This is a genomic window from Sporosarcina luteola (assembly GCF_007991495.1).
GTDB classification, from domain to species: Bacteria; Bacillota; Bacilli; order Bacillales_A; family Planococcaceae; genus Sporosarcina; species Sporosarcina luteola.
This window is the reverse complement of record NZ_BJYL01000038.1, coordinates 1-54,047: the sequence shown is the minus strand read 5'-3', so window position 1 is coordinate 54,047 and position 54,047 is coordinate 1. Positions and strand designations below refer to the sequence as shown.

Annotated in this window: 56 protein-coding genes and 1 pseudogene; 19 read left to right on the top strand and 38 right to left on the bottom strand. The window is 43.0% G+C overall.

The features are described from left to right. Window positions 1-152: 152 nt before the first annotated feature. On the top strand, window positions 153-1,094 hold the full coding sequence (locus SLU01_RS14185) for a DUF3592 domain-containing protein (RefSeq protein ID WP_147059456.1): 942 nt from the start codon (window positions 153-155) through the stop codon (window positions 1,092-1,094). Window positions 1,095-1,277: 183 nt separating this feature from the next. Here SLU01_RS14185 and SLU01_RS14180 read toward each other — a convergent pair whose 3' ends face one another. The 3 genes from SLU01_RS14180 to SLU01_RS14170 form a co-directional block, all read right to left on the bottom strand. Further along, the gene (locus SLU01_RS14180) at window positions 1,278-1,853 is read right to left on the bottom strand and encodes a hypothetical protein (RefSeq protein ID WP_147059454.1); all 576 of its coding nucleotides are present in this window, start codon (window positions 1,851-1,853) and stop codon (window positions 1,278-1,280) included. A 315-nt stretch (window positions 1,854-2,168) separates the two neighbouring features. Next, complete coding sequence (locus SLU01_RS14175) at window positions 2,169-3,545, bottom strand: S-layer homology domain-containing protein (RefSeq protein WP_170232723.1); 1,377 nt, start codon at window positions 3,543-3,545, stop codon at window positions 2,169-2,171. Window positions 3,546-3,569: 24 nt separating this feature from the next. Then, entirely contained in the window at window positions 3,570-3,758 is a 189-nt protein-coding gene (locus SLU01_RS14170; RefSeq protein WP_170232722.1) for a hypothetical protein, read from the bottom strand. 162 nt (window positions 3,759-3,920) lie between these two features. Here SLU01_RS14170 and SLU01_RS14165 point away from each other — a divergent pair, with 162 nt between their 5' ends. Beyond that, complete coding sequence (locus SLU01_RS14165; RefSeq protein WP_147059448.1) at window positions 3,921-4,430, top strand: sigma-70 family RNA polymerase sigma factor; 510 nt, start codon at window positions 3,921-3,923, stop codon at window positions 4,428-4,430. Next, the gene (locus SLU01_RS14160) at window positions 4,423-5,889 is read left to right on the top strand and encodes a hypothetical protein (RefSeq protein ID WP_147059447.1); all 1,467 of its coding nucleotides are present in this window, start codon (window positions 4,423-4,425) and stop codon (window positions 5,887-5,889) included. Before SLU01_RS14165 ends, SLU01_RS14160 begins: the two co-directional genes overlap by 8 nt. A gap of 69 nt (window positions 5,890-5,958) precedes the next feature. On the opposite strand, the gene SLU01_RS14155 is transcribed toward SLU01_RS14160, so the two are convergent. From SLU01_RS14155 to SLU01_RS14120, 8 genes are all read right to left on the bottom strand, one after another. After that, entirely contained in the window at window positions 5,959-7,236 is a 1,278-nt protein-coding gene (locus SLU01_RS14155; protein ID WP_147059445.1) for a TRAP transporter large permease, read from the bottom strand. Further along, window positions 7,233-7,730, bottom strand: coding sequence for a TRAP transporter small permease (locus tag SLU01_RS14150; RefSeq protein WP_147059443.1), 498 nt, complete (start codon window positions 7,728-7,730; stop codon window positions 7,233-7,235). Before SLU01_RS14150 ends, SLU01_RS14155 begins: the two co-directional genes overlap by 4 nt. A 26-nt stretch (window positions 7,731-7,756) precedes the next feature. Continuing rightward, window positions 7,757-8,782, bottom strand: coding sequence for a TRAP transporter substrate-binding protein (locus tag SLU01_RS14145; RefSeq protein ID WP_147059441.1), 1,026 nt, complete (start codon window positions 8,780-8,782; stop codon window positions 7,757-7,759). Continuing rightward, a complete protein-coding gene (locus tag SLU01_RS14140) occupies window positions 8,782-9,687 on the bottom strand; it encodes a hydroxymethylglutaryl-CoA lyase (protein ID WP_147059439.1) in 906 nt (301 codons plus the stop codon). The genes SLU01_RS14145 and SLU01_RS14140 overlap by 1 nt, the downstream gene beginning before the upstream one ends. Then, window positions 9,688-10,890: a CaiB/BaiF CoA transferase family protein gene (locus tag SLU01_RS14135; protein ID WP_147059466.1), complete on the bottom strand. Its 1,203-nt coding sequence runs from the start codon at window positions 10,888-10,890 to the stop codon at window positions 9,688-9,690. Between the two features lie 17 nt (window positions 10,891-10,907). Beyond that, window positions 10,908-11,567, bottom strand: coding sequence for a GntR family transcriptional regulator (locus tag SLU01_RS14130; protein WP_147059437.1), 660 nt, complete (start codon window positions 11,565-11,567; stop codon window positions 10,908-10,910). A gap of 357 nt (window positions 11,568-11,924) precedes the next feature. Continuing rightward, the gene (locus SLU01_RS14125) at window positions 11,925-12,125 is read right to left on the bottom strand and encodes a cold-shock protein (protein ID WP_147058293.1); all 201 of its coding nucleotides are present in this window, start codon (window positions 12,123-12,125) and stop codon (window positions 11,925-11,927) included. A 197-nt stretch (window positions 12,126-12,322) separates the two neighbouring features. After that, window positions 12,323-13,027 carry a CBS domain-containing protein gene (locus SLU01_RS14120; RefSeq protein WP_147059435.1) on the bottom strand — a complete coding sequence of 235 codons (705 nt, stop codon included), beginning with the start codon at window positions 13,025-13,027 and terminating at the stop codon, window positions 12,323-12,325. A gap of 192 nt (window positions 13,028-13,219) precedes the next feature. Here SLU01_RS14120 and SLU01_RS14115 point away from each other — a divergent pair, with 192 nt between their 5' ends. After that, window positions 13,220-13,969 (top strand): class I SAM-dependent methyltransferase, encoded by a 750-nt coding sequence (locus SLU01_RS14115; RefSeq protein ID WP_147059433.1) that lies wholly within the window; start codon window positions 13,220-13,222, stop codon window positions 13,967-13,969. A 101-nt stretch (window positions 13,970-14,070) separates the two neighbouring features. Here SLU01_RS14115 and SLU01_RS14110 read toward each other — a convergent pair whose 3' ends face one another. Next, the gene (locus tag SLU01_RS14110; protein ID WP_147059431.1) at window positions 14,071-14,334 is read right to left on the bottom strand and encodes a hypothetical protein; all 264 of its coding nucleotides are present in this window, start codon (window positions 14,332-14,334) and stop codon (window positions 14,071-14,073) included. A gap of 462 nt (window positions 14,335-14,796) precedes the next feature. Here SLU01_RS14110 and gltS point away from each other — a divergent pair, with 462 nt between their 5' ends. Next, window positions 14,797-15,987, top strand: a complete 1,191-nt coding sequence (gene gltS / locus SLU01_RS14105; RefSeq protein WP_147059429.1) for a sodium/glutamate symporter — start codon at window positions 14,797-14,799, stop codon at window positions 15,985-15,987. A gap of 234 nt (window positions 15,988-16,221) precedes the next feature. Here gltS and SLU01_RS14100 read toward each other — a convergent pair whose 3' ends face one another. The 3 genes from SLU01_RS14100 to SLU01_RS14090 all read right to left on the bottom strand — a co-directional run bounded on the left by SLU01_RS14100 (window position 16,222) and on the right by SLU01_RS14090 (window position 18,269). Beyond that, window positions 16,222-16,914 carry an aspartate/glutamate racemase family protein gene (locus SLU01_RS14100; RefSeq protein WP_147059427.1) on the bottom strand — a complete coding sequence of 231 codons (693 nt, stop codon included), beginning with the start codon at window positions 16,912-16,914 and terminating at the stop codon, window positions 16,222-16,224. A 126-nt stretch (window positions 16,915-17,040) separates the two neighbouring features. Then, a complete protein-coding gene (locus SLU01_RS14095; RefSeq protein ID WP_147059425.1) occupies window positions 17,041-17,238 on the bottom strand; it encodes a hypothetical protein in 198 nt (65 codons plus the stop codon). A gap of 116 nt (window positions 17,239-17,354) precedes the next feature. Beyond that, on the bottom strand, window positions 17,355-18,269 hold the full coding sequence (locus SLU01_RS14090; RefSeq protein WP_147059424.1) for a tetratricopeptide repeat protein: 915 nt from the start codon (window positions 18,267-18,269) through the stop codon (window positions 17,355-17,357). Between the two features lie 171 nt (window positions 18,270-18,440). Here SLU01_RS14090 and SLU01_RS14085 point away from each other — a divergent pair, with 171 nt between their 5' ends. Next, complete coding sequence (locus tag SLU01_RS14085) at window positions 18,441-18,845, top strand: hypothetical protein (RefSeq protein WP_147059422.1); 405 nt, start codon at window positions 18,441-18,443, stop codon at window positions 18,843-18,845. 164 nt (window positions 18,846-19,009) lie between these two features. Here SLU01_RS14085 and SLU01_RS14080 read toward each other — a convergent pair whose 3' ends face one another. The 3 genes from SLU01_RS14080 to SLU01_RS14070 form a co-directional block, all read right to left on the bottom strand. Continuing rightward, complete coding sequence (locus SLU01_RS14080; RefSeq protein WP_147059420.1) at window positions 19,010-19,351, bottom strand: DUF1700 domain-containing protein; 342 nt, start codon at window positions 19,349-19,351, stop codon at window positions 19,010-19,012. 140 nt (window positions 19,352-19,491) lie between these two features. Beyond that, a complete protein-coding gene (locus SLU01_RS14075) occupies window positions 19,492-19,956 on the bottom strand; it encodes a GNAT family N-acetyltransferase (RefSeq protein ID WP_507772826.1) in 465 nt (154 codons plus the stop codon). A 168-nt stretch (window positions 19,957-20,124) separates the two neighbouring features. Beyond that, complete coding sequence (locus SLU01_RS14070; protein ID WP_147059418.1) at window positions 20,125-20,565, bottom strand: cell wall hydrolase; 441 nt, start codon at window positions 20,563-20,565, stop codon at window positions 20,125-20,127. A gap of 143 nt (window positions 20,566-20,708) precedes the next feature. On the opposite strand from SLU01_RS14070, the pseudogene SLU01_RS18275 reads away from it, so the two are divergent. Together SLU01_RS18275 and SLU01_RS14055 are read left to right on the top strand one after the other, a co-directional pair. Beyond that, window positions 20,709-20,882, top strand: a pseudogene (locus SLU01_RS18275) (tyrosine-type recombinase/integrase); the annotation flags it as partial. Between the two features lie 141 nt (window positions 20,883-21,023). Beyond that, window positions 21,024-22,028, top strand: coding sequence for an arsenic resistance protein (locus SLU01_RS14055; protein ID WP_147059416.1), 1,005 nt, complete (start codon window positions 21,024-21,026; stop codon window positions 22,026-22,028). Window positions 22,029-22,102: 74 nt separating this feature from the next. Here the strand turns inward: SLU01_RS14055 and SLU01_RS14050 are convergent, their stop codons facing one another. Next, window positions 22,103-22,291, bottom strand: coding sequence for a hypothetical protein (locus tag SLU01_RS14050; RefSeq protein WP_147059415.1), 189 nt, complete (start codon window positions 22,289-22,291; stop codon window positions 22,103-22,105). A gap of 169 nt (window positions 22,292-22,460) precedes the next feature. Here SLU01_RS14050 and SLU01_RS14045 point away from each other — a divergent pair, with 169 nt between their 5' ends. After that, on the top strand, window positions 22,461-23,321 hold the full coding sequence (locus SLU01_RS14045) for a helix-turn-helix transcriptional regulator (protein WP_147059462.1): 861 nt from the start codon (window positions 22,461-22,463) through the stop codon (window positions 23,319-23,321). Window positions 23,322-23,426: 105 nt separating this feature from the next. Here SLU01_RS14045 and SLU01_RS14040 read toward each other — a convergent pair whose 3' ends face one another. From SLU01_RS14040 to SLU01_RS14030, 3 genes are read right to left on the bottom strand one after another with little or no spacing between them, the layout of a single operon-like run. After that, a complete protein-coding gene (locus SLU01_RS14040) occupies window positions 23,427-24,107 on the bottom strand; it encodes a hypothetical protein (protein ID WP_147059413.1) in 681 nt (226 codons plus the stop codon). Between the two features lie 11 nt (window positions 24,108-24,118). Then, on the bottom strand, window positions 24,119-24,979 hold the full coding sequence (locus tag SLU01_RS14035) for an ATP-binding cassette domain-containing protein (protein WP_147059410.1): 861 nt from the start codon (window positions 24,977-24,979) through the stop codon (window positions 24,119-24,121). Next, window positions 24,966-25,337: a GntR family transcriptional regulator gene (locus SLU01_RS14030; protein WP_147059408.1), complete on the bottom strand. Its 372-nt coding sequence runs from the start codon at window positions 25,335-25,337 to the stop codon at window positions 24,966-24,968. The genes SLU01_RS14035 and SLU01_RS14030 overlap by 14 nt, the downstream gene beginning before the upstream one ends. A gap of 180 nt (window positions 25,338-25,517) precedes the next feature. Between SLU01_RS14030 and SLU01_RS14025 the strand changes: the two genes are divergently transcribed. Beyond that, a complete protein-coding gene (locus SLU01_RS14025; RefSeq protein WP_147059406.1) occupies window positions 25,518-26,750 on the top strand; it encodes an MFS transporter in 1,233 nt (410 codons plus the stop codon). A gap of 5 nt (window positions 26,751-26,755) precedes the next feature. Here the strand turns inward: SLU01_RS14025 and SLU01_RS14020 are convergent, their stop codons facing one another. Then, a complete protein-coding gene (locus SLU01_RS14020) occupies window positions 26,756-27,676 on the bottom strand; it encodes an AraC family transcriptional regulator (RefSeq protein WP_246110995.1) in 921 nt (306 codons plus the stop codon). A gap of 178 nt (window positions 27,677-27,854) precedes the next feature. Here SLU01_RS14020 and SLU01_RS14015 point away from each other — a divergent pair, with 178 nt between their 5' ends. Next, complete coding sequence (locus SLU01_RS14015; protein ID WP_147059404.1) at window positions 27,855-28,310, top strand: GNAT family N-acetyltransferase; 456 nt, start codon at window positions 27,855-27,857, stop codon at window positions 28,308-28,310. A 118-nt stretch (window positions 28,311-28,428) separates the two neighbouring features. Here SLU01_RS14015 and SLU01_RS14010 read toward each other — a convergent pair whose 3' ends face one another. Continuing rightward, on the bottom strand, window positions 28,429-29,046 hold the full coding sequence (locus SLU01_RS14010; protein ID WP_147059401.1) for a superoxide dismutase family protein: 618 nt from the start codon (window positions 29,044-29,046) through the stop codon (window positions 28,429-28,431). Between the two features lie 262 nt (window positions 29,047-29,308). On the opposite strand from SLU01_RS14010, the gene SLU01_RS14005 reads away from it, so the two are divergent. Continuing rightward, a complete protein-coding gene (locus SLU01_RS14005; protein ID WP_147059400.1) occupies window positions 29,309-30,877 on the top strand; it encodes a histidine kinase N-terminal 7TM domain-containing diguanylate cyclase in 1,569 nt (522 codons plus the stop codon). 64 nt (window positions 30,878-30,941) lie between these two features. Here the strand turns inward: SLU01_RS14005 and SLU01_RS14000 are convergent, their stop codons facing one another. Then, window positions 30,942-32,450: a hypothetical protein gene (locus tag SLU01_RS14000; protein ID WP_147059398.1), complete on the bottom strand. Its 1,509-nt coding sequence runs from the start codon at window positions 32,448-32,450 to the stop codon at window positions 30,942-30,944. A 21-nt stretch (window positions 32,451-32,471) separates the two neighbouring features. Continuing rightward, window positions 32,472-33,278: a cupredoxin domain-containing protein gene (locus SLU01_RS13995; protein WP_147059396.1), complete on the bottom strand. Its 807-nt coding sequence runs from the start codon at window positions 33,276-33,278 to the stop codon at window positions 32,472-32,474. A 364-nt stretch (window positions 33,279-33,642) separates the two neighbouring features. Between SLU01_RS13995 and SLU01_RS13990 the strand changes: the two genes are divergently transcribed. Beyond that, window positions 33,643-34,401 carry an AAA family ATPase gene (locus tag SLU01_RS13990; protein ID WP_147059394.1) on the top strand — a complete coding sequence of 253 codons (759 nt, stop codon included), beginning with the start codon at window positions 33,643-33,645 and terminating at the stop codon, window positions 34,399-34,401. Window positions 34,402-34,458: 57 nt separating this feature from the next. On the opposite strand, the gene SLU01_RS13985 is transcribed toward SLU01_RS13990, so the two are convergent. Continuing rightward, window positions 34,459-35,052, bottom strand: a complete 594-nt coding sequence (locus SLU01_RS13985; RefSeq protein WP_147059392.1) for a TetR/AcrR family transcriptional regulator — start codon at window positions 35,050-35,052, stop codon at window positions 34,459-34,461. A gap of 217 nt (window positions 35,053-35,269) precedes the next feature. Between SLU01_RS13985 and SLU01_RS13980 the strand changes: the two genes are divergently transcribed. Continuing rightward, window positions 35,270-36,946, top strand: coding sequence for an FAD-dependent oxidoreductase (locus tag SLU01_RS13980; protein ID WP_170232721.1), 1,677 nt, complete (start codon window positions 35,270-35,272; stop codon window positions 36,944-36,946). Window positions 36,947-36,963: 17 nt separating this feature from the next. Then, window positions 36,964-37,419: an SRPBCC family protein gene (locus SLU01_RS13975; protein ID WP_147059388.1), complete on the top strand. Its 456-nt coding sequence runs from the start codon at window positions 36,964-36,966 to the stop codon at window positions 37,417-37,419. Window positions 37,420-37,485: 66 nt separating this feature from the next. On the opposite strand, the gene SLU01_RS13970 is transcribed toward SLU01_RS13975, so the two are convergent. Further along, window positions 37,486-38,937, bottom strand: a complete 1,452-nt coding sequence (locus tag SLU01_RS13970) for an S-layer homology domain-containing protein (RefSeq protein WP_147059386.1) — start codon at window positions 38,935-38,937, stop codon at window positions 37,486-37,488. Window positions 38,938-39,198: 261 nt separating this feature from the next. Beyond that, window positions 39,199-39,936, bottom strand: a complete 738-nt coding sequence (locus SLU01_RS13965; RefSeq protein ID WP_170232720.1) for an IclR family transcriptional regulator — start codon at window positions 39,934-39,936, stop codon at window positions 39,199-39,201. A gap of 230 nt (window positions 39,937-40,166) precedes the next feature. On the opposite strand from SLU01_RS13965, the gene SLU01_RS13960 reads away from it, so the two are divergent. Together SLU01_RS13960 and SLU01_RS13955 are read left to right on the top strand one after the other, a co-directional pair. Beyond that, entirely contained in the window at window positions 40,167-41,531 is a 1,365-nt protein-coding gene (locus SLU01_RS13960; protein WP_147059382.1) for an alanine/glycine:cation symporter family protein, read from the top strand. Window positions 41,532-41,553: 22 nt separating this feature from the next. Beyond that, window positions 41,554-43,236: a M20/M25/M40 family metallo-hydrolase gene (locus SLU01_RS13955; RefSeq protein ID WP_147059380.1), complete on the top strand. Its 1,683-nt coding sequence runs from the start codon at window positions 41,554-41,556 to the stop codon at window positions 43,234-43,236. Window positions 43,237-43,380: 144 nt separating this feature from the next. Here the strand turns inward: SLU01_RS13955 and SLU01_RS13950 are convergent, their stop codons facing one another. The 9 genes from SLU01_RS13950 to SLU01_RS13915 all read right to left on the bottom strand — a co-directional run bounded on the left by SLU01_RS13950 (window position 43,381) and on the right by SLU01_RS13915 (window position 52,166). Next, the gene (locus SLU01_RS13950) at window positions 43,381-45,492 is read right to left on the bottom strand and encodes an ATP-dependent Clp protease ATP-binding subunit (RefSeq protein ID WP_147059378.1); all 2,112 of its coding nucleotides are present in this window, start codon (window positions 45,490-45,492) and stop codon (window positions 43,381-43,383) included. A gap of 188 nt (window positions 45,493-45,680) precedes the next feature. Further along, window positions 45,681-46,094, bottom strand: coding sequence for a MarR family winged helix-turn-helix transcriptional regulator (locus SLU01_RS13945; protein ID WP_147059376.1), 414 nt, complete (start codon window positions 46,092-46,094; stop codon window positions 45,681-45,683). Between the two features lie 112 nt (window positions 46,095-46,206). Next, window positions 46,207-46,941, bottom strand: coding sequence for an SDR family NAD(P)-dependent oxidoreductase (locus tag SLU01_RS13940; RefSeq protein WP_147059458.1), 735 nt, complete (start codon window positions 46,939-46,941; stop codon window positions 46,207-46,209). Between the two features lie 13 nt (window positions 46,942-46,954). Further along, window positions 46,955-47,704, bottom strand: a complete 750-nt coding sequence (locus SLU01_RS13935; protein WP_147059374.1) for an SDR family NAD(P)-dependent oxidoreductase — start codon at window positions 47,702-47,704, stop codon at window positions 46,955-46,957. A gap of 32 nt (window positions 47,705-47,736) precedes the next feature. Next, window positions 47,737-48,300 carry an MFS transporter gene (locus SLU01_RS18400; RefSeq protein WP_308507740.1) on the bottom strand — a complete coding sequence of 188 codons (564 nt, stop codon included), beginning with the start codon at window positions 48,298-48,300 and terminating at the stop codon, window positions 47,737-47,739. A gap of 15 nt (window positions 48,301-48,315) precedes the next feature. Beyond that, a complete protein-coding gene (locus tag SLU01_RS18395) occupies window positions 48,316-49,005 on the bottom strand; it encodes an MFS transporter (protein ID WP_308507739.1) in 690 nt (229 codons plus the stop codon). A 33-nt stretch (window positions 49,006-49,038) separates the two neighbouring features. Then, window positions 49,039-49,833 carry an SDR family NAD(P)-dependent oxidoreductase gene (locus tag SLU01_RS13925; protein ID WP_147059372.1) on the bottom strand — a complete coding sequence of 265 codons (795 nt, stop codon included), beginning with the start codon at window positions 49,831-49,833 and terminating at the stop codon, window positions 49,039-49,041. Between the two features lie 495 nt (window positions 49,834-50,328). Continuing rightward, window positions 50,329-50,742, bottom strand: a complete 414-nt coding sequence (locus tag SLU01_RS13920; RefSeq protein WP_174842660.1) for a universal stress protein — start codon at window positions 50,740-50,742, stop codon at window positions 50,329-50,331. A gap of 14 nt (window positions 50,743-50,756) precedes the next feature. Continuing rightward, on the bottom strand, window positions 50,757-52,166 hold the full coding sequence (locus SLU01_RS13915) for a SulP family inorganic anion transporter (RefSeq protein ID WP_147059368.1): 1,410 nt from the start codon (window positions 52,164-52,166) through the stop codon (window positions 50,757-50,759). Between the two features lie 208 nt (window positions 52,167-52,374). Here SLU01_RS13915 and SLU01_RS13910 point away from each other — a divergent pair, with 208 nt between their 5' ends. Then, window positions 52,375-53,445, top strand: a complete 1,071-nt coding sequence (locus tag SLU01_RS13910) for an LLM class flavin-dependent oxidoreductase (protein WP_147059366.1) — start codon at window positions 52,375-52,377, stop codon at window positions 53,443-53,445. A 1-nt stretch (window position 53,446) separates the two neighbouring features. Further along, window positions 53,447-54,013, top strand: a complete 567-nt coding sequence (locus tag SLU01_RS13905; RefSeq protein ID WP_147059364.1) for an NADPH-dependent FMN reductase — start codon at window positions 53,447-53,449, stop codon at window positions 54,011-54,013. Window positions 54,014-54,047 lie beyond the last annotated feature (34 nt).

The window sequence follows — 54,047 nt, the reverse complement described above, 5'->3', positions numbered from 1 at the left end:
TCAGTTAGATTAATATAAACATTTTATAAAGCACGTCTTAATAGGACAAACCACAGAATGTTGAAGCGAATAGCAAAATGGCTATTTGGCATCTGTTCATCCTGCACGCTTTTCGATAAGATGTGTTCAATGATTGGACGGGAGTGTAGAAGATGGAGTGGATAAAAGAAACCGCTGGGTTGGCAGTTATGACGTTATTATTCAGCCTATTCACATGGGTGCTGACGGCATCCTACATAGAAGAATACAATTTATTTTCGGCTGAGCCGGTGTCCGTTGCTACTGTCGATAAAGTAGGAGCGAAAGGCTTATATGCGCCGCCTGCCTATTATGTACGGGTCGAATTGCCGGATGGAGAGGAATCTCCTTACCTCAACCGGATTTCCAAAAAGCAGGAGAAGGAAACTCAGGTTGGAGATTCAATCGATGGGTACTCGATACGCCCGTCAAACTTTTCGACGCTCCACGATTTCATCTATGACAGTGCATTATACTTATTCGGGATTTTTGTAATGGGGTTTCTGGCGTTCTGCTGTCTGATTGCTCTGTTGCTGTCCATCCCTGTATTGGAGAAGTGGGAAAACAAGATCTCTTACAAACGACAGGCGAAACGGAAAAGGCGGAAGAAAGAGAAACAGAAAAAAGAAAGGAGAGGCTGGAGAATTGTCGGTGTTGTACTTCTAGTATTTTTACTTTTCATAGGGCGCTTCCTATTGAACTTGGTTCGGAAATTACTGCCATTTGGAAAGACAGATACCGAAGCTGTAATCTTTGACCGCGATTCCCATGTTACATACCGCAAATACGAAGACTCGTCCTACGAATTAACCGTATCCTTCGAAGATCAGGCAGGACACACCTTCCAGGTTATCAAAGACGTAACAGGGCATACCTACCAGCAATATGGCATTGGTGACAAGCTGCCGATTACTTACCGCAATGCCAATCCCTACGATGTATTTGTACGCGGCAATTCCTTTCTGGACATCTTTGAAGCAGCTCTCACTTGGGAATCATTTGTCTGTTTGGTTATGATGGCAGTCACTTTGTTTGCTGGATGGGCGTTTATTAGAGAATCGAGTAGGAGGGAGTGATGAACTCCCGACCTCTCACCCACCGTTCGTACCGTTCGGTATACTGCGGTTCCACTATTCCTTAAATTCATCTTCCAATTCCTTCTCAATTTCCCCGTCACTCACCGGTACAATTTCTACTTTTCCCCGTATTTCTTATTGATTAGTATAATAGTTCCCCATACCATTTATCTACGCACCCTTTTATTCTTTATTCCTTTTATCGGCTTTCAAATGTGCATCCAATATACCGACTAATTTCTCTTTCACTACTTCTGACGTTACAACACAGCTGATTTCGGAGTACTTTGTCATAATCCACAATTCATGCCCGCTGTTCACTTCAGGGGAATCCCCGTAAAAACGATGGTTCTTATCTATTGCCTCAAAATGATATGATTGAATATTTTTCCATGAAACAAACTTGCCTCCACATAACACCCCGCCTTCCACAAATGCAAACAGATTCCATATATAATTAAAATAGATCAAAGCCCAGATTAATACGGTGGCGTAAGGCAAATTGATAGTTGTGTCTAGTAATTTATAAACAGCCAGGATTAGGAAGATCGACAGACTGAAACCCAGCCATTTAAGAGCAGACCTTTGTTGAGAAATAACAGGGCGCTCAATCGTTTTTTTCGGCTGTACCCGGATTGCTTGCAAATCTTCCTCCGTCACAGGGAAAGCAGTAGGCTGTCTCATTTTAATGACTAACCGAAAGAACCGGAAACAGAGAAATAGGAATAAGATGCCCGTTAAAATGTCCCGATTAGTCATCTTATTCTTCTCCTAACGATTCGTAACACTCCATTATTGAATTCTCTAGAAAATTCTATCGCAACAGCTGCTGCCATTTTTCTTGCTTGCCCATCCCCTAATTCAGTTAACGGAAAGTCCGCTTCTGATTGGCCATGTCTGATTATGAGTAGCTCCACCCAAATCCCTCACTTTTTTAAATCAATCGCAACTATTTTACCATATAATTACTTGGAGACATTTCACAATAAAAAACCCATCCTAATTGAGAACTTTAGGATAGGTTATTTTGGGTTAAGCTAATTTTCACGATTGCCTGCTAAGCAAGTCTTATTATCATTTATTTAACTCATGCTTCTTCCCTACCGTATCTGTCACGATCAGCTTCTTATCCGTAACCTCCATCCGTTTCCCTAGAATTGTCGAAAGCTTGGTCGTTTTCTTATCTAGCAGGCTGTACTTGTAGACGCCTTTTTCATTAAAATAATACATCGTCGAATGGTCGTACAGCACGGACAAGTTTTCTCCACCAGCCTCGCGATTTAGGTAAGGTTGGTTGTGAGACTCCTCGTAATAGTCAAACGTCACACGCGCATCGAAGGTGAGTTCCTTTTTCTTTTCGCTCACGCCGTCAAGAGCGGTCGAGTATAGTACAAGCTTCGCATCCTCAAAAATATCCGGGCCTGTAGCACGCGGCGTGTAGGAATCCGCATTCGTAAAATACATGCGGCCATTCCATATGAATAAATTACGGAATGACTCACCTGATGGCTCTCTCATAATTTCAAATCCTTGTCCATCCGTTTTCATCTTCATGACAGCGAAAGCATATGGCACTTCATCCGCTTCCGCAAAACCGCCTCTCCAGTAAGGGATGTAAAGCTCTTCATTATAAAGAATGATACGGGTATTATCATGCAAGTAAATGACCGAGTCAAAGTCCCACTTACTTTCCTGAATCTCCTTGTCTTTCAATAATACTTCCCGTTTGCCGGTTTCCTTATTTTCTTTGATAACTTGGTAATATCCGTCTGAATCCCGCTCAGTGAAATACGAAAACCCATCCTGGTCAACAGTCTTCCCTTTCACACTCACGTATGTATGATAGTTGCTAAGCTTCATCTTATCATCCATCGCGCGCACTAAAAATGCAGAAAACTGAGCGCGGGTAACAGCATTGCTCGGCATGAATTTACCTTCCGATCCACCTGCAACACGCTGCTTCGCAATTCCGTTAATGTCCTGATAGGCCCAGTGAGCTGGTGTCACGTCAATAAATGTCGCCTGCTTGTCTAGCGGCATGTCGAATGCCCGGCGCAAAATTGCAGCCATTTGTGCACGTGACGTCTTTTCACCTGGGCGCATGAAACCGGCGTCGCCTCGTAGAATCCCTTTTTCGTTTACCGTCGCTAGAATCTGATAATAAGGCGACTTTTTCGAAACGTCCTTGAACTCCACAGACGCACTTTCTGTCAACGGAATATTCAATGCCTTGATTAGCATGGCAGAAGCTTGTGCACGTGTGATCGGCTCATTCGGACGGAATGTGCCATCCGGGTAGCCGCCTATAATATTGCGTTCCGATAAGTACATAATCTCATTCTTCGCCCAATGTGATTTCACATCAGAGAAATTCGTTGCTGCGTTTGCCTGAAGTGGAAGGGCCGCCAAAAAGAGCAGCACCGCCACGATGGCAGTCAATTTACTTTTCATCACCATTGTCCTCCAATTATAAAACTACTTCTCAAGCAAATAAAACCCAGTCGACACGCCCTCTATTTCAAGCGGTTGATTGACGGCCTCTTCTAGACAATGCCGACCTAGTTTCCGTAGTACTGCGTGTTTCATTTCCGCCTTTTTGAACTCGGGGTGCCGTCCCAGCATTTGCTGTTCCCAAATAACGGCAGTATTTTCGATCTCCTTCATCATGTACCCCATTGTTGTCAATCTAGCACTGTACAGACGGAGTTTTTCAGAAAAAGTTTCAAAGGTTTTTAAAAAAATTTCAATACGTACTTATTTTGCTTAAAAAACGACAACCTTTCCCCGTTGAGCTCCGTTACTATTATGAAGAGGGCGGTGGAGACAATGGAGCAGGTAGAATTGGAGAAAATCATAGATGCGCATGGAGAACATCTATTGAGAATGGCTTTCTTTTATTTGCGTGATCGCGAAATGGCAAAAGATATTGTGCAAGATGTTTTCATTTCCTTTTATACTTCATCGAATTATGAAGAACGAGGTACATTACGTGCGTATTTGACAAAGCTAACCGTCAACCGCTGCAAAGACTACTTGCGTAGCTGGCCATTTCGGAATTTGCTGTTCACGCATGACTGGGTGGAAACGATACATACGCAGCAGGATTCGCTTATTTTGAATGAAGAGCGGATGGAGCTCGCCATTACTATATTAAAGCTGCCGATGAAGTATCGGGAAATCATCATATTTTATTACTATGAAGAGTATAAGATCAGGGAAATCGCCGCATTTTTGGGGCTCTCTGAAAACACCGTGAAAGCACGAATGGTGAAGGCACGTAAGTTATTGAAGGAAAAACTGAAATCGGAGGATTGGGAGGTGCTATCTAGTGAATGAAGTAAAGAAAGGATTGGATGCCGTGTCCGGAATTACGCCCAGTGACATGGAAGATGTGAAACAAAGGGTCCTTCTTGGTAAACGCAAGCAGAAAAAAAGAAATCCGTTCCCCGCGGCAGTGACTGTACTTGTGACTGCGGCTGTACTGTTTTTTGCTTTCAATGTGCTGATGGACGGCCTTTACACTGCAGATGAAGAAGAGTATGAGGTCAATGAACTAATCTATGATTTCATGTTGCGGACTGAATCGGACGGCAATGCAGTAGCGGCTACTGACGAGATAAGGCAGGAAGTTTTGCGGAGTATGCTGCAAATTGACGCTTTAATTGACTATGCCAAAACGAGGGGCTACTCGGAAGACATGGAAGCAATCAACGAAACCGTAGCGGAACAGCGGGTTACTTTCTATGCGGATTTGGACAAAGAAGGAGAAGAAAAGAAGAATAGCATCCTCCAAGCGCAGACAGATGCTTTTGGTATAACGTATGATGAGTATTTCGATGTCCTGCTGAAGTGGACAGCCCGGGCTGAGGCGGCCTCCAACTGGCTTGATCGTCACTCACAGGAGGAATCTATAACTAGAGGTGAAGCGCTTAGTTTGTTCCAGAATAAATACGAGCGTGCCATCACCGCTTTCATGGAACAAAAGTCAATTCCACCTTTCGATTTGTCCGTGAAGTCAGAGGAGCTTGAAGGGACAGTCGCCTCTATTGAGGGGGAACGAGTCCTTATCACGCATGAATTTGTAGAGGACGCTCCGTCGAAAAAGGAAGAGTTGATCTTAAATGGAGCCGCTTCCCGATTTATCATCGATGACGCTGCGGAAGAGATTGCACTTGGTATGGAAATCAGAGTGGTTTACGACGCACTCGCCTACCCAGTTGCAACGCAAGGAAATCCCGTTGTTTATCAGAACGTGACGGAGTGGGAAAAGATAGGGTCTGGCACTGAAATCGAATATCTAGCTAAAAATGAAGAGCAACTGTCTGATGCCGATATTGAAACTGCTTTTGAAATGTGTGTGAGTGCACTGACGGGTTATTATCATGCGGTCTGGAACGGTTCGGGTATCGATTTAGATATGTTTATCGAAAACGAAAACCTTAAACAGTATACCGAAAAAAAGATTCAATCCCAACATGATCTGTATGGCGGGCTTAATAGTCCGGTGAAAAATGTTGAGATTGGGGCTTGGGAAGCTACGTATACGGATGATGTGAATGGAGGGTTTCTCTATTTAGAATTACCTGCGGAAATTAAAAAGCACCAAGGTGGTTATAGTGAAGCGACCGAATTTCTTGTGCGTAATGTAAACGGCAAATTAGTCATCGTCGATTGGTATACCGGAGCAAAAGATAGTTATGATTTCATGGTTCGCGGTGAGAATGAAACGATTGATGATCCGGATATTTGGAGTGGTAAGGAATGGGTGAAGAGATTTGATGGTATGACAGATTAATTCGGGTCTACCCTGGCATATTGTCTATAGAAACAGCCCACGAAGGAAGTCTTCCTCGTGGGCTATTTTTCATTTAATATCTTTATGGATCAAAACCGTTGCAATTTCAGGGAAAATCGAAAGGATAACCATGAATACGACCATGATGACAGCATACGGAATGACACCTTTCACAATTTCACTAATGGTGTTTTCTTTGTTCAACCCTTTCAATACGAACAGGTTCAGACCGACTGGTGGTGAGATAAGAGCCAATTCCATATTGATGACCATGATGATTGCGAACCATATTGGATCGAAACCAAGTGCCATGATGATCGGGTAAAGGATTGGCAACGTGATGACAAGAATCGAAACGGTCTCAAGGAACATACCGAGAATCAGCAATACAATATTGATCAAAATGAAAATGATCCATGGTGAAATGTCTTGAGAGGTAGCAAAGTTGACAATACCTTGTGGAATCTGAAGAATTGTCAAAATATAACCCAAAAGCATTGCGCCAATGATAATGAACAAAATCATTGCGTTTGTTTTCACTGTTGAAATAAGGATTTCCTTCATAGTTGTCAAATTGATATTTTTATAAACGAAAATCGCAATCACGAAACTTAGCACGACTCCAACAGCAGCTGCTTCAGTCGGAGTAAATTTACCGGAATAGATTCCTCCGATAATGATGATGGGCAGCAATAATCCCCAAATAGCTTTTCTTGAAGCTTCCATCCTTTCGCCCCAAGTCGCCGGCTTATCCTTAATATGGCGAGTTTGGTAAGCAGAGAAAATCATGAATGTAACTGTCAGAATTGCGCCTGGGATGATCCCGGCGATGAAAAGCTTCCCGACAGACTCCCCGGTTACAGAACCGTAGATGATCATCGGAATGCTTGGCGGAATCAGGATTCCTAGCGTTCCACCCGCAGCCAAAAGCCCAAGAACATGACGTTTGTTATACCCTCTCCTTACCATTTCAGGTAGAGCCACAGCACCGACAGTAACGGCCGTCGCAACACTGGATCCTGATATCGCTGAGAAAACGGTACAGCAGAACAATGTAGCAATGGCAAGACCACCAGGGAAATGCCTGAACCATCTGCTCGCCATTTCATACAAATCCCGTCCAACCCCGCTGACGACAAGCACTTGGCTCATTAATACATACATCGGCAAGGCCGTGAGTGTAAAATCATCTAATGACTTGTACGATATAATCGGAATCTGCATGAAGGCGAATGTACCGCCGTTGAAGAAATACATCCCTGCAACCGCAAGCAAACTAAGCGAAAAGGCGACAGGCAGTCCAATGAGAAGAAGAAGCCCTAATCCACCAGTAAAAAATATATTCATAGGTGCTCTCCTCCTTTATGTATCCCGCCATCGATTATCTGCAGTATAAAGGCGATGCAGAGAAGAACTCCCCCGATCACGAGGAGGGATTCCGGAATATACATTGGAATCCTCAACAGTGAAGCGGATGTAACTCCCAAGTTGAAGGTCTTGATGACATGCAAGTAGCTATACAGTGTAAAGATGATGCTGAACACCAAACCAAGTGAATTCGTCAGGTAAGCCAGCAACGTTTTCATTCGATCATTAACATTATTGATCAATAAATCAACAGTAATATGCGAATAGGTCCGAACCGCGTAGGCACTACCTAAGAAACAGCTGCCAATGATTGCATAGATGGATAGCTCAGTCGCCCATGAAGTCGGCTTATGCAAAAAGGATCTTGAAACAACTTCATAGAACGTCATGACGGTTGTCAATAATATAAGCACACCCGCAATGTATGCGCCCCATCTTATGAGCAGATCTAAAACATTATAGACCTTTTTCAAAGCGGTCCCCCCTAAATCTAATTATTTCAGTCGACCAAGTCCAAAAGTTCTTTCCCTAAGTCTCCAGCGTTTTTCACGAATACATCACGAACAGGTGCAGCCGCGTCTTTCCATACATCCAGCTCATCTTGTGGTACGACATAGACTTCCATTCCATTTTCTTCAAGTGCTTTTGCGGATGTAGTATCCTCTTTTTCCGCTTGCTCCCGGATCCAAGTTTCCGTTTCAGCCGCCACTTCTGTCAGAAGATCTTGTGTCTTCTTTGGAAGCCCATCCCAGTAGTCTTTATTGACAGCCAATAAGAATTCAAGATATGCATAGTTATTGATCGTCAAGTATTTCGTTACTTCATCATATTTTCGTTGAAGCATCGCTGTCGTACCTGAAGTTGCTCCATCTACCGTGTCACGTTGAAGAGCCATATATACTTCCCCTCCACCCATGAACACCGGTGAAGCACCGTATGCTTGTATCAATTCAGAAGGCAAATCCCCGATACTTCTAATCTTCAAACCTTTAAAGTCTTCAGGAGATGTTAAAGGACGCTTGTTATTGGCAAATTGGACATAGCCATAATCAGCGAACATAAGAACTTTCGCACCTTTTTCTTCCATTGCACCTCGAAGCTTATCACCAAATTCACCGTTCACCGCTTCACCTACAGCGGAGTAGTCATTGAATACATAAGGAACATCGAAAATTCCCATTGCTGGTACCGTGGACGCCCATAGAGTGGATGAGTTCACACCCATTTCAACGCCACCAGAAAGAATTGACTGATTCATGTCCTTATCGCTGAGTAATTGCCCTGCAGGATATACTTGCACTTTCACTTTTCCATCGGATTTCTCGGTCACTTTTTTTGCAAAGTCTTCGATACCGACTGAGACATGATGATCTTGGGGCAAGTTGTAAGCTAAGCGGATCGTCGTTTCTTCGTATCCGCCCCCGCTATCTGCAGCTGCTTTATCATCCGATTTTTCGCTGTTGCATGCAGACAGTAAAACCATCCCGATTACTGATATGAACAAACCTAACAGCCATTTTTTCATCATTCATTCCCCTTTTCCTTTTGTTTTTCCACATGGCGGATTCTTCCCAGTGGTTTTTTTGTTGATAAACTTGCGGCATAATCAGCAGCACTCAACAGATTTCGAAAATCGACCCCTGTTGAAATATTCATTCTCTCAAACATATAAACTAGATCCTCTGTAGCCAAGTTTCCTGCTGCGCCTGGTGCAAATGGACAGCCGCCGATGCCGCTTGCAGACGTTTCGAAAATACGCACACCCGCCTTATAAGCTGAATATGCATTCGCCAATCCGAGCCCACGAGTATCATGCAAATGGATAGCAACAGGCGTGTCACCTGCAATTGCAAGTACTTCCTTCATTAGTCTTTCGACATGATCTGGAGTTGCAATTCCGATAGTGTCCGCAATCCCAATTCTATCGACTCCAGCCTCTTTTATACGTCGGACGATTTGCAGTACATTCTCTTCATCGACATCTCCTTCATACGGACAACCGAAACTGACAGCAACCGAGAAGCATGTTTTGACGCCTTCTTTTTTCGCTTCCTCCAAAACTGTAAGAAACTGTGACATATTTTCCTCGATTGTCATTCCGATATTCTTCTCATTGAACGTTTCCGTAGCAGCACTGACCCAGTTCACTTCCGATAATCGATGCTCCTTTGCCCGTTCAAACCCTTTTAGATTGGGTATCAATGCAATTGCCTCGAGACCTTCCTTATCAGAAAGCGCTTTAAGCAACTCGTTTGCATCCGCCATTTGCGGCACTTTTAACGGGTGGACGAAAGAAGTCACTTCAACTTTGCGGATCCCCGCATCGGTCAGTTTGTTGACAAGCTGCAATTTTTGTTCGACTGTTACCGGTTTTGGTTCGTTTTGCAAGCCGTCGCGGGGGCTGACGTCAATGATTGTAACGCCGTCCATTTAAATGACCCCTTTCTCTCTCAGACGTTTGAATTCTTCTTCCGATAAACCAATGAAATCCGTATAGACTTCTTCGTTGTGAGCGCCAAGCAACGGGCCATTCCACTCGATATCCCCCGGCGTTTCCGATAGCTTCGGCACAATCCCTGGAACGGTCATTTTCACTCCGTCCTCCAATACGATCTCCTTCAACATATCGCGTGCTTGGTAATGTTCATCATTCACGATGTCATTGATTCCATAAATTGGTCCTACTGGTACCGAAGCTTCATCCAGAATTCGTCGAACTTCATCCATCGAGTGTTTCTTCGTCCATTCTTCAATCGCACCATCTATAAGTTCTACATGATCCGCGCGTCCTTGGTTAGATGCATAAAGCGGGTCATTCGCCAAATCATTTCTTCCGATTGCTGTCATGAGACGTTGGAAAATACGATCTCCATTCCCGCCGATGACAATGTGCTTTCCGTCAGCACATTTGTAAGTGTTTGAGGGGGCGATGCCTGGCAAAGTGCTTCCCGTCCTCTCTCTTACAAGTCCCGTCAAATCGTATTCTGGAAGAATACCCTCTAGCAGGCTGAATACCGCTTCGTAGAGCGCCACATCAACGACCTGCCCTTTCTTCTCCGGATCTTCATCTCTCGCACGGAGTGCCATCAATGTTCCGATTACCGCGTACAGACCCGCAATCATGTCACCGATCGCAATACCCGCCCGAACTGGTGGACGATCTGGATATCCTGTCAAATAGCGCAGACCGCCAATCGCTTCAGCAACGCTCCCGAAGCCAGGCTTTTCCTTATAAGGACCTGTTTGTCCATAACCGGAAATCCGGGTAAGAATAATAGATGGATTTACTTTCTTTAGTTCCTCATAGCCAAGCTCCCACCTTTCCAATGTCCCTGGCTTGAAATTTTCAAGAACAACATCCACCTTGCCAATCAATTTCCTTACGATTTCCTGTCCTTCAGCTTCACGAAGATTGATTGTAACCGATTTCTTATTTCTGCTTTGGACGTACCACCAGACGGAAGTATCCTCATGCATTACACGCCAATTGCGTAGCGGATCACCATTTTTAGGTTCTTCCACTTTAATCACTTCTGCCCCGAATTCAGCAAAAAGCTTTCCGGCATAAGGTGCCGCGACCAAATTCCCCAATTCCAATATCTTTACGCCTTCAAGAGGTTTTCTTTTACTCAACATGGTTGTTATTCCCCCTACTTGGCAGCCAATTTCATGAATAGTTGATAATCATGTTCAATATGCTGCCTCATTAGTTCCCGAGCATTATTCCCGTTTTGATCAACAATCGCCTGAAAGATTTCTTTATGATCTTCGATTGCTTCCTGTGCATAGCCCGGATTCTTTTCCAAAATCGCCTTTCTGTAAAAGCTATTAACACCACGTAATTGCAATGTCATTGTTTCTAGAAATGGATTTCGACTTGCACAAACAATCGATTCGTGAAATTTGAAGTTCACTTCTAGTAACTCTTTCAAATTATTGTCCTTAATTTTCCTTTTCATGTCATGTATAAAGGATGCCATAGTTGCAACCTCTTCCTCATTTCTGCGTTGCGCAGCATAATAAGCTGCAAGTGATTCCATCTCCACTCTTATTTCGTAAAGGTTCCGGTAATCTTCTGTCGATGGATTGGCAACAGTCACCCCACCAGTTGCATGTACATCTAACAAGCCATCCTTCTCTAGCATCCTGACAGCTTCACGAATCGGACTACGGCTCACTTTCAAAGTCTCAGAGATTTTCTCTTCAATCAGCCGCTCACCCGGAGCGATTTGACCCATAATGATCCTGTTTTTCAAATACTCATAGACTTGTTCCTTCAAAGTCGTTTTTTTAACTATGAACTGCGACATTATTACCACCTCATTTCCCGTCGACGGTATACGGTATACTAGAGTCAGAATAAACTAATGGTTTTAATTTGTCAATTATATTTCAATATAGTAAATCATCAGTCTATCTTAAATTCATCACAATAAAACCCGCCCCTTCCAAGTCCAGCTAGATTGAAAGGGGCGGGTTTTATTGAATTGGTTCTACTTAGTATTAAAATAATGAGATCTTTATCCTAATTTTTTCAAGTCTTTACTTCCATTTGTAAATTACTTGTCTTAGTTAATATAATCAAACTTAGCTTTGTAGCGCATTTGATCAAACATCTCTTGAAGTACAAAAAGACCCTACAATGTAGGGTCTTTTTCCAGCTGTTATTAAGCTTTTTGAACGTTTGTAGCTTGTAGGCCACGTTGTCCTTGTTCGATTTCAAATGTTACACTTTGACCTTCGTCTAAAGATTTGAAACCATCGCTTTGGATTGCTGAGAAATGTACGAATACGTCTTCTCCACCTTCACGCTCGATGAAGCCAAAACCTTTTTCTGCATTAAACCACTTAACTGTACCTTGTTCCATAATTGTTGCCTCCTGGTGCGGATATCCACACAATATGATACTATCCTTGCTCAAATCCTTAGACGAAAAGCAAAATACATTCTGTAAAGTATATTCTCAATCTAAACAGAACAAAAATAATTCTTCTTAAGAATAACAGGTATCTGATGAAAAAGCAAATAGTATTGTTTGGTGCTTGAATTTATTAATGAGCAAGCTTATTTTATTTTCAGCAAATCGAAAGGTGTAATGATCCCTATCAATTGTTCATCGTCATTAGCGTTTTCTGTAATAAGCAATGCTTCCAAACGTGTACCTCTTGTAATCGCTCGTTTAAAGTAATCTTCAGCTTCATACACAGAAAGGTCTTTTTCGACAAATTCAAACGACTCTTTGCGTTTTTCATAATCGTAAACAGCAGAAAGTGTCGGTATTTCCCGGGGAATGGAATCTTCTGTCGATTGACCGGCCAACCAATATGTAATGCCGGCAGCCGTAATCAGTCCTTGAAATTTCCCGTTCTGATAGATAGGTACTTGACTGAATTTATTCTCATACATCAACTTCAAGGCAGCAATTAGAGAATCTGTAGATTGCAGTGTATGTACTTTACAGCCGAACAGCGCCCCCACATTGAGCGGATTGCTTAATTTCCGCTCGATCTGCTCGATACGGTCCACAATTTCATCATGGGGTTCAGCGATGACATAGTCGATGTCAGTTCGATGATGGACAATCGCATTACGCAAATCCCCGAACTCCCGCAAATCATCTTCGTATTTACGAACAACGGAGTTTGTAATCTTCACTTTGTCAATAAGGCGATAAAATGGGGAATAACTACTCTCGCCCACTTTTTCAGCTAATAATTTCTCAATCCGATTATACGCTACGATGAAACGGTCCGAATTTTTCACAGTCATGTGCCAATGCAACTCCTTTTAACAAAGTATACCCATTATCGATAACTAAGATAAACGCTCGAAAATTTTTCGAATAGAATTGCAATTAATCTCTCCTCTTTATACAATGAAAACGGGAGGAGCGATCTTATATGGGTATTCGGAATTTGAAACAGCACCTGTAATGAGAATAAAATTACAGGAGGAATAAACATGACAACAAACGAATGGGTCATTCCCTTTTATCGAAAACAATTTGAATGGTTACGCGACATAGAATCAGATATGACTAGTTATTTGCAGAAGGACGCTGAGAAAATCGAGGAGCAGATTGGCATTAAGTTCAAAACAATGCTTGATATTGGAGCTGGGATTGGCAGTATCGCCCGGGCTTTAGACATCCGTGGCATCTCGATGACTACGTTGGAACTAGTTCCTGATTTAGTCGAAGCTTCAAGACTACGTTCACCGGAAACGATTGACATTCATATGGGGGATTTCTACACATATACCTTTTCCACACAATTCGACGTCGTCAGCTATTTCGACGGTTTCGGCATCGGTTCGGACAACGATCAGCTTGCACTTCTAAAACGGATGAGAAGCTGGATGAAAGATGACGGCTTTGCACTCATTGATATCTATAACCCGAACTACTGGCGTACCATTGCAGCAGGGCATAAGATGAAAATTGACGATGCAGAGCGGATCTATTCATTTGACGAAGAAAACTGTCGAATGATCGATAGCTGGTGGCATAACAAGAATCCGGATGATGTCGTTACACAATCGCTGTGCTGTTATGCAGTTGACGAAATAAGTGCGATGTGTGAAAAAGCCGGATTGACAATCACCGGGATTTTTCCTGGTGGAGCAATGGATTTCGACAAATGGGCATACACCGAGACGGCCCCGTTATCCAGTTGCCTCTCCTATCGAATCAAATTGAGAAAGACCATTTAATGAAAAAACACCTTTCCGTATTTAAGTACAATACGGAAAGGTGTTTTTTATTTTTTCATTGTATCTAAGCAAACAAGAACCATTTCAGCCCGGCCTAAAAATCAGTTGCCTGCAATATTTAGGCACCAAGTGAAGTTTTCCCAAGCGGAATACCAGCCGGTGAAAAGCTCGTGCGAATCATCCCAACGAACTTCGAATTTCTTATGACCTTCTACCTCCACCAAATACAACGCCAGGGTGTTATCCTCCTTGGATATCGCTAGTTGCATGCCGTTTTGAAGTTCTTCCTCCGTAAACGGTACATCTGAAACCGAACGCAGCTGTGCTTGTTCAAATACTTGCTTGTTACTGATTCTATAATTCATAATTAGCCTCCACTAAAACAAATATTCTTTGTATCAGTTTATACTTCTTCTGTAACTCATTGAAGTTCCGTAGTATATTTTATATCTATTTTGCGATGAAATCAAAGCAGAAATAATAAATTTCCTTTTCGGTATTTAATAATTGCTGCGGATTTGCAGAATAGCTTTTCTCACAGAGACTGATTATAAGTGTGCAAACACACGGCCACCGTAGTATTTCTTGATTCTTTTATATTTCAAGACAATTGCCAAGACAATTTTATATTACGATAAGGTTCCAAGTTGCCAATGGATTTGTTACATTTTTATAATGGGCCATGCGTGTTTCATCTCGAAACGGGTATCGTACACAAATATAGCCCATTATGCTAGTCCAAAACAGGGGATACAATGACCTATTTAAGGGGAGAGGTAATAGTAGCACCCAATCGTCCTCTCAACGTAAAGGAAAGGTGAAATTGAATGATTGAACTCAACCAGATAACCACATTATTTCTAGCGGCAGCATTGTACCTACTTGGCATGGCGCTTGTGAATCGGATCGGCATCCTTGACCGGTTCCTTATTCCGGCACCGGTCGTTGGCGGTCTGCTGTTTGCGATTGGAGCGCTTATCCTGAAATCATCCGGCATTGTGGAAATTTCATTGGATACTTCATTGCAATCCTTGTTCATGATCGCCTTTTTCACGACAGTGGGCCTCGGTGCAAGTTTTAAGCTGATCAAGCTGGGCGGTAAGCTCTTGATCATCTATTTGCTGCTGTGCGGCGTAACCGTTTTCATGCAAAATGTCATTGGCGTTTCCCTTGCGAAAGTGTTCAATATTGAACCATTGCTTGGCGTTATGAGCGGCGCCGTGTCAATGAGTGGCGGGCACGGAGGAGCGGCTGCATATGGTCAAACGATCGAGGATCTCGGCATCACATCTGCCGTGACGATCGGCATGGCCGCCGCGACACTTGGTCTGATCTGCGGCAGCTTGTCAGGCGGTCCGATTGCCCGGCATTTGATCGGCAAGCATAATCTGAAGCCGAAGGCAGGCACAGTGGAAGAGTATGTAGAAAAAGATGAAAAGCCGATCGGCCAGCATTCTTTCATGGTTCAGGTGACGATGATCACTTTATCAATGGCAGGCGGGACATTACTCGGCGACCTGTTCACAGGAGCAACTGGATTCGTTTTACCCGCATACATAGGTGCGATGTTTGTCGCGGTGCTTATTCGTAACATCGTTGACCGATTCCTGCCGGGAACCGTCAATATGAAGGAAATCAATCTAATCGGGGACGTGTCGCTCGCCATCTTCCTGTCCATGGCGCTCATGAGCATTAAGCTATGGGAACTCGCGGATCTGGCACTTCCGCTCGTCGGCATTATCTTCATTCAGACAGTCTTTATTATCGGATTCTCTGTGTTCATCATGTTCCGCGCACTCGGTAAAGATTACGATGCAGCAGTCATGATTTCCGGTTTCCTTGGCCACGGCCTCGGTGCAACACCAAACGCGATGGCCAATATGGGCGCCACTGTGAATAAGTTTGGTCCTTCACGCACCGCGTTCTTAGTCGTCCCGATCGTCGGCGCGTTTCTGATGGACGTCATTTTCAGCGCACCGATAATTATTACGACAATTAACTTGTTAGCGCCTAAATAACTTTGACGGTGCCTGTGTAAGGAACTGCTCACTAAAATATAAAGTCACATAACAAACAATTCAGCATATGTTTTCGACTTGGAATAACAATAGAAAAAAGCAAGAAGAGGCGCACAGATTATTATGTCTGTGTGCTTTTCCTTGCCCAATTCCTATATATAAGTTCCGTATTACTTGTTCTACGATCGCGCCCGATTGCAGTAAATCAAGGATGTGCTGAAACTTAAAATCCCGTTATTTTTTCAATGACATATTAACTGCTTCATGTGCATGTATATAAGCTGTGTTAAATAAAGGAATATCAGAATCCTCCGGTTTGATCAATAGCCCAATTTCTGTACATCCTAATATAATTCCTTCTGCTCCAGATTCGATTAAACCTTGGATAACCTTTTTATAATAATCCCTTGATGTCTGATGAATCAATCCTAAACACAACTCATCATAAATAACTTTGTTTATAATTTCTCTCTCATTGTCATTTGGCACAATCACGTTTATACCGTTGGATTCTAGGCGTGATTTGTAAAAGTCTTGTTCCATCGTGTATTTCGTGCCAAGTAACCCTACAGAACTAATTCCCCGTTCTTTAATTTTGGCTGCTGTTGCATCAGCTATATGCAAAAGTGGAATATTGATTTTTAATTGTATGTCATCTATAACCTTGTGCATCGTATTGGTACAAATGACAATGAAGTCTGCTCCCCCTTTTTCCAATGAAAGGGCAATCTCGCTCAAAACCTCACCGGCTTTTTTCCAGTCACCTTTTGATTGGTAACGTTCAATTTCTTCAAAATCAACGCTGTATAAAAGACATTTTGCCGAGTGCAGACCTCCTAATTCCCTTTTCACCTCTTCGTTAATAATTCGATAATATTCAACAGAGGATTCCCAGCTCATCCCACCAATAAGACCAATAACCTTCATGTTTAATCCCCCTACCATTAGTATTTGTTATTTCTTCTATAACTTCGATTTCCCTCTTAAATATTTCTCTTTGATTCAGCATAATGATCCTATTGCCGTAAACAGTTATGCGCCAGCTACGCCCGCTTATTGCTTGATTAAAGTTGCCATATCTTTTTCGATTTCAAAAACTAGAAAATCATCATCTTCCTCAACGACTTCCTTTAAATACCTAAATTCTTTATCTATTATCATTTCGAAGTAGTTAGTTTCGCTATTTAATTCAAAAACTGGACATTGATCAAATCTAACATCACCAATAAAGATTGCTCTCCTCTTTTTCATTTTCACTCATCCTTTCTAATTGCACATTTTCTCCCAAATCTTCCGAACCCGCTATTTTCTCCTAGTTTCTCTATTACTTTCGAGCCCTTGTATACTGTGCGATCGTGCTACAATAATCACCCCGCATATTCCGGGTGTCCGTGTTGCTTGCAGCCAAACAGGTAGCAACCACCTTCATGGTGCAGTTCAAATTCGAGAGCCGGTCGGAATCCCGCCTGCAATTTTGCAAACAATCGCTGCAGTCCACCCAGTTCTGCTTCCAGCTCTTCTATCCTTTCAGCTTTATCGGTTTCAGACCAATTTTCATCACAATCTTCCAGTCTTTCTTCTTTTATTTCACTATGCTTGCTGGCAATCGCCTGATCGATCACTTGTCGACAAGCCTGCAATTCTTGCAAGTGAAATAAAACATACGCATACCGGCTGATCACATAAGGCGAAACAAAATAGTCCTCCCACTCTTTTTCAAACATCTCCCGGGCTTCCTGCAAACAGCCTATTTCCACATAAGCATCTGCCGCTTCGATAGCCCCTAGATAATGTTCTGACTCACAATTCCACCTGTCTACTATCAATTTAGCAACTGCCGTCTCTTCGTTTTGGATGCGCGCAATCACTTCATACCAACTGATGCAATCCGAGTCCTCGGCAATCGAATGGAACCCTTCTGCCGCTTGGCTGAAACGGCCAGTATGAAAGTCGGCAACCGCTAAATTATGAATTGCTGCAGGAGAAGGCTGAATGGTGATTGAGTGGTTCAGAATTTTCCTAGCGCCTTCCCAGTCTTTTTCCTTTAGCGCAATTTCACCGAGCATATTATACGGAAAATAAGACCGCGGCTGCAGTGTCATCACTTCTTCTAGAAGCGGTTTTGCACGGTGTACATCTTCTTCTTCGTATACATACATCCATGCCAGATTATTTAATGACTGCACAGTACGCTCCTCTATAACCGCTTGTTCCAGCAGCCCAAGTGCCTCTGCATATTTATTTTCTTCAAACAACTGAAGCGCCTTTTCATTGATATCCATATCATGTACCTACTTTCCTTGCTAATATTATCTAAATTCAGCGTCACTTTATGAATTTTAAGTATGACATACCATCGTTCTTTCTTCAGCGTTGAAATGAACCCCTTTCTTGCTCACCTCGTCAGTTATCTACTATTCTAAATGTATATCAGATCGAGAGGGCGATAATAAATGAATAAGAGAAAAGAGAAGAAAGTGGGCACTCGATACAATTTGCTGAGACAGGCAAAAAGGCAAACGCAAAAACGGAAAGGCGAAAAGTGCATTGCATATGCTATGGTAGAGATGGGTGCAAATGACTTAAGGAGTTTTCAAAAAGACGGTTTTGACACCGAATACCCTTGCGAAACCCATTGGCTTGTGAAGGTCCTTCATCGCAAAAATGTTTATTTCGATAAGAAGCACGCTCCTTTTCAGACGCTTATTTACCCATGTACAAGCGAAGGGACGAGCGATTCTGAGGGTCCGGTGCATATTATGTTTCATTGGAGAGAACACCCTGATGAAATGCTGCCGTTTTTTGAACGGATTGTGAATGACATGAAGCACGATCAATATTGGGATGCCGATTACTGAGTGCTTTCATACTTGGAAGGGTTGAAGTGATTCATCGTAATAGATAGCCTCATAAAGCAGATCTTTTACAGTTTGTTTTAATTCCCAATACCTCCCCTGTAAAAATGAAGAAAACGGCAGCCATCCTCTGTTTTGATAAGAGGGGGCCGCCGTTTTTATTTTGATTAATAAATCGTACTTGTGTCTGGCGTTTTAAAAATTGCTTTCTTGTTGTATTCAACATATTTAACAAACATCGCACCCAAATAACGAGTAACCTTCATTGCCAAAGGCGCTAATCCTATGCCGATGAGGAATAAAATTAAGCTAAGTACCGTTTGCAAGACATTAAATTGCTGGAGTTCCAATACGTTTACTATTACTAATAAAACCGGCGATACAATAAACGAAATAGCAATTGTCCATAAAGCAAACAGCAGCCCTGCTACTGCAGCTGCGATTCCGGAGAAAACAATTACATTAAACGAAATGACGCCAAATAGACCCAAATAGTTCATCCTCTTCACTAACACCCCTCCATCCCTTCTAACCCTTTGACTAGTACTTCTCTATTTTTAATTATAAACGAATTCCAATAATTGCAATCAGACTCCAGACTGATTTAATGGTCCTATCTTATACAACAATCCTCTGGTTGGCCATTTTTTCAATTCAACTTCATCTTCATCCCTTCATGGGTTGCCTGGAACCCTAACCGTTCGTAAAAGCGTATGGCGTCCTCTCGCGTTTTATCAGTAGTCAGCTGGACGATGTGGCAGCCACGCTGTTCGGCCCGTTGGATTGCCCAGTTGATGAGCTCTGATCCTATTCCTTTTCCTCGTACGGTTGAACAGGTCCTTACCCCCTCGATCGTTGCACGCCATCCACCTTGACGGGTCAAATGGGGGGTGAATGTGATTTGTTGGACACCAATGATTTTATTTCCGAGACACGCAACGACAAGTTCGTTGTTGGGATCTGCATCAATCGCATGAAACGCATCACGGTACACTTCCGGTAAGGGAAGGACGAATTGTTCCCGTGTTGCCCCTAACTTGTCATCCGCCAGCATCTCCACGATTCGTTCCAAATCTTGTTCTGTTGCTAAACGAAATATCGTATCATTCGCCAATTGAATCGCCTCCTTATTTCTTCATCTCAACATACAGGCAATACTCTGTCTTCTTATTATTCATTTTAGCACTCTTTCCCAAATCCCACATATGACCATCTGAATACGCAAATAAGCCAACCGGGATAGGAACGGTTGGCTTATTTATTTTATATAATCCTAAAGTAACTATCCGATATAAACACTCTCACACGTTCCTGCTAGCGGTTCATAAAAACAATGATCTTTATACTGTCCAGTAAAAGGTTGCCCGTACCAGGTTGGCGGACACGGAGCATACGGATTAAAGTACCAAAGGGCGAACTTCGCTGGATGTTCCCTCCAATGATCCAAATTTTGTTTTGCTAATCTTTTTTCAGTAGGTCTCGCTCTTTGATAAAACAAGTTTCCTTTTTGAACAGCTTCAAAGGAATAATTATTTCCTTGCACTTGGAAAATGACATCATTAATCGTCCGTACGTCTCTAAAGTCTAAGCAATCTGCTATAGCGCGGTTAACAATTACATTTCCAACGTATAACATCCCTTGCTTTCCTTCACCCTCGGCTTCCGCTCTCATCATCCTTGCCATTACATCAATGTCTGCATCTCGGTATTTAACTCTTGGCATTTTTCCACCCCAACTATAGGGTATGAGGGGAAGTGTACTTTGATGTCATATTTAAAGTCACAAATTGACCTTCACTCTTCCTACCGTAATTGGCAGGCCGAGTGAACAGGTACTGCAAGAGCACATGAATATGCCAAGCTATTAAAAGACAAGCATTTGAATCAGTAGTTAAACAGGGTGTTTTTAGTTTTGGCTTAAACGTCAAAGTACTAGAAATTAAAGCAGGAGAAGATATTCCAATAGACATATTGAATGTCTTATGGCAAGATCATAAGCTAAATGCTATGGACAACCCTTATGGAACGTGTCATGCTCGTTTTTAACAGTGTGCCTAAAGAGGCAGGTATATCAAAAGCTATACTCTATAACAACAAGGATTTCCGTGGAGGATTGAAACTTTATGAGATCAACTATTACAAGTTTCTTCACCGAAACAAGTTAAAGGAGAATAACTACTCATGATTACTAGGGATCAACTTGAAAATAATCAAGTTTGGATATATGTCATTGTATTACTAACAGCTGCTGGATTCGGATTAATAGTTCCTGATTCTTCAGGACATTTAGATATAACGATTTCTGTGATCATCGCTATTTTGATGTTTAGTATGTTCTCACAGATTCCTTTTACATCTTTAAAAAAGTCGTTTGCTAATCGACGTTTTATCAGGGCTCTTTTAACGGTTAACTATATTGCAGTACCCATCGTGGTATGGCTTCTATCAAAGTTATTACCCGATTATCCACCATTATTACTTGGCGTCTATTTAGTTTTACTAACCCCTTGCATTGACTATGTAATTGTTTTTACAGCATTAGGTCGTGGAAATGAAAAGCTGATACTGATGTCAACACCGATCCTCTTCATTACGCAACTAATCCTTTTACCTCTGTATTTATGGCTGTTTATGGGAGGGGATGCAGCAGGAATCGTGGAACCTGTTCCATTCCTGGAAGCATTTTTCGGTCTTATCATTATTCCACTAGGGATTGCTATTGTTATACAGCTGCTTGCAAGAAAATCACCTATTGGCAATAAGATATTAGATTTATCGGCATGGCTGCCCGTTCCTTTCATGGCTCTTACCCTTTTTGTGGTCGTTGCGTCTCAAATCGGCAAATTATCTGCCTATATGGACTTAATTATCAAAGTCATTCCTATATATGTTGCCTTTATGATTGTCGTACCTGTTGTTTCTCGGTTTATCGCTAAGTGGTTTAGGCTGGATATAGGATCAGGTCGAGCTCTAATCTTCAGTGGCTCAACACGCAATTCGCTTGTGGTTCTTCCTCTGGCCTTGGCGTTGCCCGACGAGTTAAGCACACCAGTAGCTGCTGTAATCGTGACGCAGACAATTGTTGAGCTTGCAGGTGAACTAATTTATATTCGCTTAGTACCTAATCTACTTTTACGTAAAGAAACAAAAAAGATCCCTAAAGAACAATTTAGGGATGAAAGATGATATCCATGCTGGTGTAAATATAGGATATTTCTAAACGCAAGCCGGAAAACCTCCAGCTTGCTTGTTTACTTTATTTATTCACCCCTCGCCTCTCGCTTTGATAGGCCAATGCAGCCAATGAAAACAATAAGGAACAACAGAATCTTTTTTATCTCAAAAACGTCCGGCATGCTTTTGGTGAAAACAAATTGGATAAAACTATGCGCCCCGACAACTAATACAGCCATTACGGCACTTCCAATAACAATGTTTACATTCTTCATAACGGCACCTCCATTTGATAGTTCTTCCTTAACGATATCAATAGACAAGATCTCTATTTTGATTAAAGATGCGGTCTCTTTGAAATGACTTCGCAGTTTTGATCAAAACCTGCCACCAGTCGTACGCTATAATAATTTGCAAGGAGGGAGTATCTTGGAAGATGAACGGATGATCCAGCGAGCGGTTGAATGGATTGAAGAGAATTTACAGCGGGAAATTCAACTTGCGGATGTGGCAAGTTTTTCTGGTTACTCGAAGTTCCATTTTCACCGATTATTTCAGTCTGTCTTGAGTATGAGTGTGGATCAATACATCCGTACACGGAGACTTGCTGTCGCGGCTGTTTTATTGATTCATTCGGATGAAAGAATTTTGGATATTGCATTTTTTGCTTCATTCAACTCTCAAGAGGCGTTCAGCCGTGCCTTTAAGAAGACGTATCGTTTAGCACCAGGCGAATATCGAAGGATTATGAGGAGCATTCGTTTCAAACAAGAGGAGGGGTTTATGATGCAAGAGATGAAAGGCTGGTTTTTGAGCGGAAGTCATCCGCATCTGTACAAGATGGGGATCGATCGACAAGTTGTTCATACAGGGAATGCTTCGGGTTATCTGCATTCTCAGTTCGTTACTGAAGCGGAAGAATTCGCGACGATGATGCAGCAATTCAAAGCGGATAAATTTCTTGGGAAGCGATTGAAGCTTTCCTGTTTCATTAAATGTGAAGACGTCGACCAGTTTTCCGGGGCTTGGATGCGCGTTGACGACCAGTTGGGCGATGTACTGCAGTTTGATAATATGGGCAATCGCCCTATTAAAGGAACGCTAGACTGGAATTACTATTCAATCGTGCTTGACGTTCCTTCTCGGAGCCAAACGATCTCATTCGGCGTACTTTTGCAAGGGAAAGGAAAGCTCTGGGTGAATCAATTCCAATTTGAAGAAGTGCCTGAAACTTATGCGACGACAAATTTGGAAATAATGCCCGAACTACTCGACGAGCCGGTGAACTTGTCATTTGATGAATAAAAAGATAAAAAAAGTGGCAAAACATCAGGCTAACCAAACACCCCAGAAGTTAGACTTTGTCTCTACCTTCTGGGGTGCACGTCATTTTCTGCATTCAACATTGAATTAACACTTTAAAGTAACCCGCGTAATGAGCGGATATGTGAGTACTATACATACAATCCCTAACCCGCCTAACAAATGAAGGGACAAATACATATTTTCCAATGTCCACTTGAATATTCCGCTCATATCGCCTAATGTAAACCAAATAAATCCAACTAGCCCTATGACTACAGCGATCCCTAGCATCCAAATATAACCGAATCGGTACAATGCTGCTGAAAGAAGGGTCCCTATTCCAACGAGGAAGATGCCTAAAAGTATATCCACCCAGAAATAGGAGAGTGCGTTTGATACTCCGAACAAACTGGCAAGGTGGAATACATGTGTTGTACTCTTCGTATGCTCCGTTAGTAAATCGGACAGTTGGAAGAAGACGTTATTCACAATCATCAGGGATACGATCAATATGAAGGAGCTGATAATAAAACTTGTAAAATAATTGACACGCGTACCGCCAAGCCCGATCGTCGATTTGAGGGGATCACCGAACATGAAGTAAGGTAAGATGAGTAACATTCCGTAGATTGGTCCGGAAATAAAGGGATGAAAGTTATCTGGCCCTACGTAATATCCAATCCCACTATAGACAATGACCAACAGTAATGTTATTGCAGTAAAGAGATAAAATTGCACTTTTAAATCTTTTAAAATGATTGAAACTGGTCCTTTTAAATGGTTCATATCCATCACTCCTAAGAAGTTATATTCACAAGAAAATCTTGCATCGATGTTTTTTCTATTTGAATACCATTCCGTTCGCATGATTCCTTCAGTTCCTTTGTCATGGCCACATTAGCCATCACTTTGGACCGTCCCATGATCTGTGCTGTTTCTAAAATGTCTATAGAGCTGACTACGCTTTTTATATCTTCTATTTTCCCCATCATACTGACACCTTGTGTTTGAAAGTATTCGATTGGTTCGTGAAATTTAATGCTTTTGTCTGATATGATCAGCAACTTTTCACAAAGTGGCTCAATTTCATTAATATGATGGGAAGAAATCAAAATATAGCGTGGGTTTTTATCGTAAGATTTCTTTAAGGCTTGAAAAAATTGTTTTCGTGCATGAGCATCTAAGCCATTTGTCGGCTCATCAAAGATTGTCACTTTCGAATGACTTGCTAAACCGATGACAAGCTGAACCATCGTATGCATCCCTTTTGAAAAGGAAGCGATTTTCTTTTTTCGTGGCAATTTGAATTGTTCAACGAGTGTATCTGCTTCTTCCTGATCCCAATTTTCATTGAAAAGGGAGGCGAAATACATTGCGTCTTTCACAGTCCAGCTTTTCCCGAAGTGATGATCCTCCCTTAAATAGCTAATGTTTTTGGAAACTGCATGATTATTAAATGGATGTGCATTCAATACACATACATCTCCTGAAACTTCACGTTCTTGGCCGGATAATAATTTCATTAACGTTGTCTTACCTGCACCATTTCTTCCCCATAGCCCTGTTATGACAGGTGAATCCTCATCAAAAGTGATGTTTTCTAAAATCAACTCATCTCTATATTTAAAATTGACGTTTCGAATATCAATAATCTTCATAGTGTTCACTCACCCTTTTTAGTAGTTCTTCTTTAGACATTTCTAATCGTTTGGCCTCTTCAACTAAAGATTGAATATACGTTTTCGAAAAGTCCTCCATTCTGTCTTTGAGTAATTTACTGCGGGCTTCTGGAGCAACGAATACGCCAATCCCGCGTCTTTTTTCCACAATGCCTTCATCCACTAAAATCCCGACACCTTTTTGTGCAGTCGCTCTATTAATACTGTAAAAGTCAGATAGTTCTGTAGTGGAGGGAATCTGTTCACCTTCTTTGATTCCACCTTCCACAACGGCATCCTTTATCATGTCTGCTATTTGAATAAAAATTGGAATTTGATCATTTAAGTTAACTTTCATTGGAGCACTCCTTTTGAACACTCGGTCGGTTGATTAGTTGTGTAATCAACCATACTTCGTATACTATGTTTTGTCAAGGTGAAATAGTGATTATCAAAAAAACTGTGACAGGTAAAAACCGCAAATTCGGACAAGATAGCAGGATGCCCTTTTCCTATAATCAGGTGGAGGGGGAAGATTATGAAGATATTAAACAGAAAAGACCCATATGTAGTTTACTTGTTCACATGCTTTTTATCGCAGCTGTTTTTCACTTTTATCTTTACAGTGAACTTGCTGTACCACGTCCAAATTGTGAAGCTCGATCCGCTCCAGCTTGTTTTGGTCGGGACGGTTTTGGAGCTGACCGTTTTCCTATTTGAAATTCCAACCGGCGTGATTGCCGACGTCAAAAGCCGCAAGCTTTCTCTTATCATCGGCTATTTATTAATCGGATTTGGATTTATGGTTGAAGGGATTTTCCCGCTGTTTGCAGCTGTCATTTTCTCTCAAATTGCATGGGGCATCGGCTATACGTTTACAAGTGGAGCCCAGCAGGCTTGGATTGCGGATGAAATCGGGGAAGAACGGGCGTCTCTTGCATTTATTAGAGGAGCGAAATTCGGGAAGCTTGGTCAAATCATCGCAATTCCTCTCAGCATACTGACGGGTTACTTTATGATTAACTTACCGATTATCATAGGTGGCGCCTGCATGCTAGGGATTGCAATTTACTTACAGTTTTTCATGGAAGAGAAGAATTTCAAGCCTTTACAGACAGGCGAAAGGATTTCAGCGTGGAAAAGCATGAAGGGAAATATGCAGAAGATCGTTGTCTATTCCAAAGCGAGCTTCCTCATGAGGATGTTGCTTCTGATTGCATTGTTTATCGGATTGTACAGCGAAGGTTTCGACCGATTATGGATGACGCATTTCATTGACGTCTCTGCTTTAGCTACATTATCGACGGAAAAGCTAGTCCTATTTATGGGCGGGCTTCAATTCATCGTCGTCATACTTTCATTCACGGTTCTTCACTTTATGAACCGAAGTACGATCCACTTGAATTTGCGATATATTTACATTTCACTTTTTATTGGATGCTCGCTTATTGTCATTTCACTTATCGGCTTCGCACTCTCTGCGTTCGTCGTCAGCTTACTAGTCTTTTACCTCCTGATCGAAGTGACAAGGCAAGTAATGTATCCGTTAGAGGACATTTGGCTGAATAAAATCATCCCTGATTCCTCGACACGCGCGACCTTCTTTTCAGTAAAAGGCCAAGTCGATGCTATCGGCCAAATCGGCGGTGGGCCGATCATCGGAGTGATCGCATCACGGTTCGCCGTGAAAACGGCAATCATTGCAAGTGCTTGCTTCGTCATGCCCGTGTTGCTTTTATATAAAACCGTATTGAAAAAAGACAAAGCGTGATCCAATCACACTTTGTCTTTATCTTTTATTGGCACATAAATTTCCATCGTGATTTTCTCATAAATCCAGTCATGGCACAGTTCATCGTAATACTCAAAATCATACCCTCGTTCATCGACTTCGTAAGACGATTGTGGCAGCCAATCCTCCAATATGAATTTCCACGTTCCTTTAATCGCCGGGACAAACTGGTCCACATCTACTGGAGGAATCTTGAATACAGCATACGTTGCGGGTTTTATATGCAGCTTCGTCAGCCCTTGTGGGAGTTGGGTATCCTCATGATCACAATCGACTGCAAATAAGTACGTAAACGTGCGATTCATGTCCCGATTATTCAGGTTCACGCAATACTCTCCATGTTTTTTCGGAGAAAGCTTTTCATACAACATCGTTTCGATTGCCTCTTCCGGCGCGATGCGCTGATCCCAGAACGCAGGAGCATCCCTCGTAAAAAATACGTCGTTAACTTTGCTTTCATACGTTTTCCCGGCAATCGTAAAGCCATTCTTCTGCACGATTTTCGGTTGCATGACGATGCCGCCAACTTCTTTTTGGTGCAAGTTCAGTAAATCCAGTTTAGGCGGCAATGAAGTTGGACAATGCAGTCGGTACAAGCTCGGCGGACTTCCAAACGTTCGTTTAAACGCTTTTGTAAATCCTGAATGAGTTTCAAACCCATATTCAAGCGCAATCTCAATCACTTTTTTCCCGTTCACCAACTCGAATAATGCGTGTTGCAGCTTCCTTTTCACGACATAATCCATAACGGTATAGCCGATATGCTGGTGAAAGATCCTGTAAAAATGAAAAGGCGAGTAGCCGGCCATTTTTGCTAATTCCTCGGGCTTTATCTCTTCTTTTATATGAACTTCAATATAGTCAATGACCTTTTGTAATAATGCTATCTGTTGAACCGAAAACACCCACCTTTATTTCTGTATTTTCTCAGCTACTAGTAATTATACGCATTCTGCAACCTCGAACCAACAAGGATTTTATGGTTTCGGTTCCACGCTAGAACATTGGAATTTTCACCACGGCTGGATCGTATGGTAAAATAGTGATGTAAACTAAGAAATCATTTGAAAGCGAGATGGAATTATGGACCTCCGGATTCGTGAGGTGACAACTGATAATTGGCGTTCTGTCGTTGCATTATCTGTGTCAGAACAGCAAAATCAGTTCATTGAGAGTAATGCTTTTTCATTGGCAGAGAGTAAGTTTGAAGATAACGGAATTTCCGTCGGCTTGTATGACGGGGAGACGCTTGTTGGTTATGGTATGTATGGATGGCATTCCATTTCGAATCAAAGCGCGTGGTTAGATCGTTTTATGGTTGATTACCATTTTCAAGGAAATGGGTATGCGAAGCGATTTTTGCCTCTTTTGATCCAACATATCCAGGGCCGGTATGGTTGTAAGAAAATCTATTTGAGCGTCCATCCTGACAATAAGCGTGCGATTAAGCTATACGAAGACTTCGGTTTTCACTTAACCGGTGAAGTTGACGATGCCGGTCCTGTTGTCGGGGTTGTCATGGAATTGATTCTACAATAGGGTACCTGCGCAACATCTGATTATGATCGTTTAACTAGATTATATATAAGCATAGAAAGAAGCCAACCGAATTTTCTAGCGGTTGGCTTCTTCATTTATCGGCCTTGCCTTCGAAACATTATTGTACGATGCCACAAGCTATGCGGTCGCCGGAGTTACCGGATGGCTGAGTTTTTCCGTCATCTGCTTCTGCGTGGATGACGAGCGCTGTTCCGCCATTATGGAATAGTGAGTTTTCTTCATCGGCTTTCAATGTAAGATTTTGAACGAAGAACTCTTCTTTCACCGTTCCATCCGGGCCTACTTCTAGGTTCGGCAAATCGCCGGCATGCGGGCCTTCTTCGTGATCAAGTCCATGGCTCGATTCTGTCGGATTAAAATGCCCTCCCGCCGATTCAAAATCAGGCGCTTCACATACCCCTTTTTCGTGGAAATGAAAACCATGAGTTCCTTCAGGCAGATCCTTTGCGTCCACCATTATTCGCAATGCGTCTTCTTCCTCGGTCAATTCCGTCGTTCCTACCGACTTTCCGTTGCTATCCATTAGGTGTACAGTAACGGACGGCAATTTATCGCCTTCTGCGACATCGTCTTCAGTCGGATCGGTAGTCGCTTCATCATCGACCTCAACATCTGTGCCTTCTGTTCCAGTAGCCGAGTCATCTTTCCCATCGGTGCATGCTGCGAAAACAAAAACACAGGTGAGAATCATTGTAAGCCAAATCCACTTTTTCATATTCACACGCTCCTTCTAGCAAAGTACTGACACCTTTACATTTCACTATTTGCCATGTTGTAAACAGATTTCAAGTAAAAGAGCACTTACCGACCACCCGAAATGGGATGTATTTACAATAATGCAAGAAGGAATCCCTAAAAAAAGGTGCCTGCCACCAACACAATTCTGAATTGTGTTGGTGGCAGGCACCTTTATCCGTGCTTTTCTTCCCGGCTTTCCACCTGTATGATAGATTTAATATCATTTAAGGAGCTTCCTAATGAATCCAGACATCTTCCATTACATTGTCATCACTTCAATTTCCGGGGTCTTGTCTCTTATTCTTGCGTTGTATGCGTTCTCAAAAAGAAGAATCTTGTCCAGCAGCACGATTTTCGTCTGGATGTCCGTTTTCTCTGCCATCTATATTTTTGGCCATGCGTTGGAATTAGCGAGCGGCAGTTTGGAGGAGAGCATCATTTGGTTAAAGGTGCAATATTTCGGAATGCCTTTCGTTCCACCGCTTTCCTTGTTGCTTGCGTTGCAATTTATCGGTTCCGAAAAGGGACATCAAGCTCGATTCGCCATTCCTTTGTTCATCATCCCTGTTTTCACTACCCTTTTCTGTCTCACAAATGAAGTCCATCATTTTATGTATCGTGATATCTATTTGCGTCCTGGCGAGGTTCAGCCGCTCATCGATATCGTGGCGGGCCCTTGGTATGTTGTCCATGGTAGTTTTACGTTTGGATGTCTATTGCTTGGCGCCATTCTTTTGGCGCGTTATTGGTTGCAGACAAAAGCGAAGTACTGGAAGCAAGTTTTAACGATGATCATCGGATTTTTCATTCCAGTGATAGCTTCGTTCCTTTACTTGCTCGGGCTGTCTCCTTATGGGATGGATCCCGTTCCGATTGTCATGTGCTTCACTTCCGCCTTGTATTTATGGGCAATCTTGTCAACTAAACTTTTCGTCATTGCGCCAATTGCCCGAGACCGGATTTTTGAGAGTATGCGAGACGGGGTACTCGTGATCGATATGGCGAATCAGCTCGTCGACTATAATCGTGCTGCGCGCAAAATCATCCAGGCGCTGCACTTTTCGAAGATCGGCAGTCTTGTCAATGAAATTTGGGCAGACAGCGGCATTGGCCCCTTCCCTTTTCCTGAACATCCGGCAGAAGAGGAGCAAGAGGTGGAATGGATACATCCGAACAACAACAGCTACTACCAGATTCATATTGCCCCTGTGCGGAATCAGAAAGGTGATGTTGTCGGCCGAACGATTGTTATTATCAATACGACTAAACAAAAGGCATTGGAAAAACGGTTGACGCAGCTCGCCTATACAGACGGTTTGACTAAAATTTTCAATCGTGCCTATTTGTTCGAGAAATGTGAAGAAGTTGTGGAGATTGCGGCTCAACACCAGCAGCCATTAGCACTCATAATGTTCGACATAGATTTCTTCAAGAAGATCAACGACAATTTCGGACATGCTGTCGGAGATGAGGCAATCCGTCATGTCGTATACATCTGTAATCGGCACATGGGCCCTGAATATATTTTCGGAAGATATGGCGGGGAGGAATTTGTCGTTTGTTTGCCAGATACAACATTGGATGAAGCTGGCATCTTCGCAGAACGAATTCGAAAAGATATAGAAGACACGCCACTTTCTACTAGCGAAGATGAACTAATTATCACTGCCAGTTTCGGCGTATCCGGACTGCAAGGCGCCGTCCGTTCGCTGGATGTTTTATTGCAAGAGGCGGATCGTGCCTTATACGTATCAAAAGAGAACGGGCGGAATACCGTCCATCTTGCCGACCAAGCTGTATTCGTGTAAAAAAACGGTGCCTGCCACCGACGCAATTCTGAATTGCGTTGGTGGCAGGCACCTTTATTCTTGTTTATTCCGTCACTTCGAACCCTAAACGGATTGCCGGCATTGCGGATCCCGGATGATCGGTTGAATAGGTGAGCTGGGGAATTAGCGTCATATCGGTTTCTTTTTCTTGTTGTTTATAAATCCCCGGGTAGAGGTCGATCAGATGGTAACCCGGATCGCCTGTTGCAATGACGTCGAAAGTCAATGTGCCTTGGCTGTTGAAGGCGCAAAGATAACCTGTGTAGGAATTATCGTACGTCAAATAATAAGCGTTATCAAACTCTGTCCAGCCGCCGCCTTTGATTGTGATTTCAATTTTAGTTCCGACAGGGCCGGATGTTGGCGACATGCTGACGATGGATGGCTGGATGCTTAAATACGTTTGGCCGACGACCTCATCGCCAATTTTGGCATCGATGCGGTGCGGGATTCCACCAAGGTCATCAGGAATGGCAAAGTCGTATGTGAAGTTGCCGTCAGCATCGGTTTTGACCGTTTCAAGTGTTGCACTTTTCTCTTCAAAACCTAAACCGCTGACACGACTGCCTTTCATCGTGTTCCAAACAAGCTCCACTTCTTTGTTTTTCTCAAGACCCTTAGCTGTCAGCGTCACCGGTTCATCGACAATGCCAACTTCTTTATCCAATGACAATGTGACTCCTGATTTATTGTTCAGTGCTGGCATTTCAACTCCGCCGTCTGCAGCTATCGGAGATTCTTCCACGTAATTCTCAATTGCGAATTCGTCATCCGTCACTGTGAACATAAAGTCAGGCGCAGGTTTGTCCGGATATGGCGATTGCAAATAGTTAATGTATTGCATCCCTAAATAGCCGGTGCGCAAGCGAACTGCATGTTTGCCGGGATTTCCAGCAGCACGGATTTTCGCTTCTGCTGTACCATTCGTAGAAATGGCAGTCACCAAACCTGTGTATTTATTGTCATAAGTGAGCTGCCAGTTACGCATATAGGTGCTCCAGCCTAACCCCTCCACCTTAATCGTAATGTCAGTTCCAACAGGTCCGGACTCAGGAGACATTGTAAATGAAGGATCTACTGTAAAACCGGTTTGGCCGATTTTTTTATCACCCGTCGCAACATAGACGGTGTAGTCTCCACCGAAACCTTCAGGGATCGAAAACGTTCCAGACCATTTCCCTTCCGCATCGCTCGTCCCTTCCTGAATGACTGTATCAGTTGTCGTGAATTCCGGACCGATGACTTCATATTGGTTCTCAATATGGTATGATCCATCCACGGTTGGCCAAATGAGCTGCACTTCCGCGTTTTCCGGTAGATCATCTACGGTAAATTCTACTTCGTCGTTAATAAAACCGCGAGTAGCTGACAACTTAATATTATTTTTCATTTCTGCCGCTTTTTCCATTTGCTTCCCTGTATCTGCTTCGCTATTTTCAACCGGCTTATCGGATTTCGGTGTTTCGGTTTCATTGCAACCGCTTAATCCAACTGCAACAAGGAAAGCCAGCGATACGGACAACGCCGGCTTCTTGAACGCGCTTAATGACAAAACAACCACCTTGCTTTCTTTTTATTTCACAACGACTAATTTAGAAGTCATATCCCCATGTCCAGCGCCGCAAAAGATACTGCAATAAATTTTGTATTCACCTGGTTTTTCGGGTGTGAAAGTTGTTTTGCCATTAGGTTCATTAATTTCCGCGTCCAAGCCTTCAATTGCAACGCCATGTAATCCTTCTTCAGACGTCAATGTCATCGTAGCTTTTTCTCCAGCCTTGACGTAGAAAGTTTTTTCACCGTTTTTTCCTTTAAACTCAAAGTTCACAGCGACTAAATCAATGTTTTGATTCGTTTCAACGTTAGCCAAATCCACATCGTCTTCTTCATCCACTTCAGGCTCCGCAGCCGCTTCGCCGTCTTCAGATAAATCTACGATGGAAAGAAGGGATGGTGCAACATTAAATGGACGGAACTCCCCTTTTAAATCGCCCGCTTCTCCAGTTACATAATACTCCAAGCTGCCTGTCGGAGTTTCTTCAGTTACCGGATAAGCGACTACCCAGAAATCCTCATCGCCATGTGTGCCATAAGCCATATCCAGTTCTTCGCCTGTCGATAAATGTACTTTCAAATTCGCATCTTTCAATTGCTCGTTCGTTCTTGAATCGTATGCATTCATTCGGAAGACAATTTTATCACCAGCGGAATATCGACTCGCCAAGACACAGCCCCCTTGTTCAGAAACAGTGTCACCACTTATCATCAAAAAAGCATCGCCACTCTTTTCACTGCTTTCGTTCTTGTCGTCGCTACATGCACCAAGCACTAGCAAAACTCCTACTAGCAGACTTAAAATCGCCATCTTGTTATTGATCATTTCCTTACCTCCTTCAAAATTGTTGTAATCATATATGACTAATGAAGCTTTTAGACTGCTACTAAACTGCAATCATGGGCAATTACTCATATATTAATAGTATGCTCCTATTATTTCGATTCGTAAAATACTTTGTCTTAACGTATTTAAATCGCGCTTATTTAAGTAGCGAATATGCGGCAACTCTTGGGAAAGGTGTAAATCCCTACTTCTTCGTTTCCCTACAACTGAATACTGAAACTTCTAGCCTTCTAGACACGTAGTACAATAAGAGGTGAGATGATAGGGCTATCGAAGGGTCTTTACTATTAACAATGGAATAAAACCATTTGCCATTTATCTATAACGACAGGGGTGATTTTCGTTGGCTATTTTGAATTCATTTTCACAATACATAAGAGCTGTGCGCTTGAAGCGAGAACAGCTTCCTCATGGACAATTCCCGTTCACGCTTCCCTTCATCCGGAACTTGCATGAATTGGAGCTTCATCCAAATATCACTTATGTAATCGGTGAAAATGGGATGGGCAAGTCGACGTTATTGGAAGCAATCGCCATTGCATATGGATTTAATCCCGAAGGCGGAACGTTGAACTTCAATTTCTCCAGTTTTGATTCCCATTCTGAACTCGATTCGTATATACGCCTAGTCAAAGGAGCAGAACGAGCGAGGGATCACTTTTTCTTCAGGGCGGAGACGTTTTACAATGTGGCAACGAATATTGAGGAGCTTGACCAAGACCCATATGGCCCTAAGATCATTGATTCGTTCGGAGGGGTATCCCTTCACAAGCAATCGCACGGGGAATCGTTTTTCGCCGTGTTCCGGGAAAGGTTTAGAGGGAACGGATTATATATTTTGGATGAACCGGAAGCCGCATTATCCCCGTTCCGCCAAATCTCATTGCTTGCGCGCATCAACGAACTCGTCACAGAAGGATCTCAGTTCATCATATCGACCCATTCGCCAATCATCATGGCGCACCCACTTTCTAAAATCGTACAGATTACAGAAAATGGAATTGAGGAAACAACGCTGGAGCAAACGGATCATTACGCCATCATGAAGCAGTTTTTCGATGACCGGGAGCGGTTGTTGCACCATCTTTTTCAAGATGAATAGATACAAGCAAACCCCCTTCAAAGTCTTTTCTCGGCCTTGAAGAGGGTCTTTTTGACTTTACTGATACGGATTTTCCAACCAAGGACCGACCGTCGACAATCTCGTCAGCTGCTTCGCCATATGTGCAGGTGTGTAAGGCATGTCTTTTTTCAGCCACCAAATGATGACGCCCAAGTAGGCAGATGTGATATAGGCAATTGACATTTCAACGGGCACCTTAAATTCAATTTTATCTTCAACCATATAATGTGTCGCTTTCTCGACCAGTGTTTCAATGATTTCTCTGACTGACTCTGTGAAGTACGGTACTTTTTCTTGAACTAGCATGACTTTGTAAAAGCGACTCTGCTCAATCATCTTATTAAATAGTCGAATGAAGATCGGATGTGGATTTTCACTGTCATACTTGAATTCCATATCTTTCACTTGCACACTGATCCTTAACTGCTCTAGCGCGTCTTGCAGCATTTGTTCAAGTAATTCATCTTTGTCATAGTAGTGCAAGTAGAATGTCGCCCGGTTAAGAGTGGACCTTTCGGATATCTCCCTTACCGTAATTTTTTTGTAATCCTTTTCCTCCATTAATTCCAATAACGCTTCCTCAAACATCGCTTTCGTCCTTCGAACTCTTGGATCCATCTTGATAGACAATTCAGTTCCCCCTGTCGATTAACTATCTATGTTGTAGACATTGTTGGTTGTTATGATTAGAATACATCATTTATCTGAAAAGTGTTTATTGTTTTAAATATCTTTTTACCTATAATTATATAGGACAACAGCTTATCAATAAAGGAAGTTGGCAAAAGAATCACTTTTTAATTCATTTACATGAAAGCGTTTTCTAAAAGATAAGGGGGTTATGAAAATGATATTGAAAAACGATATGAAATGGGATGTCGAAACAGACGTAGTCGTTTTAGGCAGCGGGGGTGCTGCTTTAACAACAGCTATTCTCGCACATGATCAAGGGGCGGAAGTTTTCATCCTTGAGAAATCGGATCAGATTGGCGGTACGACGGCTTTTTCCGGAGGGATTCCTTGGATTCCAAATAACCGTTATATGAAAGAACTCGGATTGGAAGATTCACATGAAGAAGCGAAAATGTATATTACAAAACTGACGCACGGTAAAGAGCCGGATCCTGAATTGATTGACGTCTATATTGAGAATGGTCCGAAGATGATCGATTATCTTCATGAGCATACGCCTGTAAAATTTGCTGTCCCTAAAGGGTATGGTGACTATTATGCAGACTTGCCTGGGGGTAAAAAGGAAGGCCGTTCGCTCGATCCCCTTCCGTTTCCTTTGAACGATTTAGGGGAATGGGCAGAGAAAGTAAGAAGAAACCCGATCTTCCCTCCCTTGACGTTGGAAGAAGGTGGGGCTAGTGATCCAGGAGATATCGATTTCACGCTTGTGGGAACTCGAATGGAAAACAATATTACGACGATGGGAAGAGCGTTGGCTGCCAGTCTTTTTAAAGGTGTGCTAGATCGCGGCATCGAAACACTGACTGCCACTCCTGGAAAAGAACTTGTTATGGATGATGAAGGAGCCGTTATTGGCGTTCGCGCAGAAAAAGAAGATGGGACAGCCTATTTCATCGGCGCAAGAAAAGGCGTCATGATTGCGTCAGGTGGTTTTGAGTGGAATAAAGAGCTCGTCCGTTCGTTCCTAAAAGGAGCAATTACGCATCCGCAATCCCCTTCTTACAATGAAGGCGACGGTTTAATTATGGCGATGGAAGCAGGAGCAGCTCTTGCCAACATGAGCGAAGCTTGGTGGTCCCCAGCTTTCGTTGATCCTACGATTGAATATGAAGGAAAAGTTTATAATCAAATCGATTCGCAAGCACGGACAATGGCGAATTCAATTATTGTCAATAAACATGGAAAACGCTTCGTTAACGAAGGTGCCACTTATATGGACCTTCCGAAGTCATTTTACACGTATGATCAGAACTCGCAATCATTGCCGAATGAATCGAATGTGTGGCTCATTTTTGATCAGCAGTTAAAAGACCGCGCCTTAATCGTGACGATGGCTCCTGGCGAAGATGCACCTGACTGGGTTCCGCAGGCAGATAGCATTCAGGAGCTTGCGGAAAAAATTGGAGTCGATCCGGATCAGCTTGAAGCAACGGTCGAACGCTTTAATCAGCATGCTGCAAATCACGAAGATCCTGACTTCAACCGTGGATCATTGCATTTCGAGAATTTCGCGAATCGATTCCAAGGCCGTAAAGCGATGATCGGGCCAATTGAAAAAGGACCATTTTACGCATTGCCGATCTATGCAGGATCACTAGGAACAAATGGTGGGCCGCGCATCAATGAACATGGACAAGTCATCAGCTTACGCGGAGAAGTTATTCCGGGGCTCTATGCTGCCGGAAACGCGGCGATGGGCATATTGGGCGGCGCATATCCAGGCGCAGGCGGAACAATTGGACCTGCTATGACATTCGGCTACTTGGCAGGTATGCATATTGGCAACATGGAACCGCGTAAGATAAGCGACGCGGAGAGCGTTTTAGCATAATAAAGGAGGAACTTTACATGCCTAGTGGAACACATACAACAGAGTTGGATTTACCGATTGAAAAGGTGTGGGATTTCGTCAGTGAGATGAACAGGTGGGCACCGCTTGTCCCGGGATATATCGAACATGAAATCTTGAGTGACAAGCAATCGACATGGACGTTTAAAGGCGATATTGGTATTATGCAAAAGACTGTGAAGTTACAAATCGACATTACAGAATGGCGGGAGCCAACTTTAGTCACTTTCGATTTAAAAGGATTGAATGAAAACTTCGCAGGCAATGGCTATTTCAAAGCAGAAGTACTATCGGAGACACAAACCGTGATGCATGGGAATTTGGACATTACTGCAAAAGGGGTCATGGGGCCGATGGTCAATGCCATCCTGAAATCATTCGTCCCCAAAACAGCCGAGGATTTAACAAATGCAATTGCAGAGGAAATAACGAATATTGAATTGAAAAGAGTTTAAAAAATACGGTGCCTGCCACCAACACAATTCTGAATTGTGTTGGTGGCAGGCACCTTTCAATCCCGCTCACTCTTCATAATCACGATACACATATACATTCACGATTGAGCCGATGATCCGGACTTTTACTACAAGACCTGACCACACGAACCGATCGCAGTACTCCGATTCCCCACAATCGCGTTGGATAAGACTTTTTCCGTAGTCGATGTGGACCGTTCCTTCCTTCTTGCCTGTTGCTTGGAAATGAAACTTATTTGTTCCTGGCTCACGAGTGATTTTCACGATTTCCCCTGCGTCTTTTTCGAGGATTTTATAGTCGCCTATGTTATACTTGGCATCTTCCTCAAAGATATCCGTCGTATTTTCCCTGATTGCTTCGATGTCATAGTATGATTGAGCATCGTTTTGTTTCGCCTCAATCCCGTACTTTATTTCCTTCCCGCTCTCAAGCTGCACTGTAGCAATATACTGGCCGGGTTTGTCAATAGTAAATGACACGATCAAGTATTCATCCAACTTGAATGGCACATTGTCAGACAGCATTTCCCCTTTCATCGTTTCAAGGGAGATGGCCTGAATTTTTTCATCGATTTCAAACAGCTTGACAGCCGTCGGTGCCATGTCTTCCGTTTCTTCCAAAGTCAACGTCAGTTCATCGTTGACCTTTTTAATATGGACGTAATATTTTTTGTAATCCTTAACGGTTGAGCCTTTGCTCGGCTCACCTCGCAGATTCAAGATGCCTGTCCCTTCCTTTACGGGAACAAGTTGGACTCTGTCTTCGGTGTACGCTTCTTGTCCGAACACTTGAATCGCTTTGAAAAGTCCTTCCTCTGCGTCAGTCTGCGAAATTCGTACATACTCCCAATCCAAATCGCTTGCCTTAATGGTCACCATTGGCGGCTTCGCTGCTTCAGTCGCTTTAAGCATTTTCGCTGCCTGTCCTCTTGTTATGGGGGCATTTGGACTGAATGTAGTCGGGCTCGTTCCCGACGTGATGCCGAGTGCATAAATCGCAACAATGTATTCAGTCTGCGCTTCCGAATTTCGGATATCCTTAAATGGATGATTGTAGACAGTTTCACGCGGCAGATCAAACGCTTTAACGAGGATGGAAGCCATCTGCCCCCGTTTTATCGGATCATTTGGACCGAAACGGCCATCGCCATAGCCGCCGATCATACCTTTCTCCGCCATCGCCGCAATCGCTTTGTAGTAGCCGTTCGCAGTCGAAACATCTTTGAATCCCGGATCTTTTACATTCGATGTATCCAAGTTGGTCATCTTGGCAACAATCGCGGCAGCCTGTCCTCTTGTGATAGACTTGCCAGGCCTGAATGTACCATCCGGATATCCACCGATAATGTTACGTTCAGCGAGTTCATACACCGCTTCCGAGAAGTGTTTTGTCGGCGGCACATCTGAGAACTGTCTCGGTTCCGCGGAAAAGCCTGTCGCAGGAATGAAGCAGAACAGCAATAAGGCGCCAAATACAATAAGCAGTCGTTTCTTCAAATTATGAATCCCCTCTCTTAGCCTATGATTAATCTTAGATAATCCCCGTACAGACGTAGTTTTCGAGAAAAAGTTTCAAGGTTTTCTGTTATATATATCAACATACTCCCAATGCTTTTCTTCCCTGTTTATTTGAATGCAACCTGCCGTCTCTGCGAACGGAGTATATGAGTCCGCAATTTATCGAGACTACTGAAATTGTATTTGAAGAAAAATAAAACGCAGGGAATCTCACTTCCTGCGTTTTCGATGCATTGCTGTTTATTTTACTTGTCCCATCGCAGAAGAAATCTCTTCTGCAGCTTCGGTTACTTTTTCGATAAAGTAATCCAATTGTTCTTCAGTTGTTTGCATTGCGAGTGCCTCGATACTGATAGCCCCAAGCACCGTTCCTTCAAAATCAAAAATAGGCGCACCGACTGCTAGTGTCCCTTCCGTTTTTTCGCCTCTGCTGATTGCAAATCCTTTCCGTTTGACCGAGCGCAATTGTTGCTTAAATTGTTCCCGCTCCGCCTCTTCCGGGATAAGCCGTTGCAGCAAGGCATCCGTATTATGGGGGGGCGAATATGCCAGCATCGTTTTATTAGCAGCTCCGATGTTCATCGGTATGCGTTCACCAATACTATCAATGATACGTACATTCCGCGGACTATCAATTCGTTCTATGATAATAGATACGTCATCGTTCGGTGTATTAAGGTATACGGTTTCTTCTACATCATTTGCCAGTTTTTCGAGAATCGGCCGAGCTACTTGACGAATGTCCAGTTTCTCGTACTTTTTCAAGCCTAGTTCCACCCATTTATAGCCTAGTTCATATTGCTTCGTATGTTCGATTTGTGAAACGAGATTATGCAACTCAAGTGATTGCAACAACCGATACACTGTGCTGATCGGCAGCCCCGTCTCCTCCGCCAATTCTGCGGGGAGCCATTTATCCTTTTGCGAGTCCGACATGACTTCAATGATGAGCATGGCCCTGTCTATCGATTGGATCATCTTCGTTTGCCTCCCATCTTCCCCATATTGTAGCAGATAGTGGACCAGCCTCGCATCTTTAATTATCAGACCCTTCCCAAAATAAAAGAAAAAGTGATTGACATTCATTCAATGACAGATTTAAAATAATATTAACATTTCACCATGTAGAATAAATTCCACAATACGGAATTTTAATGCGACAGGTGAAAGCGCTTTCTAAAGAGAGATAAATAGAGAGGTTGGGAGAAATGGAAGGGTTCACAAAGTTCATTGGGGATATTTCAAATTTCATATGGGGGATACCGATCATAGTCATTCTCATCGGAGGTGGCGTTTTCTTGACGGTGCGTCTTGGTTTCTTCCAATTCCGCTACTTCCCGCATATTATCAAACAGACTTTCGGCAAGATATTTTCAAAAAGTGAAGGAAACGGTACGTTGACTCCCTTTCAAGCGACGGCAAGTGCCCTTGCTTCAACAATGGGTGCAGCGAATATTGTCGGGGTACCGGTAGCTATCGCACTCGGCGGACCGGGTGCAATTTTCTGGATGTGGCTTGTCGCGCTCATCGGAATTGGAACCAAGTATTCGGAAGTGGTTCTCGGAATGCACTATCGGGAGAAAAACGAGGTCGGTGAATATGTTGGCGGCCCAATGTATTACATCCGAAAAGGACTTGGCTGGAAAAAGGTCGCTTCTTTCCTTGCATTTGCACTTATGATTGAAATTGTAGCAAGCACGATGGTGCAATCCAATTCCATCGCAACAACGATGAAAGGTTCGTTTGGCTTGTCTCCTATTGTAACAGGCATTCTTGTTGCACTTCTTGTTGTCTTGGTCACTTACGGTGGAATTAAAACAATCGGAAAAGTATCGGAGAAGTTGATTCCATTCATGGTTGTTATTTATCTTGCCGCTGCACTTGTTGTTATTTTTGCGAATATAAAAGAACTTCCAACTGCCTTCGGACTGATTTTTGAATATGCGTTCCGGCCGATGTCGGCAGCGGGCGGTTTTGCCGGTGCTGGTGTAGCGGCTGCCATTCGATGGGGACTTGCCCGGGGGCTTTATTCTAATGAAGCTGGAATGGGAACGGCGCCGATCGCCCATTCAGCAGCCATTACGAATCATCCTGCGAAACAAGGATTCTGGGGTGTGTTCGAAGTAATCGTCGATACACTCGTCGTCTGCACAATTACTGCCCTTGTCGTCTTGACGTCCGGCGTCTGGAAAACTATTTCACCGGATGATGCCTCATCCATGGTGACAGAAGCGTTTGTGCCGGTATTCGGTACATCACTTGCCGGGACTATCGTTTCAACAACGCTATTCCTTTTCGTCATCACCACGATCGTCATCATCATTTTCTATGGAGAAAAGCAGGCAGAGTTCCTTTTCGGGACAGCATTCTCCAAGGTGATGCGCTTCATTTATATCGGCGCCATTATCGTCGGTGCAGTCGGAGGATTGCAGTTCATCTGGCAATTCCTCGATTTATTGCTTGCTTTAGTCGTCATTCCGAACGTCATTGCTGTTCTATTCTTGAGCGGTAAAGTGAAAGAAATTACGAACGACTATTTTACGAATCTCTATCCGATCGAACGAAAAAAATAATTCAATTAAGGAGGCAAGAGATATGTACAATCAGCTAAGAAATTTGGAATTATCGCAACAGGTCGAGATGTTGACTCGTCATTTGGTAAGCATTAATAGCATCAATGGGACGCTTGGTGAGGTGGAGATTGTTCAGGAGATCTATCGAATACTTCGGTCTTTCCCATATTTCGAAGAACATCCAGACCATCTCTGGCTCCAGACGATTGAAAGCGATCCGGTCGGCCGTCAAAATGTCTTCGCTTTAGTAAAAGGCCAAAAACACTCAAAGCAAACCGTCTTATTCCATTCTCATATTGATACGGTTGCTGTCGAAGATTTCGGGCCTTTGAAAAAGGATGCTTTTTCTACGGATGCAATGGAAGACTTTTTCCGTGGATATGAAAATGATCCAGTAATTCAACAGGAGGCACTTTCTGGCGACTGGATGTTTGGACGTGGCTCTGTAGACATGAAAAGTGGTGCAGCTGTCCATATCGCAAATATTCTATACTTTACAGAACATCCAGAAGAACTGACTGGCAATGTCCTCCTGCTTTGCAATGGGGATGAAGAAAGCGAACACCGTGGCATTATCGGTGCCCTTTCCGAATTAAATCGACTTCAAGCGGAACTGGGCCTTGATTTTGTCACCGCTATTAATACTGATTTCATCACTCCATTGTATGACGGCGATCCGAACCGATATATTTACACAGGAGCCGCAGGCAAGATCCTTCCTTGCTTCCATATTTATGGCAAGGAAGTACATGTTGGTGACACACTATCAGGTATTGATCCGAATTTCGTTGCTGCCAAATTGACGGAACGGATCCATAATCGGTATGCCCTTGCGGAAAAAATTCCCGGGGAGCTTGTCCTGCCGCCGACTTGTCTACAACAACGCGATACGAAAGAGCTTTATACGGTTCAAACGGCGATTAGCAGTCATCTTTACTTTAACTATTTCGTCTATGAAGATTCTCCCAAGCAAATACTCGGGAAATTGTTGCATGAAGCAAGAGAGGTATGCGAGGAAACCGAGCATTACTTGCAGCAACAGTTCGAAGAATACATTGAGTTCACCGGATTGCCTTCCCGAGATTTGTCATGGAAAATTGATGTGACGACGTACGATGAGTACTTACAATATTTGATTCAGCGTGGCGTCAATGTCAAATCGATTATCGACGAAGCGCTTGCAAAGAAGTCTGGCGATTTACGAGATGTCAGTTTCTCTATCGTCAGCGCCTTGCAAGAAGCCGATCCTGAAAAGAAAGCTCGGGTCATTTTATTCTTCGCACCGCCATTCCTTCCGCATAATTATTTGAAGACGGATGTATCACGTGATACAAAGATTCAATCTTCTATTGCGGAAGTGCTGAAAGAAATGAGTGAACTGACAGACGAGTGTTTTCAGTTAAAAAAATTCTTCCCTTATTTGGCAGATGGCAGTTTTCTATCGATCCATGAGACAGAGGAAGAACTGACGCCACTTGTTCACAACTTGCCGGAATGGGACAACATTTACACTATTCCATTCCATACCATTCAAAAATTGAACATCCCATCCGTAAATATGGGTGTCTACGGAAAAGACGGCCATAAATGGACGGAACGTGTCTATAAACCGTACTCATTCGGTGTTTTGCCTTTATTGATCCGCAAAACAACCATGCGTATGCTCGAAGAAGCATCTGAGGATCAGTCGTTAGAATTAGTGTAAAAGTATATAAACGGCTCCTATTTGACCAACTGTTTGAAACAACAGCAAAACCCCTTCACGCCTTTTCACGGCTATGAAGGGGTTCTTCTTTGCTATTGCACTGTTACAAGTTGTCCTATCCAAGTGCAACCGGCATTGATGTCATTACGCTTTGCATACGACAATCTCTTCATCGACAACGTCCACTCGAACTTTTTCGATATGGTCCGCTTCCAAAATGAGATCCGTTAATGGATCTTCGATTTTGTCTTGGATCACTCTGCGAAGTGGTCGTGCTCCAAAACGTTTGTCGTAGCCTAATTTCACTAATTCCCGTTTCGCTTCAAGAGTGATTGAAATTGCAATGCTTTTTTCTTCAATCGCTTCTTCCAAATCGACGAGCATCAAATCGACAATTTCAAGTAAATGGTCTTCTGTCAATTCATTGAACGAGACAATCGCGTCGAAACGGTTGAGGAATTCAGGTTTAAAGTAGTTACCCAGCGACTCAAGCATGGAGACAGATTCATGTACGGTTTGATTAAACCCGACACTTACTTTTTTCTCCCCTGTTCCCGCATTACTTGTCATAATGATAACCGTGTCTTTGAAGCTGACTGTCCGGCCTTGGGAATCTGTCAATCGGCCGTCTTCCATAATTTGAAGGAACATATGTTGAACGTCCGGGTGCGCTTTTTCGATTTCGTCTACTAGTAAAATCGAATACGGGTTGCGGCGGACTTGTTCCGTTAATTGACCCGCTTCTTCGTGCCCTACGTAACCTGGAGGAGAGCCGATAATTTTAGAGACAGCATGTTTCTCCATATACTCACTCATGTCGAGCCGAATTAAATTGTCGCGGGAACCGAATAGCTCTTCTGCAAGCACTTTAGTGATTTCGGTTTTACCGACACCCGTTGGACCGACGAATAAGAACGATCCGATCGGACGAGTTTTTGATTTTAATCCGGCGCGGCTTCGGCGGATTGCTTTGGCGATCTTTTCAACCGCCTCTGCTTGTCCAATTACTTTTTTACCCAGATTGTCTGCAAGGTCTTTCATTTTTGCTTGTTCGGATGCTTGCAGTTTCGTTACCGGAATGCCTGTTTTTTCTTCTACAACTATCTCGATGTCTTCGACAGTCACCTCATAGAGAGATGCTTCGCCTTCTTTGGCCTCCTCTAATTGTTGTCGTAATTGAATTTCTTCGTGGCGCAATGCTGCCGCCTTTTCATAGTCTTCCATGTCCGCAGCTTGTTCTTTTCGTTGGACGAGGTCTTCTAGCCGTTGTCCGATTGTCTCCGCATCTGCAGAAGACTGTTTCAGATTCAAGCGTGCTCCCACTTCATCCATCAAATCAATCGCCTTATCTGGTAAAAACCGATCTTGGATATAGCGTTGTGACAATATGACGAAGGCTCGGATCGCTTCATCGGAATAACGCACTTCATGGAAAGCTTCATAACGGTCTTTAATACCGTGCAAAATGGTGATGGCGTCTTCTGTAGAAGGTTCTTTGACAATGATCGGCTGGAAGCGGCGTTCGAGTGCAGCGTCTTTTTCAATTTGTCGATATTCCTTCAATGTCGTTGCTCCAATGAGCTGCATGCTGCCTCGAGCCAATGCCGGTTTCAATATATTTCCTGCATCCATTTTGGAGCCTTCTGCTGAACCTGCTCCGACAAGAAGATGAATTTCATCAATGAACACGATGACATCTTTCCGATTTTCAATTTCTTCAATTAACTGCTTCATTCGCTCTTCAAATTGACCGCGAATTCCAGTATTCGTAACGAGGGAAGCTACATCCAACACGTAAACTTGTTTGTTCAATAGTTTTGCAGGGACATCGCCTTCATGGATTTTCACCGCGAGGCCTTCAGCAATCGCCGTTTTACCGACACCTGGTTCCCCAATGAGTACCGGGTTATTTTTGTTTCTTCTATTTAACGTTTCAATGACGCGTTTCACTTCTTGATTGCGGCCGATGACCGGGTCGATCCGTCCTTCCTTGGCATCATGCGAAAGATTTTTACCAAGTTGATCTAACAAACCGCTTCCTTGATTTTCATCGACTTCTTTAACGTGTGTATAGGCCTGAGGGTTGCCGTTCGCTTGGAAAAATTGATTTGCATCATTGCCAAATGATGGCATCTTCATTTGTCCTTGAATCTCTTGAAAACATGTATGACATAAATTCAACTGCATGCGTTGCTGATTCATTTGAAGTCGAAGACTCATTGTTGCTTCGTTTTTACCACAATGTTGACATTTCATAAATCATTTCCTCCTTATATGGTTCATTCATTTATGTGATTTGACATTGACTATCTTTGACTTATGATTTTATTATACACTGACCTTTTTTGACTTTCAAGATTTATGCTTGAAGATGCGAAAAAACACAGTGCCTGCTACCAACACAATTCAGAATTGTGTTGGTGGCAGGCACCTTAAAATAGTTCTTATTCATTCAATTTCTGATAAATACGGAGCATTTGCTGCTGTTCCTCAATTGTTAGCTTTTCAAATAGATTTCTTCTCAATATTTGGCCTTCCAGGTTTGCGCGTTGTAAAATTTCTTTGCCCGCTTCTGTAATACTTAAATAGACGATGCGCCTGTCTTCTTCATCAGTCGAGCGCACGGCAAGTTTCTTTTTTACCAGTTTCTCTGATAAATGAGTAACAGTGGGAGGTGTCAGTCCAAGAACTTTCGCAATATCAGATGGCCGGCTTTTCCCTTTCGAAGCTAAATGGCCAAGAAGGAGTATGTGGGAAACGCCCAATTCTTCATTAAAGATTTTATTCCATTGAATGATCAAGTTATTCGTGAACTTGTCCATATTGTGTATGATGTCAAAAATCGTTTCTTCCTTCATTCTTCCCCCTACTTTCTAAATAAGCAAATCTATTTTACCATATACAACCCTATATATATGAAAATGAACCCAAATTCAATCAAATTTGGGTTCATACATAATATATGTTCAATTATTGTGCAGAGAAGCCGCCGTCGATGACAATTTCCGCTCCTGTAATATAAGAAGAATCATCACTTGCCAGGAATAGAGCCGCGTTGGCAATATCGGCCGGTTTCCCAAGACGTTGCAAAGGTGTTGCGCGAACGAGTTGGTCAAGCAGTTCTTTTGATGCACTTAAGTTTTGAGTCATAGGTGTTTCAATAATCCCAGGGAATAACGCATTTACACGCACTCCAAGACGTCCGAATGTTGTCGCTGCTGCCTTGGAAATCGCGCGTACAGCTCCTTTGGATGCAGAATAATGGTTAAACCCTTGTCCGATTTGTGCTGTATATGAAGAAATATTAACGATCGAACCGCTCTTTTGTTCTGCCATAATTGGCGCAACATGCTTCATACCCGCAAATGGACCGAAGCTGTTGATTGCCATCATTTTTTGCCAATCATCCATGCCAATTTCCGAATACGGTTTTTCAGAGGAAATGCCGGCGTTGTTTACAAGTACATCGATGCGCCCAAATTTTTCTTTTACTTCTTTTGCAAATGCAGCCCACTCTTCATCGGACGCTACATTCAACCTCATGCCATGCACATTTTCCTTTTCACTTGCACGTTGTAATGCTTCTTCGTTAATATCAGCTGCAATTACAATTGCACCTTCCGCTTGGAATAGATCAACCATTCCTTCGCCGATACCAGAAGCTCCACCTGTGACAATCGCTACTTTTCCGTTCAATTTACCCATTTTCAACATCTCCTTATCGTAACTTGATAGAGCCGCCGTCAACCATGATTGTTTGTCCAGTAATGTAGTTCGCATCGTCGCTCGCCAAAAATACTGCTGTGCGCCCGATATCACCTTCCGGATCGCCTAAACGTCGCAACGGAATGCGGTTGATCATCGCTTCATACATATCCGGCGCACTTTGAGCCCATGCTTCCACGCCTGGTGTCAATGCGATCGGTGAAATCAGGTTTACATTGATGCCTTCAGGACCCCATTCGTTTGCCGCCACACGTGAAATCGCGCGGATCGCTTCTTTCGCCGCAGCGTAAGATGCTTGTGTCGGTTGACCATCCAAACCAGCACCTGATGCGAAGTTAATCACTTTACCTTTTGTTTTCTTCAACTCAGGATACGCAGCTTGCATGAAATGGAATGTCGGATAAAAGCCCGTGCCAAAGGATAAGTCAATCATTTCCATCGTTGTTTCAGCAAACATAGCTTGTCGGGACGCGTGCGCATTATTTACGAGTATATCCAATTTGCCAAACTTCGCTACGACCGCTTGTACTATTTCATTGATGTTTTCAGGTTTCGAAATGTCTTTGATGAACAGCATACTTTCTGTAAGCTCGTTCAACTCTTTTACTGTTTCTTTCCCTTTTTCTTCATTGATATCAACGACGGCAATATGCGCGCCTTCTTTCGCCATCGCAAGAGCTATCCCTCTTCCGATCCCTGATGCACTTCCTGTAATAATTGCCACTTTACCTTGTAATCTCATTCGAAACCTCTCCTTTTCAACAGTTACAATACTCAATCCGTCCAAGCACCTTGTTTGATTAATTTCTTTTTATTGTTAAATGCAATAAATATACAGCCAATATTAATGACAAGCATAATCATGATCGCATATAAAACCGTTGTATAGCTTCCAGTCGCATCATAAACAAAACCGTAAGCCGGTAATGCAATAATGGATGAGATCGCAAGTCCCAAAGATGCCGTAGAATAAATCTCACTATAGGCTTTCTTTCCAAAAATTGTTGAAGTTAATGCCGGCGCGACAATACCAATTGAGGAACCGATCAAACTGAAAAGAACCACTGCAATTGTGATCATCGCCGTACTCTTATTCGCGAACAGAAGCAAACAGATTGCAATTATTCCAGCAATCATCGCAAGAATTGCTGTATATTTAGAACCTAATTTATCAACTAAGAATCCTAAGACAAGTGATCCGATAAGAACCCCAATCATATAAGTACCCATAATATTTCCAGCAAATGCAATATCAAACCCTTGATTTTTCAAGTATGTCGGAATATGCATTGAGAAACTGGCAATCGATGTAAGGAAAAAGAAAAATACGATTAACATATAAAGTGCAGTCGATTATTTTGCTGTTGCCATGTCAATTCCAGCCTCAGCTGCACTAACTCCCTGTACATTTTCTTGCCCAACATTCACATCTTCCGCTCCGTATGGTAAAACACCATGTGCCTGCGGTGAACGTTTGATAAGCAAGATGACAATCGGAACTACAATCAGGATTGCAACGCCACCAACCATCATGTATGCATAACGCCAGCCGAAATCACCAATCAAAGCTGCTGCAATGATCTGTGAAATGGCACCAATCCCGCCACCAACTGCACTAAGTACGCCCAATGCCAAACCATTGCTCTTTTTAAACCATTGGTTGATGATGACTGGTCCTGCAATAACCGTGATAAATACGCCACCAACCGCCAAAGGGATCGCTAATAAATACCAGCCCCATACAGAACTCATGAAACCAAATAACGCAAATGCGCCGGCCTGTAAAACAATTCCCATTGAAAGAATCAAGCGGGTATCGTATTTCGCCATTAGCTTTCCGCCAATCGGCAAGAAAAATAGTGTCACAACAGCTGAAACACTAAAGTAAAGCGATAATGATCCCATACCAATTCCAAGATCTTCCGTTACACTCGTCAGGAAAAGTCCAGCCGTATTATTAATAGCTCCTTTACCTACCCCGACAATGATACTAAGCGCAATTAAAATCCACCACGCGTAATGAAATTTCGATTTCTGATTCATTGTTGTATTTCCTCTCTGATCTAGATGAATATATTATTTGTACATTTCCTTAAAGTCTGGAACTGTAGGATTCGCAAGATAATGGCCACCTTCAACTTGAATCGTTTGTCCGGTAATGAACTTCGATTCGTCCGATGCTAAGAATAGGACAGTGTTTCCGATATCATCCGCTTCTCCGTGATAAGGCAATGCATTGTATTTCGCAAAGGTGTTTAATAATTCCTCAGACATATTGTTTTTCGCTGCCGGTGTCAAAATCAATCCAGGAGCTACTGCATTACATCGGATATTATGCTTTCCATATTGTGTCGCTGTATATTTTGTCATATTGACGACGCCAGCTTTCGACGCGCCGTACGCAACGCGAATTGCATCACTGAAAAAGCCTGCCATAGAAGCGGTGTTAATAATTGAGCCGCCGCCGTTTTCAATCATATGTGGAATTGCATACTTGCAACCTATAAGGACACTTTTCAAGTTAACATTCATTAGTCGATCCCATTCGTCCAAATCGATATTTACAATGTCCAAATCTTTACGGATATTCGTCAAGCCGACATTATTGTAGAGGATGTCGATTTTTCCATAGTGATTAACCGTATGCTCTACTGCATGTTTAACCGATTCTCCATCGCCTGCATCTAAGAAAATTCCGATTGCTTCCCCGCCTTGTGCTCGAATCTCTTCCGCCGCGTTTTTAGCGCCCTCCTCATTGAAATCCGCCAAAACAACCTTTGCACCTTCTTTCGCTAAAAGTCGTGCTGACGATAAGCCGATCCCTGAAGCTGCACCCGTTACTAACGCCACCTTATTTTCTACTCTGCCCATTCTTGTCATTCCTTTCCCGATTGTATTATGAAGCTAAAAATAAATAACCTGTAAATCAATTGAATAAAAATGAAACTCAAGATGACGATTCACTCAAAATTCATTTATGCCGCCTAACAATTAGATGACTAATTATTGTACAGTTAAAATAGTAATAAACTATCAGGTGAAAAGCAACTAAAAAAGACTATTTTGTGACAGGATTTTTTTCTAACGCGAAATATCCTGCCTTATCTCTTGACAAATCGAGTCATTTTGCATAGAACACCTTTTCACTTACCCAAGTGTCTTATAACAAGCTTAAAGCTGACACCTACATGTCTTATGCTTATGGCAATTCATTTTGATTCATAAAATATAATAAAAAATCATCAAGTTACTAATACAGTCTCTGTCCTCATTTAATGTATACAACCGTCATATATTATCTGAATAAAACAAGGTGCCTGCCACCAACACAATTCAGAATTGCGTTGGTGGCAGGCACCTTGTTTTTCACTTCACTATTGTAACCGGGCAATCCACGTGCTTCATCACTTTATGGCTGACGCTGCCAAGCACCATTTCCTGAAATGCATTTAACCCCCGGCTGCCGATGACGAGTTGATCCACCGCTTCGGTGTTCACATATTTTATAATTTCCTGGCTCGGGTTCCCTTTTAGCATTGTTGTTTTTACCTTTACGCCGACAGTATGAGCCAATTCCAAAACGGGATCCATTTTTTGCTTTCGTTTCAGCAGAAGACTTTCCTCACTTTGCGATAAGAGCCGTTCGTCTTTTGCTTTATTGTAATCCGCTACATAGATGACTTCCAATTGTGCTTCGGGGAAGTATTGGGCGAGCGTAATTGCATGTTTCGCAGCACGCAGTGCATTTTCCGACCCGTCGATAGCTACAGCGATCTTCATATTCATTCCTCCCTCTATAATAACTTTCCGTACAGCTGCTCACTTGAAGAATTGAGACCTCGAATGGTGACTGCCCCCCCTTCTTCCTCAAGCTTCTGCTTCACTTTCACTACCGCTCCAACAGAAGATTCGTCCCATAGCTGGCTATCTTCGAAGTCGATAATGATTTCCTTTTCCTTTATATCTTTAAATGACTGGATGAATTTAGTCGTAGATGCGAAAAATAACGGTCCTTTTACTCTATATATGCCCGCATCACTCGTCACAGTCACACGAGATATTTTGGCGACAAAAAATAGCGAGCTCATGATAACACCGACGACGACGCCAATTGCCAGGTTATGTGTATATAAAATGATCGCGACGGTAATCAGCATCACGAGCGATTCCGTTTTCGGCGCTTGTTTCAGGAACTTGAACGATCCCCAATTGAAGGTTGTCGCAGCGACCATGATCATCACGCCCGCAAGCACCGGCATCGGAATTTTGACGACGACATCTCCCAAAACAATGATCAAAAACATGAGAAAAACACCAGCTGTGAAAGTGGAAAGACGTCCCCGCCCACCCGATTTAATATTGATCATCGATTGGCCAATTAACGCACATCCTGCCATTCCTCCAAAAAATCCTGTGAAGAAGTTGGCGATTCCTTGTCCACGTGCTTCCTGGTTTTTATTGCTCGGCGTGTCCGTCATATCATCCAGCACTTGGGAAGTGAGCAATGATTCGAGTAAACCGACAATGGATAACGCCAATGAATACGGTAGGATGATTTTCAACGTTTCAAAATTCAGCGGAATATCAGGAAAGAAAAACGTTGGCAGTGAGCTCGGCATCTTCCCTAAATCACCGATTGATTGCAGCGATACGCCGCTCATAAGTGCAATGCCTGTCATGACGACAATCGCAATAAGTGGTGCGGGTATAGCCGTGAAGAAACGCGGAACCGCGTAAACGAGAACCAATGTCGCGATTGCAAAAAGATACGTCATCGCGTCATTTCCCCGTAAGTAAGGCAGCTGGGTGATGAAGATCATAATGCCGAGCGCGTTCACGAAGCCGAGCATGACGGAGTTCGGGATGAAGCGCATTAAATTCGCAACTCCAAGTCCCCCGAGTATTAATTGAATGATCCCAGTCAAAACTGTGGCCGCTAACACATATTGCAAGCCATGATCCGCCATCAAGTTGACGAGGACTAATGCCATCGCGCCGGTTGCCGCGGAAATCAAACCCGGTCGACCGCCGACAAACGAAGTAATGACGGCAATTGTGAATGAAGCATAGAGCGCGACACGCGGATCTACTCCAACGATGAATGCAAAAGCCAATGCTTCAGGAATGAGTGCAAGTCCCACAACGATTCCCGCTAAAATATCGGCCCGTACATTTCCGAGCCACTGTTGTTTAAAAGTATGCATATGTTGTTCTCCTCTTATTTACAATAGATAATTCAAAGCGTTTCAATTATAACAGACTGAAAAAGAAGGTGCCTGTCACCAACACAATTCTGAATTGCGTCGGTGGCAGGCACCTGTGGTTTTGGCGGGTTCCCATTCATGCATATCAATGACGGTTGACCTATACTAACAGGGAAAGTATTTTTTTATGAAAGCAGGTTGAACGTATATGAAAGAATATCGAATTGACCCGGATAACGGGCTTGAATTTGGACTTTATACATTAGGGGATCATATCCCGAATCCGAACACCGGGGAGCGAATTTCTCCTCAACAACGAATCCAAGAAATCATCGAGTTGGCTAAATTGGCTGAGCAAGCAGGCATTGACTTCTTTAGTGTCGGTGAAAGCCACCAGGAGTATTTTACGACGCAAGCACACACAGTTGTTTTGTCTGCCATTGCGCAAGCAACCGAAAAGATTAGGATCGGAAGCTCTTCCACGATTCTCAGTACATCTGATCCGGTGCGTGTGTACGAAGATTTTGCGACGATCGATTTAATCTCAGATGGCCGTGCTGAAATTGTTGCCGGTCGCGCCTCCCGTGTAGGGCTTTTTGAATTATTGGGATATGACCTTCGTGATTACGAGGCTTTATTCGAAGAGAAATTTGATCTTTTGCTTCAAATTAATAAAGAAGAAGTAGTGAATTGGAATGGCCAATTCCGTGCACCTTTACGCAATGCCAAAGTGCTGCCGCGTCCTAAAAATGGGTCACTCCCTATTTGGCGCGCTGTTGGCGGAACTCCGGCAAGTGCCATGAAGGCGGGTTATGCCGGTGCTCCAATGATGCTGGCTACTTTAGGTGGGCCTGCCAGCGTTTTCAAGCGATCCATCGATGCGTATCGGGAAGTTGCAGCGAGCAATGGCTTTGACCCGGCGACTTTACCTGTCGGCACAACTGGTTTTTTCTACGCAGCGAAAACGACACAAGAAGCAATGAGAGAGATGTATCCTTTCATTAATGAAGGGATGAAACTGACGAACGGACAAGGGTTCCCGAAACAAGCATTTGCGCAAGCGGCTGATCCACGCAGCGTCATCAATGTTGGCAGCCCAGCGGAAATCATTGAAAAAATTCTGCACCAACACGAAGTCTTTGGCCATCAACGCTATCTGGCTCAAATGGATTTTGGCGGCATGCCTTTTGATAAATTAGCGAACAATATCGAAATCATCGGTACGGAAATTTTACCGGCCATCCGAAAATACACAAGGAAAAACGGGGAGGGAAAATAAGATGAAAATCGTTGGTTTATCCGGTTCAATTGTTGGATCTAAAACGAGAACCGCAATGAATTACTTAGCAGAAGAAATAGCTCGAAAATACCCGGATGCAGAGTTCACACTGATTGATTTAGCGGATTACGACATTCAATATAGCGACGGACGCAATTACTTGGAATACGAAGGCGATACCGGCTTCGTCACAAAACAGTTAATGGATGCGGATGCGATTATTATTGGAACTCCTATCTTCCAAGCATCCATTCCAGGCACATTGAAAAACATTTTCGATTTACTTCCTCAAAATGCGTTTCTCGATAAAGTTGTAAGCATGGTTGTCACAGCAGGTTCTTCAAAGCATTATTTAATCGTAGAACAACAATTAAAACCCATCTTAGCTTATATGAAAGCTCAAATTGTTCAAACGTATGTATTCATTGAGGAAAAAGATTTCCACCAGAAACAAATTGTCAACGATGATGTGGTCTTTCGCCTTGAACGGTTAGTGGAGGATACGGTTTTATTAACAGAAACATTTACAAAGCTGCGGGAAGATCGAGACGCTTCTTATGATTTTTAATTGATTTCAAGCACAATCGAGTAGGAGGGAGTGA

Coding starts and splice junctions, on each gene's coding strand:
- SLU01_RS14185 (WP_147059456.1), top strand. CDS start 153: ATGGAGTGGATAAAAGAAACCGCTGGGTTGGCAGTTATGACGTTATTA.
- SLU01_RS14180 (WP_147059454.1), bottom strand. CDS start 1,853: ATGACTAATCGGGACATTTTAACGGGCATCTTATTCCTATTTCTCTGT.
- SLU01_RS14175 (WP_170232723.1), bottom strand. CDS start 3,545: ATGAAAAGTAAATTGACTGCCATCGTGGCGGTGCTGCTCTTTTTGGCG.
- SLU01_RS14170 (WP_170232722.1), bottom strand. CDS start 3,758: ATGAAGGAGATCGAAAATACTGCCGTTATTTGGGAACAGCAAATGCTG.
- SLU01_RS14165 (WP_147059448.1), top strand. CDS start 3,921: ATGGAGCAGGTAGAATTGGAGAAAATCATAGATGCGCATGGAGAACAT.
- SLU01_RS14155 (WP_147059445.1), bottom strand. CDS start 7,236: ATGAATATATTTTTTACTGGTGGATTAGGGCTTCTTCTTCTCATTGGA.
- SLU01_RS14145 (WP_147059441.1), bottom strand. CDS start 8,782: ATGAAAAAATGGCTGTTAGGTTTGTTCATATCAGTAATCGGGATGGTT.
- SLU01_RS14140 (WP_147059439.1), bottom strand. CDS start 9,687: ATGGACGGCGTTACAATCATTGACGTCAGCCCCCGCGACGGCTTGCAA.
- SLU01_RS14130 (WP_147059437.1), bottom strand. CDS start 11,567: ATGTCGCAGTTCATAGTTAAAAAAACGACTTTGAAGGAACAAGTCTAT.
- SLU01_RS14125 (WP_147058293.1), bottom strand. CDS start 12,125: ATGGAACAAGGTACAGTTAAGTGGTTTAATGCAGAAAAAGGTTTTGGC.
- SLU01_RS14120 (WP_147059435.1), bottom strand. CDS start 13,027: ATGACTGTGAAAAATTCGGACCGTTTCATCGTAGCGTATAATCGGATT.
- SLU01_RS14115 (WP_147059433.1), top strand. CDS start 13,220: ATGACAACAAACGAATGGGTCATTCCCTTTTATCGAAAACAATTTGAA.
- SLU01_RS14110 (WP_147059431.1), bottom strand. CDS start 14,334: ATGAATTATAGAATCAGTAACAAGCAAGTATTTGAACAAGCACAGCTG.
- gltS (WP_147059429.1), top strand. CDS start 14,797: ATGATTGAACTCAACCAGATAACCACATTATTTCTAGCGGCAGCATTG.
- SLU01_RS14100 (WP_147059427.1), bottom strand. CDS start 16,914: ATGAAGGTTATTGGTCTTATTGGTGGGATGAGCTGGGAATCCTCTGTT.
- SLU01_RS14095 (WP_147059425.1), bottom strand. CDS start 17,238: ATGAAAAAGAGGAGAGCAATCTTTATTGGTGATGTTAGATTTGATCAA.
- SLU01_RS14090 (WP_147059424.1), bottom strand. CDS start 18,269: ATGGATATCAATGAAAAGGCGCTTCAGTTGTTTGAAGAAAATAAATAT.
- SLU01_RS14085 (WP_147059422.1), top strand. CDS start 18,441: ATGAATAAGAGAAAAGAGAAGAAAGTGGGCACTCGATACAATTTGCTG.
- SLU01_RS14070 (WP_147059418.1), bottom strand. CDS start 20,565: ATGCCAAGAGTTAAATACCGAGATGCAGACATTGATGTAATGGCAAGG.
- SLU01_RS14055 (WP_147059416.1), top strand. CDS start 21,024: ATGATTACTAGGGATCAACTTGAAAATAATCAAGTTTGGATATATGTC.
- SLU01_RS14050 (WP_147059415.1), bottom strand. CDS start 22,291: ATGAAGAATGTAAACATTGTTATTGGAAGTGCCGTAATGGCTGTATTA.
- SLU01_RS14045 (WP_147059462.1), top strand. CDS start 22,461: ATGATCCAGCGAGCGGTTGAATGGATTGAAGAGAATTTACAGCGGGAA.
- SLU01_RS14040 (WP_147059413.1), bottom strand. CDS start 24,107: ATGAACCATTTAAAAGGACCAGTTTCAATCATTTTAAAAGATTTAAAA.
- SLU01_RS14035 (WP_147059410.1), bottom strand. CDS start 24,979: ATGAAGATTATTGATATTCGAAACGTCAATTTTAAATATAGAGATGAG.
- SLU01_RS14030 (WP_147059408.1), bottom strand. CDS start 25,337: ATGAAAGTTAACTTAAATGATCAAATTCCAATTTTTATTCAAATAGCA.
- SLU01_RS14025 (WP_147059406.1), top strand. CDS start 25,518: ATGAAGATATTAAACAGAAAAGACCCATATGTAGTTTACTTGTTCACA.
- SLU01_RS14015 (WP_147059404.1), top strand. CDS start 27,855: ATGGACCTCCGGATTCGTGAGGTGACAACTGATAATTGGCGTTCTGTC.
- SLU01_RS14010 (WP_147059401.1), bottom strand. CDS start 29,046: ATGAAAAAGTGGATTTGGCTTACAATGATTCTCACCTGTGTTTTTGTT.
- SLU01_RS14005 (WP_147059400.1), top strand. CDS start 29,309: ATGAATCCAGACATCTTCCATTACATTGTCATCACTTCAATTTCCGGG.
- SLU01_RS13995 (WP_147059396.1), bottom strand. CDS start 33,278: ATGATCAATAACAAGATGGCGATTTTAAGTCTGCTAGTAGGAGTTTTG.
- SLU01_RS13980 (WP_170232721.1), top strand. CDS start 35,270: ATGATATTGAAAAACGATATGAAATGGGATGTCGAAACAGACGTAGTC.
- SLU01_RS13975 (WP_147059388.1), top strand. CDS start 36,964: ATGCCTAGTGGAACACATACAACAGAGTTGGATTTACCGATTGAAAAG.
- SLU01_RS13965 (WP_170232720.1), bottom strand. CDS start 39,936: ATGATCCAATCGATAGACAGGGCCATGCTCATCATTGAAGTCATGTCG.
- SLU01_RS13960 (WP_147059382.1), top strand. CDS start 40,167: ATGGAAGGGTTCACAAAGTTCATTGGGGATATTTCAAATTTCATATGG.
- SLU01_RS13955 (WP_147059380.1), top strand. CDS start 41,554: ATGTACAATCAGCTAAGAAATTTGGAATTATCGCAACAGGTCGAGATG.
- SLU01_RS13950 (WP_147059378.1), bottom strand. CDS start 45,492: ATGAAATGTCAACATTGTGGTAAAAACGAAGCAACAATGAGTCTTCGA.
- SLU01_RS13945 (WP_147059376.1), bottom strand. CDS start 46,094: ATGAAGGAAGAAACGATTTTTGACATCATACACAATATGGACAAGTTC.
- SLU01_RS13940 (WP_147059458.1), bottom strand. CDS start 46,941: ATGGGTAAATTGAACGGAAAAGTAGCGATTGTCACAGGTGGAGCTTCT.
- SLU01_RS13935 (WP_147059374.1), bottom strand. CDS start 47,704: ATGAGATTACAAGGTAAAGTGGCAATTATTACAGGAAGTGCATCAGGG.
- SLU01_RS18400 (WP_308507740.1), bottom strand. CDS start 48,300: ATGTTAATCGTATTTTTCTTTTTCCTTACATCGATTGCCAGTTTCTCA.
- SLU01_RS18395 (WP_308507739.1), bottom strand. CDS start 49,005: ATGAATCAGAAATCGAAATTTCATTACGCGTGGTGGATTTTAATTGCG.
- SLU01_RS13925 (WP_147059372.1), bottom strand. CDS start 49,833: ATGGGCAGAGTAGAAAATAAGGTGGCGTTAGTAACGGGTGCAGCTTCA.
- SLU01_RS13920 (WP_174842660.1), bottom strand. CDS start 50,742: ATGAAGATCGCTGTAGCTATCGACGGGTCGGAAAATGCACTGCGTGCT.
- SLU01_RS13915 (WP_147059368.1), bottom strand. CDS start 52,166: ATGCATACTTTTAAACAACAGTGGCTCGGAAATGTACGGGCCGATATT.
- SLU01_RS13910 (WP_147059366.1), top strand. CDS start 52,375: ATGAAAGAATATCGAATTGACCCGGATAACGGGCTTGAATTTGGACTT.
- SLU01_RS13905 (WP_147059364.1), top strand. CDS start 53,447: ATGAAAATCGTTGGTTTATCCGGTTCAATTGTTGGATCTAAAACGAGA.